Raw genomic sequence first — 57,538 nt, 5'->3', positions numbered from 1 at the left:
TCGGGCGTTCCGGCGAGCGGGCCACCGTACGGCTGCGGGACGGCGAACCCGAGGAAGCGCCGCGGTACGCCCCCGAATGGCTGCGGCTCAGGGAACCGGCCGACGCGGCCGCCCGGGCGCAGGCCCTGCTGGCTCCGCTGCGGGTCCGGCTGGCCGACCTGCCGGGCCGCACCGGCGCACTGGCCGTGCACGACCTGGGCTGCGGCACCGGCTCGATGGGCCGCTGGCTCGCGCCGCGCCTCGACGGCGCCCAGCACTGGGTCCTGCACGACCACGACCCCTACCTGCTGCACTTCGCCGCCGTGGCCTCCCCGCGCACCGCCGCCGACGGCAGCGGCGTCACCGTCGAGACGCGGCGCGGCGACGTGGCCCGGCTGACGTCGGACGCGCTGGCCGGCGCCTCGCTGGTCACCGCCTCCGCACTGCTCGACGTCCTCACCCGCGACGAGGTCGGTTCCCTCGCCGACGCCTGCGTGGGCGCGGGCTGCCCCGCACTGCTCACGCTGTCCGTCGTCGGACGCGTCGAACTCACCCCGGCCGACCCGCTGGACGCGGAGATCGCCGAGGCGTTCGACGCCCATCAGCGGCGCGCGGGACTGCTCGGCCCGGACGCGGTCGGCGTGGCCGGTGAGGCGTTCGCCGCACGCGGCGCCGCCGTACGGGTGCACCCGAGCCCGTGGCGGCTCGGCCCCGAGCAGGCGGCGCTGACCGAGCAGTGGCTGCGCGGCTGGGTGGGCGCCGCCGTGGAGGAGCGGCCCGAGCTGACCGACCGCGCCGAGCGCTATCTGCGGGACAGGCTCGCCGCCTGCGCGGCCGGCGGGCTGCGGGTCGTGGTCCACCACAGTGATCTGCTGGCCCTGCCCCGGCCGACGGACGGGGCGTCATGACGACGCGGCCGGCCGCGACGGAGCCGGAACGCCGGGTCACCGGCACGGGCGGCCACGCGCGCGTGACGCCCACGGGCACGGCCCACGCGCGCGTGTCCGACGCCGGCCCGGCGGGCGTGTGCGTGTACGGCGCCGGGACGCTCCACGCGCGCGTGCAGAACGCGGGCACGGGCCGCACGGCTCACAACCCCGGCGCCGGACTCGACGAACCGCCCCCCGCGGCGGCCGGAGCGGCACCGGCGGGTCGGGGACCGGCGTCCCCGCTGCCCGGGACCGCGCCCCCGCTCCCGGAGTCCGCCCCGTCGCATCCCCGGCCGCCGTCCCCCGACCCCGCGCCCGAAGCCGAACAGGCCCCCGCCCCCCGGCGCCCCGGAGCGCGCGCCCTGCGTACGCACTTCGGCACCTTCGTCGGCGTGGTCATCCTCGGCGCGCTGCTGTGGCGGCTCGGTACCGGGGTGCTGCTCGACGGGCTGCGGCGGATCGACACCGCGACGGTGTTGGTCGCGCTCGCCATCGGCCTGGTCACCACCGTGCTCAGCGCCTGGCGCTGGCAGTTGGTGGCCCGCGGCCTGCGCATCCGGCTGCCGCTCGGAGCCGCCGTCGCCGACTACTACCGGGCGCTGTTCCTGAACGCGGCACTGCCCGGCGGGATCCTCGGCGACGTGCACCGCGCGGTCCGGCACGGACAGAGCGCCGGTGATCTACGGCGCGGCGTCAAAGCGGTCGTCCTGGAACGCGTCGCGGGGCAGATCGCGCTGGCCGTGTTCGCCGCGGCGGTGCTGCCGACCCTGCCGTCCCCGGTCCGCGCCGACGCCCGCGACCTCGTGGCGCCGCTGGCGCTCGCGCTGGCCGGCGCACTCGCCGTAGGCCTCGCCGTCCGCATGAACCGTGCGCCCTCCCGCCGGGCCGGGCGCCTCGGCACCGCCCTCGGCGAGGTACGCCGGTGCCTGATGTCCCGCCGGAACGGACCGGGCATCGCGCTGTCCTCCGCCGTCGTCCTGGCCGGACACCTGGCGACGTTCGTCGTGGCCGCCCGGGTCGCCGGCTCCGCCGCCCCCGTCGCGGCGCTGGTCCCGCTCGCCGTCCTCGCCCTGGTCGCCATGGGACTGCCGCTGAACGTCGGCGGCTTCGGCCCCCGCGAGGGCGTGACCGCCTGGGCGTTCGGCGCCGCGGGACTCGGCGCGAGCACCGGTGTCGCCGTCGCCGTCGTGTACGGCGTGCTCAGCCTCGTGGCGAGCCTGCCCGGCGCCGTCGTCCTCGCGGTGCGCCGGTACGCCGCAGACCCTCAGTGTCCCCGCGCGGAGGTGAGCAACGCGAAATACGGCTCGAAGGATTCCGCCAGGCTCGCCAGCAGTGCCTTCCCCTTTTCCGCCGAACCCAAGGAAGGACGGCCGATGACGCCCGATTCGGTATAGGCGGACATTCCCACGGTGAGCAGATGACGACGGTCGTCAGCAGTGAAATCGGCGGACTCGTGACCAGGGCGGACGAATTCGGGATGAGCGTGCAGCAGAATCGAGGTCTCGATTTCACCGGCGTGCATGTCGGTGAGCAGCGAGGTGCGCACCCCCGCCCGCTCCCGTGCCGCCTCCCAGTCCTCGGCGCCCGGGAACAGCGCCATCCGCTCACCGCGCGCGGAGGCCTCCTGGACGACGTTGCCCAGGACGTAGTTGCCGCCGTGCCCGTTGACCACGACGAGCGCGTCGACGCCCGAGCCGCGCAGCGACGCCGCGATGTCCGAGACCACCGCGTGGAGGGTCACGGCCGAGATGCTGACGGTCCCCGGCCACCGGGCGTGCTCGTGCGAGCAGGAGACCGTCACGGGAGGAAGGAGGTGCACGGGGTACGAGGCGGCGATCTCCTGCGCCACGGCACAGGCCACGAGCGTGTCGGTCGCCAGCGGAAGGAACGGACCGTGCTGTTCGAAACTGCCGACGGGAAGGACGGCGACCTGTGCTGAAACGTCCGCCCCCCGCGCCGACACGTCCTGCGTGGTGTCCGTCGGCATCACACCGTACAACGCTCCGCTTGCCGCCGCCCGCGCGCCCGAACCACTCATCATTCCACGGCCTTTCGTCTCTGCTTAGGAATCAGATCATGACAGAAAACACCGGCGTCAACCTCGGCGTACTCGGCAAGAAGTCCCCGCGCCGTTCGGGCGCGGAACGCGTGGTGAATGCACCGCTGCCCACCGTGTACGGGAAATTCCAGGCGATCGGCTACCTGGACCACGACCGCGGTGACGAGCAAGTGGCCCTGGTGTACGGCGAGATCGGCAGCGAGAACGTGCTGACCCGGCTGCATTCGGAGTGCCTGACCGGGGACGCGTTCGGCTCCCGGCACTGCGAGTGCGGCGACCAGCTGGCGTCGGCACTGCGCGCGGTCGTCGCCGAAGGCAGCGGGATCGTCGTCTACTTGAGGGGGCACGAGGGCCGTGGCATCGGGCTGCTGGCCAAGCTGCGCGCGATGGCGCTGCAGGCCGAGGGCCTGGACACGGTGGAGGCGAACCTCGCGCTCGGCCTGCCCGTGGACGCCCGTGACTACGGTGTCGCGGCCGAGATCCTGCGCGACCTCGGGGTGCGCTCGGTGCGCCTGATGTCCAACAACCCGCGCAAGCGGGAGGCGCTGGTACGGGACGGCATCCAGGTCGCCGAGCAGGTGCCGCTGCTCATCGAGCCGTGCGAGAGCAACATCACCTATCTGCGCACCAAGCGGGAGCGGCTGGACCACATCCTGCCGCATCTGGACGCCGTCGCCCACGGTTCCTGAGAACGATCGGCCGGCCCTCCGTCCGTCCGGCTCGGCGCCCGCCGCCTCCCCCACGGGCGGCGGACGCCGAGCCGGTCAGTCCACCAGCGCCTCGTGCACCAGCCGCCGCAGCTCCGGGAAGATCTTCAGCGTCTTCGGGCGTACCTGCGTCATGAACTGCACCGTCAACTCGTGCGCCGGATCGACCCAGAACGCGGTCGTGGCCGCGCCGGTCCAGCCGTAGGTGCCGCGCCCGGAGGGGGACAGGGTGCGGGACGGATCGGTCACCACCGACACGTTGAAGCCGAAGCCGAGCCCGTCGTTGCCGGGCTCCTGGTGGACCGGGGCGCCGAAGGAACGCAGGACCGCGTCGCCGGGCAGCTGGTTGCGGGTCATCAGCGCGACCGTGTCCGCGGACAGAAGCCGCACGTCGTCCAGCTCGCCGCCCCGGCGCAGCATCTCCATGAACCGGTGGAAGTCGTAGGCGCAGGAGACGAGGCCGCCGCTGCCGGACAGGAACCGCGGCCGGCCGTGGACCGGCAGCCCCGGTACGGGGGTGATCCCGCCGTCGTCCGTCTCCCCGTACAACTCGGCCAGTCTGCCCGCCTGCCGGGGCTCGACGTGGAAGCCGGTGTCGTTCATGCCGAGCGGACGCAGGATCCGCTCGGTGAGGAACACGTCCAGCGCCTGCCCCGACACCACCTCGACGACCCGGCCCAACACGTTCGAGGCCACCGAGTAGTTCCACTGGGTGCCCGGTTCGAACTGCAACGGCATCCGCGCGTACACCTCGACCGTCTCGGCCAGGTCGGCGCCCGGCGGGACGGAGTACTCCAGTCCCGAGGCACGGTAGAGGGCGTCGACCGGGTGCCGGTGGTAGAAGCCGAACGTCAGGCCCGCGGTGTGGGTGAGCAGATGGCGGATCAGGATCGGACCGGCGGCCGGGCGGGTGCGCAGGTCCGAGCCCGAGCCGCCCTCGTACACGACGGGCTCGGCGAACACCGGCAGGTGGCGCTCCAGCGGGTCGTCGAGCGCCAGCCGGCCCTCCTCCACCAGCAGCAGCACGGCGACCGCGGTGACCGGCTTCGTCATCGAGTAGATCCGCCAAAGGGTGTCCGTCTCCACCGGCAGCCCGGCCGCCGTGTCGCGGTGGCCGTACGCGGTGAGGTGGGCGATCCGGCCGCCGCGGGACAGGGCCAGGAGGAAGCCGGGCAGCCGCCCCGCGTCGACGTGGTCGGCGACCCGCCGGTCCAGGCGCTCCAGCGCCCAGGCGTCCAGCCCCGCCTCGTCCGGGTCGACTTCCTGCCGCAGTGGTGCCATCGCTCTCCTCCGCTCGTGCGGTCCGCGACGCCTGCCCGGCTGCCCGCCGGGACGTCGTCCGCCGGTCATCGTCCCGCAGGAGCACCGCCACGGACCCGCCCATCGGCGCTGTGTGTGATCGACGCGACGCCCCCGGCCCCGGATCCGGTCCCGGGCAGCGCACGGGCCAGGAGTACGCCGAGGGCCGCGACGGCCGCGAGCGCGAGCAGCGCGGGCCCGGTCCCGGCGCCCATCAGCGCACCGGCCGTGGCCACCCCCACGGCCGGACCGACGTTCAGCGCCGTCTGCTGCAGTCCGCCCGCCACCCCGGCCACCGCCACCTCCGCCCGTCGTACGACCACCTGGGTGGCCGCCGTCAGCACCGTGCCGAACCCCGCGCCCAGCAGCGCGAACGCGCAGCCGAACGCCGGCGCGGACGAGGCCCCGGACAGCAGGAGGACACCGAGCGCGAGCAGCGCCGCCGCCGTCGTCGTGGCGCGCGCACCGAGGCGGCGCAGCAGCGCCGGGCACAGCGCGGCGGACGCCACCATCAGCACGGCCAGGGGCAGAGCGTGCAGCGCGCTGTGCAACGGGTCGAGGTCCAGCCGGCGTTGGAGGACGTAGGTGGCCACGAAGAGGGCGCCGAACAGGGCCGCGGACACGGTGACGAGGACGCCGAGCGCCGCCGCGATCGCCCGGGAGTCGACGACCGAGGGCGGCAGCAGCGGGCTCGCCGTTCGGCGTTCGTGCCGCACGAGCAGGGCCGTGGCGACGGCGAGCCCCGCCCCGGAGAACGGCCGCGTGGCCAGCGACTGCACCAGAGCGGACAGGGCCACCGCGACCTAGTAGACAGTGTCTACGCCATGCGTGGCGCGGAGGGAATGCGGGGCCCGCCGCGGCGGGTTGAGAGAGTCATGACGCACGACACCACGCAGGACGCGCTGCTCGCCCTGGTTTCGGCGGGCCACGGCGGGGTCCTCGTGACCCTCAAGCAGGACGGCCGCCCCCAGCTGTCCAACGTCAGCCACGCCTACGACCCCGACGAGCGGATCATCCGGATCTCCGTCACCGACGACCGCGCCAAGACCCGCAATCTGCGCCGTGACCCCCGCGCCTCGTACCACGTCACCAGCGCCGACCGCTGGGCCTACACCGTCGCCGAGGGCACGGCCGAACTGTCCCCGGTCGCCGCGGACCCCCAGGACGACACCGTCGAGGAACTGATCCGCCTCTACCGCGACGTCCTCGGCGAACACCCGGACTGGGACGAGTACCGGGCGGCGATGGTCCGCGACCGCCGCCTCGTGGTACGGCTGCGCGTCGACCGGGTCTACGGCGTCCCGAGGCGCTGACCCTGCCCCTTGTCGGTGCGCGCCTCGATCGCGCGCAGTACGGCGACCATGTCCTCGCCGCCGTACCCGTTGGCCACGGTCTCCTCGAACAGGGCGTGACACACGTCGAGGAGCGGTGAGGCCAGCTGCGCCCCGCGGGCCGCCTCGGCGATCAGCCGGTTGTTCTTCAGCACGTCCAGGGCGGCCGCCTGCACCGTGAAGTCCCGCTCGCGCAGCTTCGGTGCCTTCATCCGGGAGATACCGCTGGACATGGGGCCCGCGTCGAGGACGTCCAGGAACAGCCGCCGGTCCAGGCCCTGCCGCTCGGCGAAGTGGTACGCCTCGGTCAGCCCGGTCACCAGGGTGATCAGGAAGAGGTTCACGGACAGCTTCATCAGCAGCGCGCCCGGCGCCGGCCCGCACACGAACGTCTCCCGGCACAGCGGTGCGAGCAGCGGCCGTACGGCGTCCACCGCCTCCGCCTCTCCGGCGAGCATCGCCACCAGCTCTCCCTGCTCCGCCGGGACCCGCGATCCGGAGACGGGCGCTTCGACGTACCGGCCGCCGGCGGCGCGGATCTCGCTCTCCAGGGCCTGGGAGTACTCGGGGGACGTGGTGCCCATGTGGACGACGGTGCGTCCGGCGACGCGTGCGGCGAGGTCGGGCGTGCCACGGCCGAGGACGGCGTCGACGGCTCCTTCGTCGGCGAGCATCAGCAGCACCACGTCCGTCCGTGCGAACACCTCGGCGGCGTCCGCGGCGACCGAGGCACCGGCCGCGCGCAGGGGTGCGGCGCGGTCCGGGGTCCGGTTCCAGACCACCAGGGGAGTGCCGGCGGACAGCAGGCGCCGAGCCATGGGCCGGCCCATCACTCCGAGACCGATGAAACCGACCTGCACAGGGACCGTCCTTCGCTCCGGGGGCGCTCCGGAAGTCGGTTATGACGGCTGTCATAGTAGCCGTTGTTATGACGCCGGTCATAGAGTGCCGGTCATGAGAACCGGGACGGCGAGGGACGGAGGCCGGTGATGGGCGAGACGCGACGGGGGCCACGGGAGCGGATGGTCTTCAGCGCGGCCCAGCTCATCCGGCGCGACGGCGTCGCCGCCACCGGCATGCGCGAGGTCGCCGCCCACGCCGGCGCACCGCGCGGCTCGCTGCAGCACTACTTCCCGGGCGGGAAGGAACAACTGGTCGACGAGGCGGTCGGGTGGGCCGGACGGTACGCCGGCAAGCGGATCGCGCGCTTTGTCGCGGGCCTCGACGAGCCGACGCCGAGCGGACTGTTCGCGGCGATGGCCGCGCAGTGGACCGACGAGTACGCGGCGGACGGCTTCGGGGCGGGCTGCCCGGTGGCCGCCGCCACCGTCGAGTGCGCCGCCGCCGGCGGCTCGACCCGGGAGGCCGTCGCCGCCGCCTTCACGACCTGGCGGACCCCACTGGCCGAGGCCCTGGCGGGTATGGGCGTCCCGGCGGCCCGTGCCGACTCCCTGGCCACGCTGATGATCAGCACTCTGGAGGGCGCGATCCTGATGGCCCGTGCCGCACGGGACGTACACCCCCTGACCACGGCCGTACGGGAACTCGGGCCCCTGCTCGACGCGGCGGCGGCCCCGGCCCCGTGAGGGCGGCCGTGCGGCTGGGCGGGGCAGCCGGGCGGCGGGTCGAGGACGGTCGGTGCTTGTCCCGCCGCCGTTCGCCGCACTAGCCTCACGCCCGTGATCAACGGTGCGCATGTGGTGCTGTACAGCCGGGACGCGGAGGCCGACCGGGCCTTCCTGCGCGACACCCTCGGGTGGGCGCATGTCGACGCGGGCCGCGGATGGCTCATCTTCAAGGCGCCGCCCACCGAGGTGGCCTTCCACCCCACCGACGGCGAGCCCGCGCACGAGCTGATGCTGATGTGCGACGACCTCGACGCGACGCGGCGCCGACTCACCGAGCAGGGCGTGGAGTTCACGCGCCCGGTGGAGGAGGCCGGGTGGGGCCGGGTGACCGCTCTCCGCCTGCCGGGCGGCGGCGAACTCGCCCTGTACGAGCCGCGCCACCCGACGCCGTAGCCCGATCGCCTCGGCTCGGCGGGTGCCGGGATGCCGCGCCCGCGTCACTCCGGTGCCAGGAGTCCGTACGACAGGGTCCGGGAGGCTGCGTCAGCCGCCCGCCCGCTCCGCCGTGAGATAGGCGATCACCATGTCGCCGAGCATGGTGCGGTAGCGCTCCCGCCGGGCCGGGTCCACCAGGTCCCGGCCGAACAGGGCGCCGAAGGTGTGCCGGTTGGCGACCCTGAAGAAGCAGAACGAGCTGATCATCGCGTGCAGGTCGACGGCGTCCGCGTCGGCCGTGAACAGCCCGGACTCCTGCCCCGCGGCGAGGATCCGGCGGATCACCTCCAGGGCCGGGGAGCCGATCCTGCCGAGCTTCTCGGAAGCCGCGATGTGCTCGGCGTCGTGGATGTTCTCGATGCTGACCAGGCGGATGAAGTCCGGGTGCCGCTCGTGGTGGTCGAAGGTCAGCTCGGCCAGCCGCCGGATCCCGGCGACCGGGTCCAGATGCTCGACGTCCAGCTGCTGCTCGGCCTCGCGGACCACCCCGTACGCCCGCTCCAGCACGGCCGTGAACAGCTGCTCCTTGCCGCCGAAGTAGTAGTAGATCATCCGCTTGGTGGTGCGGGTGCGGGCCGCGATCTCGTCCACCCGGGCGCCGTCGAAGCCGGCCCGCGCGAACTCCTGCGTGGCCACGTCGAGGATCTCGGCCTTGGTGCGGGCGCCGTCGCGCACCCGCACCCCGGGTCGTGCCGGTTCTTCGACGCTGGTCATCGCTTTCCTTCGGGCCGGGGAACGCCTGGTCGGCGCGCTCGTGCGCGTGCCGGTGATTGTAGGAGCAGGGGGCCCGGGGCCGCCGGTGACTTCGGACTCCCGGGCCGGCGGGCCGACTTCGCCGACCCGCCTCGGGCCCCGGCGCCCTCCGCCGTGGGTGACTACCACCTCTTCCTCGCCACCCAGGAGAAGGAGGGGGTGAGCACGCGGTGAGACCTCGGTGAGATCCGGCTTCACAGTGCACCGTCACCTGGCACGGCGGCCGATACTCGCACGGTCCGGGACATTTCCCCGGCGGTTCGGATCCGAGCGTTCCGGACCCGACCCGTGTGCCTGGAAGGCCGTTCATGCCCAGCCCCGTCGGCCAGCAACTGCTGAGCCACGCCCCGCCACCGACCGCACCCGCCCCGCCGATACCGGCGAGCACCGACCGCTACGAGCGGCCGGTGCTCGCCGCCATCGCCGTACTCGCCGCCGTCCTGTGCCTGTGGGGCCTCGGCCACAGCACGTACCACGCCTTCTACGCGAGCGCGGTGCGCAGCATGACAGGCGACCCGGCCGACTTCTTCTACGGCGCCTTCGACCCGGCGGGCTCCATCACGCTGGACAAGCTGCCCGGCTTCCTGTGGCCGCAGGCCCTTTCCGCGCTGCTGTTCGGCTTCCACCCGTGGGCGCTGGTGCTGCCCCAGGCCCTGGAGATGGTGGGCTGTGTCCTGCTGCTGCATCTGCTGGTGCGCCGTTGGGCCGGGGTGCCCGCGGGGCTGCTGGCCGCCGCGTTCCTGACACTCACCCCGGTGACCGTGGGCCTCGGGCGCTCCGTCACCGAGGACGCCCCGTTCGTGCTGCTTCTGCTGCTGGCCGCCGAGGCCACCTGGCGGGCCACCGAGCGCGCCCGCCCACGCACCCTGCTGCTCGCGGGCCTCTGGGTGGGCCTCGCCTTCCAGTGCAAGATGCTGGAGGCGTGGGCGGTGCTGCCCGCGCTCGCCGTGACGTACCTCGTCGCCGCGCCCGCCGCACCGCGCCGCCGTATCGGCCATGTCGCCCTGGCCGGGGCGGTGACCGTGGCGGTGTCGCTGTCGTGGATGCTGGCCGTCGCGCTCACTCCGGCGGGCGCCCGCCCGTACCTCGACGGGACCACCGACGACTCGCCGTTCGCGCTGGTCGTCGGCTACAACTTCCTGACCCGTTTCCACACCATGGGCATCGATGCGGCCGGCACCGGCAGCATCGTGGCGAGCGGCACGGTCCGCGCGGGCGGACACCTCGGGCCCGGCATGGGCGACGGCATCGGGAAGATGTTCAGCCCGGGCCTGGCCACCCAGACCGGCTGGCTGTATCCGCTGGCCGCGCTCGGCCTCGTCGGCGGGCTGCTGGCGCTGCGCCGACGCCGCGCGCCGCGCACCGACCGGCTGCTCGCCGGGTATGTGCTCTGGGGGGTGTGGGGCGTGACGTTCTTCGCCGTCTTCAGTTTTGGCAGCGTCACCGGCCACACCTACTACATGGGCGTCGTCGCGGTGGCCGTGGCCGCGCTCGCCGCGGTGGGCGTCGTGCGGGCCGGGCGCTCCCGCGTGCTCGCCGCCGTCCTCGCCGCCGACGTCGTCTGGTGTGCTGCCCTGACCTGGTGGTACCCGCGCTTCCAGCCCTGGTCGGCGCCGTGCGCGATCGCCCTCGGCCTGCTCGCCCTGCTGCTCGCGGGCCTGCGCCGGCCGGGCGCGCTCGCCACGGCCCTCGCCGCCGTCCTGCTGGTCCCGGCCGTGTGGACGGCCTCCGCGCTGTCCCCGCGCTACAACCAGCCCGGCGCCTTCGGCCGGGTCGGCCCCACCAGCACGCCCGCCGGCTTCGCGCCGTCGCCCCTGGGCCCCCAGCACCGACGGCTGCTCGCCTACCTGACCGCGCACCGCGACGGCGCCCGCTATTTGGCCGCCGTACCCGGCTGGCAGAGCGCCGCGCCGTACATACTCGCCGCCGACGCGCCCGTGCTGCCGATGGGCGGCTTCACCGGCCGCGTCCCGTACCCGGCGCCGATCGCCTTCCACCGCCTCGTGGACACCGGGCGGCTGCGCTACGTCATAGTGACGGAGCCTTTCCTCAAGGCACACACCCCGGCCGGGGAACTGGTCCGCTGGACCGTCGCCCACTGTGCGCTCGTCCCGCGGACCGCCTACGACCCCGGCGACCGGACCCGGCTGCTGTACCACTGCGGCCCGGCTCACCAGGGGTGAACCGGGCCGCGGTGAAGGAGCCGTCAGGGCCGTCTGTTCCACTCCGCGATCACGGGGCGCCCGTGTTCGGTGGACAGTCGGCTGACCGTGGCCGTGGCCAGCTGGAACAGCCGTCCCTCGGCGGGCGGCAGGCCCAGGCGGCGGGCGGTGAGCACCCGCAGGAAGTGGGCGTGGGCGACGAGGACGACGTCCCCGTCGTGCTCGGCGAGCGCGGCGTCGACGCGGGTCAGCACCCGGTCGGCGCGAGCGCCGATCTGCTGCGGTGACTCGCCGGGACGACCCTCGGGGCCGGGCGGCACGCCGTCGGTCCACAGGTCCCAGTCGGGGCGCGAGCGGTGGATGTCGACGGTGGTGACGCCTTCGTAGCCGCCGTAGTCCCACTCGTGCAGATCGGGGTCGGTCACGATGCCGGTCAGGCCCGCCAGTTCGGCGGTGCGTATCGCGCGGCCCATGGGGCTGGCCAGCGCGAGGGCGTAGGTCCGGTCGGTGAGGAGCGGGGCGAGGGACTTGGCCTGTTCCTCGCCGTGCTCGGTCAGGGGCAGGTCGGTCCAGCTGGTGTGCTGGCCCGACAGGCTCCACTCCGTCTCACCGTGGCGGACCAGCAGGAGGTCCCCCACAGCGGTTCAGTCCTTCTTCTCGACCGCGTGGCCGCCGAACTGGTTGCGCAGCGCCGCGATCATCTTCATCTGCGGGGAGTCGTCCTGCCGCGAGGCGAACCGGGCGAACAGGGAGGCGGTGATCGCCGGGAGCGGCACCGCGTTGTCGATGGCCGCCTCGACCGTCCAGCGGCCCTCACCGGAGTCCTCCGCGTAGCCGCGCAGCTTCTCCAGGTGCTCGTCCTCGTCCAGGGCGTTGACCGCGAGGTCGAGGAGCCAGGACCGGATGACGGTGCCCTCCTGCCAGGAGCGGAACACCTCGCGGACGTTCTCCACGGAGTGGACCTTCTCCAGCAGCTCCCAGCCCTCGGCGTACGCCTGCATCATGGCGTACTCGATGCCGTTGTGGACCATCTTGGAGAAGTGCCCGGCGCCGACCCGGCCCGCGTGCACATAGCCGTACGGCCCCTCCGGCTTGAGCGCCTCGAAGATGGGCTTCAGGGGCTCCACATGGTCCTTGTCACCGCCGACCATGAGCGCGTAGCCGTTCTGGAGCCCCCACACGCCGCCCGACACACCGGCGTCGACGAAGCCGATGCCCTTGATGGCGAGGGCGGCGGCGTGCTTCTCGTCGTCGGTCCAGCGCGAGTTGCCGCCGTCGATCACCGTGTCGCCGGGCTCCAGCAGGTCGCCCAGTTCGTCGATGACGGTCTGCGTGGCGGTGCCGGCCGGGACCATCACCCAGATGCGGCGCGGCGCGTCGAGCTTCTCGACCAGTTCGGCGAGGGACTTGACGTCGGAGACCTCGGGATTGCGGTCGTAGCCGATGACGGTGTGGCCGGCGCGGCGGATCCGCTCGCGCATGTTGCCGCCCATCTTGCCGAGACCGATGAGACCGAGCTGCATGTCAGTTCACTTCCTGAGCGTTCTTGAGGTGGCGGTAGGCGGCGACGAGGGTCTTGGTGGACGGGTCGAGACCGGGCACGTCGGCGCCGCCGGTCAGGGCGGGCTCGACGCGCTTGGCGAGGACCTTGCCCAGTTCCACGCCCCACTGGTCGAAGGAGTCGATGTTCCACACCGCGCCCTGCACGAACACCTTGTGTTCGTAGAGGGCGATCAGCTGGCCGAGCACGGACGGGGTCAGCTCGGTGGCGAGGACCGTCGTGGTCGGGTGGTCGCCGCGGAAGGTGCGGTGCGTCACCTGCTCCTCGGGGACGCCCTCCGCGCGGACCTCCTCGGCGGTCTTGCCGAAGGCGAGGGCCTGGGTCTGGGCGAAGAAGTTGGCCATCAGCAGGTCGTGCTGGGCCTTGAGTTCACCGCTCAGCTCGTCGACGGGCCGGGCGAAGCCGATGAAGTCCGCAGGGATCAGCTTGGTGCCCTGGTGGATCAACTGGTAGTAGGCGTGCTGCCCGTTGGTGCCCGGCGTGCCCCACACGACCGGCCCGGTCTGCCACTGCACCGGCTCGCCGTCGCGCTGCACCGACTTGCCGTTGGACTCCATGTCGAGCTGCTGGAGGTACGCGGTGAACTTCGACAGGTAGTGGCTGTACGGCAGCACCGCGTGCGACTGGGCGTCGTGGAAGTTGCCGTACCAGATGCCCAGCAGGCCCAGCAGCAAAGGCGCGTTGGCCTCGGCGGGCGCGGTGCGGAAGTGCTCGTCCATCAGCCGGAAGCCGTCGAGCATCTCCCGGAACCGCTCCGGGCCGATCGCGATCATCAGGGACAGCCCGATCGCGGAGTCGTACGAGTACCGGCCGCCGACCCAGTCCCAGAACTCGAACATGTTGTCCGGGTCGATGCCGAACTCGGCGACCTTCTCGGCGTTCGTCGACAGGGCGACGAAGTGCTTCGCGACCGCCTTGTCGTCGCCCTCCAGTCCGTCGAGCAGCCAGGTGCGCGCGGAGGTCGCGTTGGTGATCGTCTCGATCGTGGTGAACGTCTTGGACGCCACGATGAACAGGGTCTCCGCCGGATCCAGGTCCCGGGTCGCCTCGTGCAGGTCGGCGCCGTCCACGTTGGACACGAACCGGAACGTCAACTCCCGTGCGCTGTAGGGGCGCAGCACCTCGTAGGCCATCGCCGGGCCGAGGTCGGAGCCGCCGATGCCGATGTTGACGACGTTCCTGATCCGCTTGCCGGTGTGACCGGTCCACTCGCCCGAGCGGACCCGCTCGGCGAAGCCGGCCATCTTGTCCAGCACGGCGTGCACCTTCGGTACGACGTTCTCGCCGTCGACCTCGACCACCGCGTCCCGCGCGGCCCGCAGCGCGGTGTGCAGCACGGCCCGCTGCTCGGTGACGTTGATCCTCTCACCGCGGAACATGGCGTCGCGCAGCGCGAACACGCCCGTGGCGGTGGCGAGTTCCTGGAGCAGGGCCAGGGTCTCGTCGGTGATCAGATGCTTGCTGTAGTCGATGTACAGGTCGCCGACCCGTACGACGTACCGCTCGGCGCGGCCGGGGTCCGCCGCGAACAGCTCGCGCAGATGCGGCCGCCCCTCGGCGCGGTGGTCGGCGAGCGCCGCCCATTCGGGCCGGTTGACGAGCTTGGGAAAATCGGACTCTGCCATCTCAGGCGTTCTCCTTGGCGGCCTCGCCCTTGAGGGCGATGGCGTACATCTCGTCGGCGTCGAGGCGGCGAAGCTCCTCGGCGATGAGTTCGGAGGTGGGGCGGACCTTCAGGGCCAGGGTGCGCGGCGGCTGGCCCGGCAGGGTCAGCGTCGCGAGGGGGCCCTCGGGGCGGTCGATGACGATCTCGCCGCTCGCGGTGCCGAGGCGCACGGCCGTGACGACCGGGCCCGCGGTGACCACGCGGTCCACCCGGACCTTCAGGCGGGCCTCCAGCCAGCGCGAGAGCAGCTCGGCGCTGGGGTTGTCGGCCTCGGCCTCGACGGCCGCCGAGGTCACCTTCGTCCGGGCCTGGTCCAGGGCGGCGGCCAGCATGGACCGCCACAGGGTCAGCCGGGTCCAGGCGAGGTCGGTGTCGCCGGGGGCGTAGTTGCGGGCGCGGGTCTCCAGGACCTCCATCGGCCGCTCGACGGCGTAGAGGTCGGTGATCCGCCGCTGGGCCAGCGCGCCGAGCGGGTCCTTCGACGGGGCGTCGGGCGCGTCCACCGGCCACCAGACGACGACGGGCGCGTCCGGCAGCAGCAGCGGCAGCACGACCGAGTCGGCGTGGTCGGAGACCTCGCCGTAGGTGCGCAGGACGACCGTCTCGCCGGTGCCGGCCTCGGAGCCGACCCGGACCTCGGCGTCGAGCCGGGAGTGGGTGCGGTCGCGCAGGGTGCGGGCGTGCCGCTTGATGACGACCAGGGTGCGCGAGGGGTGCTCGTGCGAGGCCTCCTCGGCGGCCTTGATCGAGTCGTAGGCGTTCTCCTCGTCCGTGACGATGACCATCGTCAGGACCATGCCCACGGCCGGGGTGCCGATGGCGCGGCGGCCCTGCACCAGCGCCTTGTTGATCTTGCTTGCCGTGGTGTCGGTCAGGTCGATCTTCATGGCCTGCGCCAGCTCCGTCCGTCTCGTGCGAGCATCTCGTCCGCTTCACTCGGTCCCCAGCTGCCCGACGCGTACTGCGCCGGCCTGCCGTGCGCCGCCCAGTACTCCTCGATCGGGTCGAGGATCTTCCAGGACTCTTCCACTTCCTGGTGACGGGGGAACAAATTCGCGTCGCCGAGCAGCACGTCCAGGATGAGCCGCTCGTAGGCCTCGGGGCTCGACTCGGTGAACGACTCGCCGTAGGCGAAGTCCATCGACACGTCCCGGATCTCCATCGACGTACCCGGCACCTTCGAGCCGAACCGCACGGTCATGCCCTCGTCGGGCTGGACGCGGATCACGATCGCGTTCTGGCCCAGTTCCTCGGTGGCGGTGGAGTCGAACGGGGAGTGCGGGGCCCGCTTGAAGACCACCGCGATCTCGGTGACCCGGCGGCCCAGCCGCTTGCCGGTGCGCAGGTAGAAGGGGACGCCCGCCCAGCGGCGGTTGTCGATGCCCAGCTTGATCGCGGCGAAGGTGTCGGTCTTCGACGCGGGGTCGATGCCGTCCTCCTCCAGGTAGCCGACGACCTTCTCGCCGCCCTGCCACCCGGCCGCGTACTGGCCGCGCACGGTGTGCCGGCCCAGTTCCTCGGGCAGCCGCACCGACTTCAGCACCTTCAGCTTCTCGGTGAGCAGCGCCTCCGCGTCGAACGCGATCGGCTCCTCCATGGCGGTCAGCGCCATCAGCTGCAGCAGGTGGTTCTGGATGACGTCACGGGCGGCGCCGATGCCGTCGTAGTAGCCCGCCCGGCCGCCGATGCCGATGTCCTCGGCCATGGTGATCTGCACATGGTCGACGTACGACCGGTTCCAGATCGGCTCGTACATCTGGTTGGCGAAGCGCAGCGCCAGGATGTTCTGGACCGTCTCCTTGCCGAGGTAGTGGTCGATGCGGAACACCTGGTCCGGCTCGAACACGTCGTGCACGATCGTGTTCAGCTCGATGGCGCTGGCCAGATCGCGGCCGAACGGCTTCTCGATGACCGCGCGCCGCCAGGCACCCTCGGGCGGGTTCGCCAGGCCGTGCTTCTTCAGCTGCTGCACGACCTTGGGGAAGAACTTCGGCGGCACGGAGAGGTAGAACGCGAAGTTGCCGCCGGTGCCGCGGGAGGCGTCCAGCTCCTGGACGGCGTCCTTCAGCTGCTTGAACGCGGTGTCGTCGTCGAAGTCACCGGGGATGAACCGCATGCCCTCGGCGAGCTGCTGCCAGACCTCCTCGCGGAAGGGGGTGCGGGAGTGCTCGCGCACGGAGTCGTGGACGACCTGCGCGAAGTCCTGGTCCTCCCACTCCCGGCGGGCGAAGCCGACGAGCGAGAAGCCCGGCGGCAGCAGACCACGGTTGGCCAGGTCGTACACGGCCGGCATCAGCTTCTTGCGGGACAGGTCACCGGTCACACCGAAGATGACCAGCCCGGACGGGCCCGCGATCCGGGGAAGGCGGCGGTCGCGGGTGTCCCGCAGCGCGTTCACCCAGTCGGCGGCCGGGGCCACCGGCACGGTCACCTCCGCCGGCGCCTGCACGGCTGCGGTAGCGGCGGGTGCGTTGTCGGTCATCGGGCGTCAACTCCCTTGCTCTTCAGGGACTTCGCTACGGCGTCCAGCAGCTCCTGCCAGGCCGCCTCGAACTTCGCGACGCCCTCGTCCTCCAGCTGCTGGACGACCTCGTCGTAGGAGATGCCGAGCCGTTCCACGGCCGCAAGGTCCGCGCGGGCCTGTGCGTAGCCGCCGGTCACCGTGTCACCGGTGATCTCGCCATGGTCGGCGACGGCGTTCAAGGTGGCCTCCGGCATGGTGTTGACCGTGCCCGGCGCGACCAGCTCGTCCACATACAGGGTGTCCTTGTACGCGGGATCCTTCACCCCGGTGGACGCCCACAGCGGACGCTGCTTGTTCGCCCTGTCCCCCGAGAGCGCCAGCCAGCGGTCCGCGGCGAAGACCTCCTCGTAGGCCTCGTAGGCCAGCCGGGCGTTGGCGAGGGCCGCGCGGCCCTTGAGACCGAGGGCCTCCTCGGTGCCGAGGGCGGTCAGCCGCTTGTCGATCTCGGAGTCCACGCGGGAGACGAAGAAGGACGCGACCGAGTGGATGGTGGAGAGGTCCACGCCGCGCGCGCGGGCCTGCTCCAGGCCGGCCAGGTAGGCGGCCATGACCCCGCGGTAGCGCTCCAGGGAGAAGATCAGCGTGACGTTGACGCTGATGCCGAGGCCGATGACCTCGGTGATCGCCGGCAGGCCCGCCTCGGTCGCCGGGATCTTGATCATCACGTTGGGGCGGTCGACGAGCCAGGCGAGCTGCTTGGCCTCGGCGACGGTCGCCGCGGTGTCGTGCGCGAGACGCGGGTCGACCTCGATGGAGACCCGGCCGTCCCGGCCGCCGGAGGTGTCGTACACGGGGCGCAGGACGTCGGCGGCGGCGCGCACATCGGCGGTCGTCATCATCCGCACGGCCTCGTCGACGGTGACACCGCGTACGGCGAGGTCGGCGAGCTGCTCCTCGTAGCCCTCGCCTGAGCCGATGGCGGCCTGGAAGATCGACGGGTTGGTCGTGACACCGACGGCGCTGCCGCTCGCCACCAGCTCGGCGAGGCTGCCCGAGGTGATCCGCTTCCGCGACAGGTCGTCCAGCCAGATCGACACGCCCTCGTCGGCGAGGCGCTTGAGGGCTCCCGGGGTCGCGATTGCTTCGGTCACAGTGATCATCTTTCTTTCGCGTCGGTATGAGGCGCCGGTGACGGCGCCGGTGTCGGTGTCGGTGTCAGGCGCGCGCGGCGGCGAGCGACTCGCGGGCCGCCGCGGCGACGTTCTCGGGGGTGAAGCCGTACTCGGCGAACAGGGTCGCCGCGTCCGCGGAGGCGCCGAAGTGCTCGAGCGAGACGATGCGTCCCGCGTCGCCCACGTACCGGTACCAGGTCAGTCCGATCCCGGCCTCGACGGCGACCCGCGCCTTCACGGCCGGCGGCAGCACCCGCTCGCGGTACTCGCGCGGCTGCTCCTCGAACCACTCCACGGACGGCATCGACACCACCCGGGCGTCGATCCCCTCGGCCTCGAGCCGCTCCTGCGCGGCCACGGCGAGCTGCACCTCGGAGCCCGTCGCGATGATGATCACCTCCGGGACCTCGGCCTGGGACTCGCGCAGCACATAGCCGCCCTTGGCCGCGTCCTCGTTCGGCGCGTACACCGGCACGCCCTGGCGGGTGAGCGCGAGCCCGTGCGGGGCGGGGTTCGTGGCGTGCCTCTTCAGGATCTCGGCCCAGGCCACTACGGTCTCGTTGGCGTCGGCCGGGCGGACGACGTTCAGGCCCGGGATCGCGCGCAGCGAGGCCAGGTGCTCGACGGGCTGGTGGGTCGGGCCGTCCTCGCCGAGGCCGACCGAGTCGTGCGTCCACACGTAGGTCACCGGCAGCTGCATCAGCGCCGCCATCCGCACCGCGTTGCGCATGTAGTCGGAGAAGACGAGGAAGGTGCCGCCGTAGATCCGGGTGTTGCCGTGCAGGGCGATGCCGTTCATCTCCGCGGCCATGGAGAACTCGCGGATGCCGAAATGGACGGTACGGCCGTAGGGGTCGGCCTCGGGCAGCGGGTTGCCCTTCGGCAGGAAGGAGCTGGCCTTGTCGATGGTCGTGTTGTTCGACCCGGCGAGGTCGGCGGAGCCGCCCCACAGCTCGGGGATCACCGGGCCGAGGGCCTGCAGCACCTTGCCGGAGGCGGCGCGGGTCGCGACGGACCCGCCCTCCTCGAACACCGGCAGCGCGTCCTGCCAGCCCGCGGGCAGCTCGCCCTTGCCGATCCGGTCGAAGAGGGCGGCCCGCTCGGGATGGGCGGTGCGCCACTCGGCGATCCGCTTGTCCCAGGCCGCGTGCGCCTCGGCACCCCGGTCCAGGGCGCGCCGGGCGTGGTTCAGGACCTCGTCCTCGACCTGGAAGGCCTGCTCGGCGTCGAAGCCGAGGACGCGCTTGGTGGCCGCGATCTCCTGCGCGCCGAGGGCGGAGCCGTGCGAGGCCTCGGTGTTCTGCGCGTTCGGGGCGGGCCAGGCGATGATCGTGCGCATCGCGATGATCGAGGGCCGGCCGGTCTCGGCCTGCGCGGCCTTCAGCGCCGCGTACAGGGCGGGGGCGTCGACGTCGCCGTCGGCGGTGGGCTCGATGCGCTGGGTGTGCCAGCCGTAGGCCTCGTACCGCTTCAGGACGTCCTCGGAGAAGGCGGTCGCGGTGTCGCCCTCGATGGAGATGTGGTTGTCGTCGTAGAGGAAGACCAGGTTGCCGAGCTTCTGGTGGCCGGCGAGGGAGGAGGCCTCGGCGGAGACGCCCTCCTCCAGGTCGCCGTCGGAGACGATCGCCCAGACGGTGTGGTCGAAGGGGGAGGTGCCCTCGGGAGCCTGCGGGTCGAACAGGCCGCGCTCGTAGCGGGCCGCCATCGCCATGCCGACCGCGTTGGCGACGCCCTGGCCGAGCGGGCCGGTGGTGGTCTCGACGCCGGCCGTGTGCCCGTACTCGGGGTGGCCGGGGGTCTTCGAGCCCTGGGTGCGGAACGCCTTCAGATCGTCCAGCTCCAGCTCGTAGCCCGAGAGGAACAGCTGGGTGTACAGGGTCAGCGAGGTGTGCCCGGGGGAGAGGACGAAGCGGTCGCGGCCGGTCCACTCGGGGTCGGCCGGGTCGTGCCGCATCACCTTCTGAAAGATCGTGTACGCGGCCGGGGCCAGGCTCATCGCGGTGCCGGGGTGTCCGTTGCCCACCTGCTGCACGGCGTCGGCCGCGAGGAGCCGGGCGGTGTCCACGGCACGCCGGTCGAGGTCGGTCCACTCGAAGCCGTCTGATGTCTGCGCGCTCATCTTCAAGAAGTCCTCGTTCGAAGCGTTCTGGCTGGCCTGACGCGTTCAAAAGTAAAAGTCTGACTTTTGAGAGGGAAGGTTGGAGTGTGTCAGCCTGTGGTGAAAGTGGGACACGGATCTTCGACAGGGACGGCGCAAGTAGGACATGGTGGACAGAACACCCGGCGGGGCGGGCGACGGCGACGGCATCAGGACCTTCCCCTTCCCGGTCGATCTGAGCGTCGGCGGCGTCGGCATACAGGTCGGCCCCATGGGGACCGAGCGCACCTGGCACGCTGAGGCCCCGCTGCACCGGGTCCACCGCATCGACTTCCACGTCGTCATGCTCTTCACCGAGGGCCCCGTCCGGCACATGATCGACTTCGCCGAGTACGAGGCGCGGGCCGGCGACCTGCTGTGGATCCGGCCCGGACAGGTGCACCGCTTCTCGCGGACCAGCGAGTACCGCGGCAGCGTCCTGACCATGCAGCCCGGCTTCCTGCCCCGCGCCACCGTGGAGGCCACCGGCCTCTACCGCTACGACCTGCCGCCGCTGCTGCGTCCCGATGCGCCCCAGCTCGCCGCGCTCCGGGACGCGTTGGCCAACCTGCGACGCGAGTACGAGGACACCGAGACGCTCCCGCTCAGCCTGCACACGGCGATCCTGCGGCACTCCCTCACGGCGTTCCTGCTGCGCCTCGCCCACCTCGCGGCCAGCTCCGCCGAGGCCACCCGGCAGCACGCGGACAGCACCTTCACCCGCTTCCGCGACGCCGTCGAGGGCGGCTTCGCGACCAATCACAGCGTCAGCGCCTACGCCGACTCCCTCGGCTACTCCCGCCGCACCCTCGTCCGCGCCGTCCGCGCCGCCACCGGCGAGACCCCGAAGGGCTTCATCGACAAGCGCGTCGTCCTGGAAGCCAAACGCCTGCTCGCCCACACGGACATGCCGATCGGCCGCGTCGGGGCGGCCGTGGGCTTCCCCGACGCGGCGAACTTCACCAAGTTCTTCCATCTGCACACCGGGCAGACACCGGTCGTGTTCCGGGCGGAACTGCGCTGACGTACCGGCTCGGGACGGTCAGTGGCCGAAGTCGAACCAGTTGACGTTCACGAAGTCGGACGGCTGACCGCTGGTGAAGGTCAGATACACGTCATGGGTTCCGCTCACCGCGCCGATATTGGCCGGAACGGTCCGCCAGGACTGCCAGCCCCCGGTGTTCCCGACCGCGAAACTGCCGATCGGCGCGTTGTCCCGCCTGTCCAGACGCACCTCGACCAGTCCGCTGACACCGTCGGCCGCGCCGCTCGCCACCCGTGCGGAGAACTGGGTGGCCGCCGAGGAACCGAAGTCCACCCCCTTGTACAGCGCCCAGTCGCCGTTCGCGATCCAGCCCATGTCCTGGCCGCCGCCGCTGTCCGTGGTGGCCTCGGTGCTCACGCCGGACTGGCCGTCGTAGGACTCGGCCTGGATCGGACCGTAGGCGTCCCGGTTGCCGCTGGGCGGGGGAGTGGTGCCGCCGCCCCCGCCGGACTGGAGCACCTGCACGTAGTCCACGACCATCGGGTGGTTCGGATCGGTGGCGCCGGTCGGGCCGCCGCCGAACGCCGCCGGGAAGCCGCCGCCCATCGCCACGTTCAGGATCACGAAGAAGCCGTGGTTCGTGGCGTTGGCCCAGGTCGTCGCGTCCACCTGGTTCGCCGTGACGGTCTGGTAGGTGACGCCGTCGACGGAGAAGCGGATCGCCTCCGGGCTCACCGAGCGGTCCCATTCCATCGTGTAGGTGTGGAAGCCCGACTGGCAGGTGGAGTTCGGGCAGGCCGTGGAGTTGCCGATGCCCGTGGTCTCGTTGCAGGGGCCGCCGGGGTTGGTGCCGCAGTGCATGGTGGCCCACGTCTTGTTCAGGCCGTTGACGTTCTCCATGACGTCCAGCTCGCCGACGCTCGGCCAGTTCTGGTAGTTGCCGCGGTACGGCGCGCCGAGCATCCAGAACGCGGGCCAGTAGCCGGCGGCCGCGTCACCGGTCACGTTCGGCATCTGGATGCGGGCCTCCACGCGCAGCTTGCCGCCCGCCGGGGGCTGGAAGTCGGTGCGGGTGGTCTCGATCCGCCCGGAGGTCCAGGCGCCGGAGGCGTCCCGGCGTGGGGTGATGAGCAGATTGCCGTTGCCGTCCAGCGAGACGTTGTCCGGGCTCGACGTCATCGTCTCGACCTCGCCGGTGCCCCAGCCGGCGGCACCGCCCGGATACGAGGTCCCGGTGTCGTACTGCCAGTTCGAGGTGTTGACGCCGGAGCCGGCCGCGCCGTCGAAGTCGTCCAGGAAGACCTGGTTCCAGCCCGAGGGAGGGGCGGGGGCCGTGGCGCTCGCGGGTGCGGTGGCGGCAGTGGCGGCCGCCGCGGCCAGGCCGAGCGAGGCGACGACGGCGAGGAGCGTGCGCCGCAGCGGGCGGGGTCTGGGTATGCCGGAGGGATCGCGCATGGGGAGGCCTCTCGGGTTCGGGGGTGGGTGTGGGGGCCTCGAAGGGCGCCCCCCTACCGTCTGAGAGCGCTCTCAAGGTGCGGCCAATGTGCTCCCCGCCCCCACGACCGTCAAGCCTTGAAGCAAGGAAAGTCCCGCCACCGCAAGGGAGTTCACCGAGTGAAGCCGGGTGAAGCGGCCCGTACCGGCTCAGACCGCGCTGCCCGTCGTCCAGTCGGCCCGGAACGGGTTCCGTCGGCGCCGCCGTCCGCCCGGACGCGCCCCGGCCGTCCTATCGTGGCCCGGGTACGGTCACCCCCGGACCGAGGACAGCGCATGAACGGATCTGCGGCGAGCGTCGTCGAAGCGGCCTTCCGGCACTACCGGTCGCAGGACCGCGAGGCGGCCCTGCCGCTCTACGCCGACGACTTCACCTTCACCAGCCCCCAGGACGACCACATCGACAAGGCGGCCTTCTTCGAGCGCTGCTTCCCCACCGCCGACCGGTTCACCACGCAGCGTCTGCTGCACGTCGTCGCCGCGGACGAGGAACTCGTCATCGTCCAGTACGAGTACGAGCTGGCCGACGGAGGCCGCTACCGCAACATGGAGGCGATCACCGTCCGTCACGGCCTCATCCGGGAGGTGCAGGTCTACTTCGGCGGCAGGGTGCCCCACGCGGGCGAGCACGGCCCCCTGCCACCGCCGCGGCCCTGAGCCCCGGACCCGCCCTGCGCCCCTCAGCGGGCCGCGACCACGTCGACGAAGACGGGGTTGGAGTAGCACCAGGTGTCGGCCCACGGGTCGCCGTCCCCGGGCTCGTGGGGGACCGGGCCGTGCGGGTCGACGGCCGCGCCCAGGTAGCCGGTGCCGTGCCGGTTGCCGTCGCTGCCGCGCAGCCGGACGTAGAAGGACTCCTCGCCCGCGGTGAGCGGGATGCGCAGGGTGTACGTACCGGTGCGGCCGGACACGTCCGCCGTGTGGACGACCCTGGTGTCGGGCGCCTGCCAGGTGTCCCGGTCGGCGACCGGGCCGCGCACCGCGCCCCGGATCACGTCCAGGTGCGCCAACTGCGGCACGATTCCCTGGGGGTTGGCCCGGGAGGCGGTCGTCACCGTCACGTACAGGGCGATCCTCTCGCCCTCGCGGACGCGCAACCGGCCGCCCAGCGTGACGCCGCGCCCCTGGTCGCAGTCGCGCTTCAGCCGGACCTCGAACCCGTCGAGCAGATGCCCGTGGTCGACCCAGACCCGGCCCGCGCGCAGACCCGCCATGACGGCGCGGTAGCCGTAGCGGGTGACGCCGACGTGGGTGCGGCTGAAGGCGCCGGGCCAGAAGTCGCTGCCCGGCTGCGGGGTGTCGGTCTGCACCGGGTCGGGCAGCCTGCCGGTGTCGTCGAAGCTCTGCCCGGCCGGCCAGTCGCCGTTCTTCCAGGTGTCGAAGACCGTGCGGTGGTTGTCGGAGTTGCTGGTGATCGTGAACAGCCGGCCCTCGGCCAGCATCGAGTCCCACAGTCCGCCGACGGTCGCGGTCGCCCAGTCGAAGCCGCCGTACGTCACGTACGCGTCCGCCGGATAACCCGCCCAGGACTGCGCCGAGGGCTTGTTCTCGTACTCGCCGCGGATCGACGTGGCGCCCCGCCGGCCGGGCAGGGCCGCGCCCTGGGCGCCGGGCGCGCCCTCCATGCCGATCATGACCTCGGGCGCCGCGTCCCGCCAGCCGCGCATCTCGTGCGGGGAGTCGATGCCGAGGCGCAGGGGGTGGTTGGCGAGGACGAGCACGTCGTCCACATAGCCGGTCCGGCGCTGCTCGGCCAGCCACCGGATCGCCTCGACGGCGTGCGCCTCGTTGCGGGCGGTGTCCGCGTCGGCGGCGCCGCCCTTGTCGTAGCCGAGGAGCTTGCCGTCGTAGGCCAGCTCGAACCGGGTGAGCAGGTCGACCTCGTGGCGGCCGGGCGCGGCGAACACCGTGCCGTGCTCGGCGGCCGGAATGTACCACTCCAGGCCCTGGAAGATCAGCTGGCGCGGGTTCTCGGCGCGGGCCTTGAGGATCTCCTGGTGCTCCAGCGCGGCGCCGCGGCGGGCGTGCCCGAAGTTGGCGTGCTCGTTGAAGACCATCCAGTCCAGGCCGTACGCGGCGGCGGCCCTGGCCTGCTGGGAGAACGTGTACTTGGCGTCGTGGCTGTAGACGGAGTGGACGTGGTGGTCGCCGACGAGGTGGGCGAGCCGCGGGTCCTCGCCGCCGAGACCGCGCCCCGGGGAGGCGAGCGCGGGGGTCGCCGACGAGCCGAGGGCGAAGGCGGCGCCGAACAGGCCCGCGCGGCGCAGGAGCCCGCGTCTCGACACTCCCTGGGCGTCGAGGTCGGCGGGGGAGACGGAGGGGTCGGCCCAGGTGGGCAGCTGCTGCGCGGTCATGGTCTGGTGAGTGTCCTCGGGGGCGAGCGTCAGTGGGTCATGAAGGCGGAGACGGGCAGCGCCCGGGAGACGATCCGGACGTCGCCGAGGCGGCCGTGCAGAATCTGGTCGATCCTGTCCGCGTACTCGTAGCCGCCGAGCAGCCAGGGCCGTCCGGACGAGGCGATGCCGATCGCGGGGGCGTGCGGATTGCGGGCCACGGGGCAGCCCTGCACATACATCGTCGTGTGCCGTCCGTCGTTGACCACGGCCAGGTGCCACCACGTCTCACGGGCGGTCTCGTCGCCCCAGTTGGTGGCGAGCTGCCGCTGGTTGAGCGGGTGGACCGCCCACTGCGGGCCCGGACCGTCGGAGAGGGAGAGGGTGGCGAGCGGCTCGTCGGGGTCGTCGGTGACCGTGCCGACGGAGCCGTTGCGGCCGGTGCGGCCGACCAGTCCGGACCAGGCGTTGTGCGCGGCGTCCCAGTCGGCGGGCAGCCAGTAGAACGCCTCGATGGTGTAACCGTCCCTGAAGGTCGCCGAGTTGAGCGGCGCGCCGTCGACCGTCTTCAGGTACGCGCCCTTCAGCGGCGACTTGGAGCCCTGGAACTCCAGGCTGCCGTGGCCCGGTTGGTCGGGGTGGTGGTCGGCCGACCAGCCGAGCGAGCCGCCGCCCACCGATACCACGGTGAGGTCGTTGCCACGGCCGGACAGGTCGCGGACCGTGCCGGAGACGGGCGACTCGAAGCGCCAGTAGGCGGCCGTGCCCGGTATCAGCATCCGCGAGACCGGGCGCGCCGGGCGGGCCGGCACCGGGTCGAAGCCGGCGAAGCGGGCGGCGAAGTCGATGCCGACCGTGAAGCGGTCCGCGTCGCCGCTCAGCTCGATCTCCTGCCGCTCCAGCTCGTTGAGTCCCTTCTTGGCCCGGCCGAGGATCCACGGCGAGACCGTCTCGACGTCGATGACGTCACGGTCCAGGTCGAAGTGGTAGAGCCGGATCATGGCCGCACCGCCGAAGTACCGGTTCTGGTAGTTCGTCAGATGCAGATGCACCTCGTTGCCCGCCGCGTTCTTGCGGATCGCGCGGCGAGCCGGCCAGAAGTGGCCGTTCAACGTCAGGAAGATCTGGTCGTGGTCCTCGATCAACTCGTCCCACAGCTGCTGTCCGTGGTCCGACAACGTGTCCTCGTCGACGACCAGTTCGTGCGTGGTCAGGACGACCGGCGTCCTCGGGTGCCGGGCCAGGACGTCCTTCGCCCAGGCGTAGCCCTGCGCCGACAGCCGCCAGTCCAGCGCGAGCACCATCCACTCACGGCCGGCGGCCCTGAACAGGTGGTAGGTGTTGTAGCCGTCCGCGGAGGCACCGCCGAACGTCGGCTTGTCCCGGAACCGCTGCGGCCCGAAGGTGTCCAGGTACGGAGACGGGCCGCGCTGGTCGTCCGTCGAGGACGTGATGTCGTGGTTGCCGGCCAGCACGCTGTAGCCGGCACCCTGCCGGTCGAGGATCCCGAACGCCTCCCCGATCGCGGCGAACTCCTCCTCGGCACCGTTCTGGGTGAGGTCGCCGAGGTGGGTCAGGAAGACGATGTTGTCGTCCTTGCCGTGCTCCAGGAGATAGCGCAACGACGCCTCCAGCGGCGCCGGGTAGATGCTGGGGCCGTCGAACAGGTACTGGGTGTCCGGCATCACCGCGAGCGTGAACCGGCGGCTGTCCGTGTCCGGATGCCGGCCGCTCCGCTCGGCCGCCTCCGCGACCGGCGGCAGTGCGACACCGGCCGCGGCGGCGGCGCCCAGCAGCGCGGTGGCCCTGAGGAAACCGCGTCGTCCGGCACCGGCCTGCGCGGCCTCGTCCTGGCTGTGGTCATGCGACGTGCACACGTGGGCTCCGTGAAGGGTGACGTGACGGGAGGGGGAGGTCGACCAGGCGCCCTGCAGGGGCTACCGGAAGCAGGGAAGTGCGGGAAGTGCGGGGGCTACGAGGAGTACGGGGGGCCATGGGGACTGCGCGGGGACTACGAGGGCCGCAGTGCGCGCAGGGTCCAGCTCCAGCGGCGGATGACAGGAGGGAAAAGGTGTCCGGGGAGGGGACGAGAGTCGTACGGCCGCGAGTCCGGCGCCCGGCGCCCCGCGTCGACGAGCACCAGGCACCGGGGACGCGGCACCGGCTCGTCGCGGCGACGGGTGACGAGGACGTGCTCGGGCTCGCCCAGTTCGACCGCGAGCCCCATGGCGCCCGGCGCCGCCGCCATGAACCGGCGTACCGCGTCCCCGGCCCCCTCCGGCAGATCCAGGCCCGGCACCGTCTCGAACACCGACCCGACCCGGGCCACGTCCGCGAACCCGGCCGGCAGTTCGGCCCACTCCACGACCCGCACCCCGTCCTCGACCGGCGTGAACTCCTGCCGATGCCGTACGACACCCCCGCTGCCTGCGTACTCGGCGACCACCGTCACCGCCGCACCCGACCGGCGCACCGACACGACCTTCCGCACGAGGGCGTCCAGCCCCCACTCGTGCCCGGCGCCCGTGACACCGCCCGGACCGTCGTCGTCGGTCGGCGCCGCCCGCCGAACGGACAGCACCGGCGCGCTCGCCAGCAGCGGATGCAGCAGCAGCCCCTCGCCGTCCACGGCGACCGGCGCCGCCGCCGGGGCGGGCCCGGCCGGGGCGGGGACCGCCCTGCGCAACCGGAGCCGCGGCGCGCACACCTGTGTGCCGCGCGGCGCCCACGGCTCGGCCACGGCCGTCACCACCCGCAGCGTCAGCCACATCTCGCCGCCGCCCTCCGGCAGTGCGAAGGGCAGCGGCACGGCCGCGCTCTCGCCCGGCCGCAGATCGGGCAGCTCGGCCGGCCCGGTCAGGGTGCGGCCGTCGGCCCGCGTCAGCTCCCAGGTCGCCGCCAGCCGGGCGAGGCCCCGGGAGCGCTGATGGTTGGTCAGGACGATGCCCTCGTGCCGGTAGCACCGGATCCGCACCGGTGCCCCGCTCTGCGGGCGCGCCTCCTGGTCCCGGCGCTCCGGGCGTTCGTCCTGCGCATGCCGGTCCCCGTGCTCGTCCGGCACGTCCCGGGCCGGTCCCGGCGGGCCACCGGGGAGGACGGCTCCGTCCGCGCCGTGCGGGCCGTCGTGCGGCGCAGCAGCCCGGAGGTCACCGCCCTCCGCCCGGCGGTGGCCGGATGCGAAGACACCGTTGTCGTACAGCCCGGCGCCTGCGCGCCCGGCCCGTCTCCCGTCGCTCACGCGCTGCAGGATTGCGTGGTCCCAGGACTCCCGGATGACGCGGTCCTGAAGGCCCGGCGTGGACTGGGTGGCCGACCAGTGGTCGCACGGGCGCGCAGACGGCGGCCGGCCGCGTTCGGCACCATGAAGATCGGCGGCGTTCGGCGAACCGCACGAAGGCCGGTGTCGAGATGGTCGTGGCGGCAGTCACGGGAAGGGTGCAGAGGTGAAGCTGACGATTCTGGGCGGCGGGGGATTTCGCGTACCGCTCGTGTACGGCGCGCTGCTGGCCGACCGCGCCGAAGGGCGGGTCACCGAGGTCGTCCTGCACGACCTGGACGACCGCCGGTTGCATGCGGTGGGCCGGGTCCTGGACGAACAGGCCGCCGGCGTCCCCGACGCGCCCCGCGTGACCGCGACCACCGACCTCGACGAGGCGCTCGCCGGCGCCGACTTCGTCTTCTCCGCGATCCGCGTCGGCGGCCTCGCGGGCCGGGCGGACGACGAACGGGTGGCCCTCGCCGAGGGCGTGCTCGGCCAGGAAACCGTCGGCGCGGGCGGTATCGCCTACGGTCTGCGGACCGTCCCGGTCGCCGTCGACATCGCCCGGCGCGTGGCCCGCCTCGCCCCCGACGCCTGGGTCATCAACTTCACCAACCCGGCCGGCCTGGTCACCGAGGCCATGTCCCGGCACCTCGGCGACCGCGTCATCGGCATCTGCGACTCGCCCGTCGGCCTCGGCCGCCGTGTCGCCCGCGCCCTCGGCGCCGACCCGAAGCAGGCCTTCGTCGACTACGTCGGCCTCAACCACCTCGGCTGGGTGCGCGCACTGCGCGTCGCCGGACGCGACGAACTCCCGCGCCTGCTCGCCGACCCCGCCCTGCTCGGCTCCTTCGAGGAGGGAAGGCTGTTCGGCGTCGACTGGCTGCAGTCCCTCGGCGCGATCCCCAACGAGTACCTGCACTACTACTACTTCAACCGGGAGGCCGTACGCGCCTACCGGCAGGCCGAGCGGACCCGGGGCGCCTTCCTGCGCGACCAGCAGGCCCGGTTCTACGTCGAGGCCCAGCGCACGGAGCGGTCCGCGCTTCACGCGTGGGAGCGGACGCGTGCCGAGCGCGAGGCCACCTACATGGCCGAGAACCGGGAGAACGCCGGAGCGGGCGAGCGCGAGGCCGACGATCTGTCGGGCGGCTACGAGAAGGTCGCGCTCGCCCTGATGCGGGCCATCGCCCGCGACGAGCGGACCACGCTGATCCTCAACGTGCGCAACGGGAGCACGCTCGCCGCCCTCGACGGCGACGCGGTGATCGAGGTGCCCTGCCTGGTGGACGCGGGCGGCGCACACCCGCTGGCCGTAGCCCCGCTGCCCGCGCACGCCACCGGGCTGGTCTGCGCGGTCAAGGCCGTCGAGCGGGAGGTGCTCGCCGCCGCCGAGTCCGGCTCCCGGCGCACGGCCGTGAAGGCCTTCGCGCTGCACCCGCTGGTCGACTCGGTGAACGTGGCGCGCAGGCTGGTCGACGGCTATACGGAGGTCCATCCTGGGCTGGCATACCTTGAGTGAGCAGATTCAGCAAGCGCTTTCGCCCCTGTGCTCGCCGCTCCCCTCCTGGAGACCTCATGCACGACGAACGCCGACGGATCGAGGAGCGCGTCGCGCGCCTCCACACCCAGCGCATCAAGCCCGCGATCTACGCGGCCGCCGTCCCCTTCGAGGTGGCGGCCTGGCAGGCGCCCGGGGAACCGGTGCCCTTCGCGCAGGCCGCGGACGCCCCGTACACGCCGTTCGCGACCGGCACACCGTGGGGTCCGCCCTGGGGGACGACCTGGTTCCGGATGCGCGGCCGGGTGCCCGCCGAGTGGGCCGGCCGCCGGGTGGAGTCGGTCATCGACCTCGGCTTCGTCGGCGACTGGCCCGGCAACCAGGCCGAGGCGCTCGTCCACCGCACCGACGGCACCCCGCTGAAGGCGGTCAACCCGCTCAACCAGTATGTGCCGGTCGCCCACCCGGCGACCGGCGGTGAAGTGGTCGAGTACCTGGTGGAGGCCGCCTCCAACCCCGACATCCTCGCGAACGGCTTCGCCGGACCGACCCCGCTCGGCGATCCGCGCACCGCCGGGGACCGTCCCTTGTACACCTTCCGCCGCGCCGATCTCGCCGTGCTCGACGAGCAGGTCTGGCACCTCGACCTCGACCTCCAGGTGCTGGGTGAACTCATGCCGGAACTCGGCGAGCACGAGCCGCGCCGGCACGAGATCCTGCACGCCCTCGACCGGGCCATGGACCTGCTCGACCTGGACGACGTCCCCGGCTCCGCCCCCGCCGTGCGCGACGCCCTGCGCCCGGTGCTCGCGAGGCCCGCCCACGCCAGCGCGCACATCGTCTCCGGCGTCGGCCACGCGCACATCGACACCGCCTGGCTCTGGCCGATCCGCGAGACCAAGCGCAAGGCGTCGAGGACCTTCTCCAACGCCACCGCGCTCGCGGACGAGTACGAGGAGTTCGTCTTCGCCTGCTCCCAGGCCCAGCAGTACGAGTGGGTCCGGGACGGCCACCCCGAGGTGTGGGAGCGGATCAAGAAGTCGGTGGCGAAGGGCCAGTGGGCGCCGGTCGGCGGCATGTGGGTGGAGGCCGACGGCAACCTCCCCGGCGGCGAGGCCCTCGCCCGCCAACTGGTCCACGGCAAGCGGTTCTTCATGGACCACTTCGGCGTCGAGACCAAGGGCGTCTGGCTGCCGGACTCCTTCGGCTACACGGCGGCCTACCCGCAGCTGGCGAGGCTGGCCGGAAACGAGTGGTTCCTCACCCAGAAGATCTCCTGGAACCAGACCAACGCCTTCCCCCATCACACCTTCTGGTGGGAGGGCATCGACGGCACCCGCATCTTCACCCACTTCCCGCCCATCGACACCTACAACGCCCGCTTCAGCGGCTCGGAGATGGCGTGCGCGGTCCACAACTACGCCGAGAAGGGCGGCGGCACCCGCTCCCTCGCCCCCTTCGGCTGGGGCGACGGCGGAGGCGGTCCCACCCGCGAGATCATGGAACGCGCCCGTCGCCTCAAGGACCTGGAGGGCTCCGCGAAGGTCGAGATCGAGCACCCCGACGCCTTCTTCGCCAAGGCGCGCGCGGAGTACCCGGACGCCCCGGTCTGGGTGGGTGAGCTGTATCTGGAGCTGCACCGGGCCACCTACACCACCCAGGCCCGCACCAAGCAGGGCAACCGGCGCTGTGAGCACCTGCTGCGCGAGGCCGAGCTGTGGGCCACCACGGCCGCCCTGCACGCGCCGGACTACGCGTATCCGTACGAGAAGCTGGACCGGCTGTGGAAGACGGTGCTGCTGCACCAGTTCCACGACATCCTGCCCGGCTCCTCCATCGCCTGGGTGCACCGCGAGGCGGAGGCCGAATACGCCCGCGTGGCAGGGGAGCTGCGCGAACTCACGCGCGGGGCCGTCGCCGCGCTCGGCACGGGCGGGCCCCGCGTGTTCAACACCAGCCCCCGGGAGCGCGCCGAGGTGGTTCGCACCCCCGAGGGCGCACCGGTGTACGTGAGGGTGCCCGCGAACGGCTCCGCGCCCCTCGCCCCGGCCGAACCCCCGCACCCGGTCGCGGTCGGCGGGCGCATCCTGGACAACGGCATCGTCCGGGTTCAGCTGGCGGACGACGGAACGCTGTCGTCCGTACAGGATCTGCGGGCCGGCCGCGAAGTCCTCGCCGGGCCGGGCAATCTGCTCCGTCTCCACACGGACCTGCCCAACTACTGGGACGCCTGGGACATCGACAAGCACTACCGGAACCGCTACACCGACCTGCTGGAAGCCGACGCGGTCGGCGTGGTCGAGGAGGGCCCGCTCGTGGGCGCGATCCGGGTGGTCCGCTCCTTCGGCAAGGGCTCGCGGATCACCCAGACGATCATCGTGCGGGCCGGCAGTGCCCGGATCGACGTCGAGACGGACATCGACTGGCACGAGACGGAGAAGATCCTCAAGGCGGGCTTCCCCGTCGACCTGCGCGCCCCGCACTCCTCGGCCGAGATCCAGTTCGGCCACGTCCAGCGGCCCACCCACACCAACACCACCTGGGAGGAGGCCCGCTTCGAGGTCTCCGGGCACCGCTGGGTGCACATCGCCGAACCCGGCTACGGCGTCGCCGTCGTCAACGACTCCACCTACGGTCACGACGTGACCCGGACGGTGCGGGAGGACGGCGGCACGACCACCACGGTCCGCCTCAGTCTGGTCCGCGCCCCGCGCGTCCCCGACCCCGAGGCCGACCAGGGCCGGCACCGCTTCACCTACGCCCTGCTGCCGGGCGCGAGCGTCGAGGACGCGGTGGCCGAGGGCTACGCCCTCAACCTCCCGCTCCGCGTGGCGGATTCGGCGGGCGAGCCCGAGCCGGTCGTCTCCGTCACGGGAGAGGGCGTGACCGTGGAGGCCGTCAAACTCGCCGACGACGGTTCCGGGGACGTGGTGGTCCGGCTGTACGAGTCCCGGGGCGGCCGGGCCACCGGGCTGCTGCGCACCGGATTCCCGTCGGCCGGCGCCGCGATCACCGACCTGCTGGAGCGGCCGCTGGGCGAGGCGCGGACCGACGCGGACGGCGTCGTCCCCGTCACGCTGCGCCCCTTCCAGATCCTGACCCTGAGGCTGCGGCGGGCCCAGACGCGCGGGCCTGCATTCACAGGGTTTCACATGAACAATTGAGAGCCCATGATGCTCGACTGCGGCAGCAAGGAGCACGGGACCTTCGGCTACTGAGCCCGGTCGCCGAGGGCGCCCCGCGAAGCCGATACGGGCCGGCCGGTCGCCCCCCGTTCGCGCGACCGGCCGACCCGTTCCCCCGCGGTTTCCCCCGTTGCTTCCCCCGTGGGTGTTTCCCGTTCTGTCATGAAGAGCCGCGGGATCGCGTTCTGATACACCCCGTCGGCACCTCGCGGGAGGAAATTTCTCCCCGGCCCTGGATCCGCGGCCGGGAAACCGGCGAACCGGGCAACCGGCAACCGGGGAACGACCTAGAGCGGCAGTACCTCCGCCGCCGAAGCCGACTGCACCGGCACCGCCACCGTCGGCACGGCGATCTCCGCCTCCCGCTGCCGCGGCAGCGCCGCGGGCACCGGCAACAGCGGCCGCGCCCCCGACACGACCGTGTAGTCCTGCCCCAGGAACGGCGGTTCGAGCACCCCCGGATCCTCGCCCAGCGCCAGCCGCACGGCCGCCCACGGCGCGTTCACCCCGCACAGCGACAGCTGGTGCAGGCCCCCGGAGGGCCGCGTGTTGACGTCGAGCAGCACCGGACGGTCGCCGAGCATGCGGAACTGGATGTTGGACAGGTGGTGCAGCCCGAAGCCCTCCGCGATCAGCCGGGCCGGCTCCAGCCACTGCTCGTCCAGGGTGAAGCCGCGCCGGCGGCCGTTCTTGGTGCGGCCCACCGCGAGCCGCAGCCGGTTGTCCGTGCCGGTCAGGCAGTCGACCGACACCTCGGGCTGCTCCAGGCGCGGCATCACCAGCCAGTCCACCGGCTCCCCGGCCCGCCGCAGCGCCTCGAGGACCAGGTCCAGCTGGACGTACGGGCTCGGGAAGCCGGCGAGGCCGGCCAGCGAGAACGGGCTACGGGTGATCACCCGGAAGCCGACCCCGCCCGCACCGGCGGCAGGCTTGAAGCATGCCTTGTGCCCGGCCGCCTCCAGCATGCCCACCGCGTCCAGGAGCTCGTCCGCCGTACGCACCCGCCACCACGGCGGCACCGGGACACCGACGGAGCGGACCGCCTCGTACGCGGTCGCCTTGTCCTCGAACACGGCCACCGCCTCGGCGGTCGGCGCCAGCAGCGCCGTACCGGCCGCCGTGAACTCCGCGCGATGGGCCACGATCGCCGCCTGGTGCAGCCGGGGCACGAAGACGTCGATGCCGCGCCGCACGCACTGGTCGAGGGCGTACTCGACGTACGCGGCCGGGGACAGGCCCTCCGGCTCCAGATCGGCGGTGTCGGCGGCGGCCAGGACGGGGGAGTCGGGGTCCCCGTGCGAGGCATGGATCTCCACGGCGCGATCGCTGGGATTTCTGCGCAGCTGATCCATGAAGAACACGTTCTCCGCGTACGTGCGGTTGAGCCAGACGCGTACGCGAGAGAGCATGCAGGCCGCCTTTCGGGGCTTTTCGGGCAGGGCTCGGCGGCCCGTGCCCGGGCAGGAGGGAGGAAGGAACACCAAACAACCCCTGCGAAAGGGAGGTTGGGGTGTCGGTGTCGGGGCGATCATACGGCTTTCAAGAGCCCGCGCGTGCAACGCGGATGTTACGGCTCCCCGGCGGCTGTCCGGACGGCTCGTGAAGCGATCGGCCGACTGTCCGGCTGGAACATGACGCACCGCCAGGCGTCTCTTGTGGCGGTGTCCGGGAATGTGTTCTTGTGGTCCCGGCGATGGATCATCGGAAAGGGGTGCGGGGTGGAGTCCGAGGCCGGGACGGGGCAGCTGCTGGCCATCAGCGACCTGCACATCAGCTATGCGGAGAACCGCGCCCTGGTCGAGGACATGCGACCCACGAGCGACGAGGACTGGCTGATCGTGGCCGGTGACATCGCCGAGACGGTCGCCGACATCCGCTGGACCCTGGAGAAGCTCGCGGGCCGTTTCCGCAAGGTGGTGTGGGCCCCGGGCAACCACGAGCTGTGGACCCACCCGAAAGATCCGGTCACCTTGCGCGGCGTCGCCCGCTACGAGCACCTGGTCGAGCTGTGCCGGGAACTGGGGGTCGTCACACCCGAGGACCCCTACCCGGTGTGGCAGGGCCCGGGCGGGCCGGTCGCCGTCGCCCCGCTGTTCCTGCTGTACGACTACTCGTACCTGCCGCCCGGCTGCGCCACCAAGGCCGAGGGCCTGGCCTACGCGGAGAGCACGGGCATCGTCTGCAACGACGAGTATCTGCTGCACCCCGACCCCTATCCGAGCCGCGACGCCTGGTGTCGGGCGCGCGTCGCCGAGACCGAGCGCCGGCTCGCCGCGCTGCCCGCGGACCTGCCCGTGGTACCGGTCAACCACTATCCGCTGCACCGGCACCCCACCGAGGTGCTGTGGTACCCCGAGTTCGCCATGTGGTGCGGCACCCTGCTGACCGACGACTGGCACCGCCGGTTCCCGATCGCCACGATGGTGTACGGGCATCTGCACATCCGCCGCACCACCTGGCGCGACGGAGTCCGCTTCGAAGAGGTCTCCGTAGGCTATCCCCGTGAATGGCGCAAGCGTCCGGAACCGCCCGGAACGCTGCGCCGCATCCTGCCGATGGAGGTCGAAGCCGGTGATCGAGGAACTGCTCCCGGAGTCGGTCGTCACCGTGGAGGCACACGCTGACTATGCGCTGTGGGACGCCCCCCTCTACCCGGAGGAGGAGGCGATCGTCGCGCGCTCGGTGACCAAGCGGCGCCGTGAGTTCGCCGCCGTGCGCGCCTGCGCACGGCAGGCCATGGAGAAGCTCGGCGTGCCCGCGCAGCCGATCGTCAGCGGCGAGCGGGGCGCACCGCGCTGGCCGGACGGCCTCATCGGCAGCATGACCCACTGCGAAGGCTTCTGCGGCGCCGCCCTGGCCCGCACCGGCGAGCTGGTCTCCCTCGGTGTCGACGCCGAACCGCACGGCCCGCTCCCGGCGGGCGTCGCCGCGTCGGTCTTCCTGCCCCCCGAGGCCGAGCGCCTCGCCCGGCTCGCCGGGCAGCGGCCCGCCGTGCACTGGGACCGGATCCTGTTCAGCGCCAAGGAGTCCGTCTACAAGGCGTGGTTCCCCCTCACCGGCGCATGGCTGGACTTCTCCGAGGCCGACATCACCCTGCGTCCGGGCCCCGGCGACGAGCCCCACGGCACCCTGCGCGCGGAACTCCTCGTCCCCGGGCCCCGGGTCGGTGACCGCCGGCTCCAGGCCTTCGAGGGCCGCTGGCTCGTCCGTGACGGGCTGGTCGCCACCACCGTCGTCGTCCCGCACCCCTGACGCCGCGGTCGCGACCGTGTCCGCCGGCCCGGCCCCCGGGTCAGGCGGGCGGGCACCAGTCGTGCAGCAGACGGAAGAACTCCGCCTCGTTGCCCGCGAGACCCGCCCGGGCCAGGGCGTGCTCCGCCTCGGCCAGGACGGCGGGTGGCACCACGGCGGGCCGGGACCCGTCCGGTGGCCCGTCGAAGGCGGCGCGCACCGTGTGCAGCAGCCGCAGATAGGCCTGTACGGCGGTGCGCTCACGGTCGGTCAGTACGGCGGTGGGCATCGGTCGGCTCTCCCCGGGTAGGCGGCACGGTCACGCGCGCTGCGGCGCACCCTCCAGCTTGCCGCCCACCACTGACAACGCCCCTCGGTCCCGCCCCGGATCGCCCGCTCAGCGCAGGCGAAACCTCCTGCGCGCGGCCACGGGAGGACCACAGGGGCGACCGACGCGACCTCCAGGGGCCGGCCGACGGCAGGGCACGGACCGCGCGCCCGCCGCCCGCCCGTGGACCGGTGCTGATCCTGCTTCCCTCAGCCCTGCACCCCGGGATACCCCAGGGAGGCCTCGATCCGGCCGGCCACGTCGTCGCGCTGCACCGGGCCGCGCAGGGCCGAACCGGCCAGCCAGGTGCGGCACCTGGTGGCCAGCAGCAGACCGAACGTCTCGGCCGCGCGCTCCTCGGCGAGGTCGAAGCGGGTCCGGGCCGCGACCCGCTGCACCGTGGCCTGCAGCGCTTCCTGGTCGGTGTCGTCCTGCAGTAAGCGCGTGGCGACCCCGATCCCGTCGACATGGTGTCCGCGGTGGTCGGCCTGCATGTGCCACAGCTCGTGGCCGAGGATCACCAACTGGTGGTCGGGCGCGGTGCGTTCCTCCACCACGACGAGGTCCCGGTCGCTCAGGTCCAGCCACAGCCCGCTCGCCGTCCCCGGCGGGAAGGCGGCCGCACGGAAGTGCACCGGTCGGCCGCGGCGGCGGCTCATCGCCTCGCACAGCGCGACGTACAGCTCCTGCGGTGGCGCCGGCGCGGGCAGCCTCAGCCCGCCCGCCAGCTCGTTGCACAGCCGGCGCATGTCCCTGCCGATGCCCACAGTCCTCCCCCGGCTCACGACTCGGGCCGCTTGACGCTCTCCAGGAGCATGTCGAGCCACTCCGCGACCTTGTCCCGGTGCTGGTCGGTGGGCAACTGCGCGGCCCGCCAGGCTATTCCGCGCACCCCATGGTCCTGCAGCAGCCGCTCCAACGGATCCTGGTCGGCCCCGGCCCCGGCCGCGGCCCGCTCCCGGTCGGCGAGCTTCTGCAGCAGCTCCTGCTCGGTACGCTGCAGCGCGCCCGCCAGTGCCTCGGGGTCCTCCGCGGTGAGGAAGCCGGCGTGCACCCGGAAGAAGCGCTGCAGCGCGTCGCAGTGCTCCATGGTGGGCCGCCGGTCTCCGTTGATGAGCGCGCCGGCCTGCTGCCGGGACATGCCCGCGCCGTCGGCGATCTCCTGCTGCGTGTACTTGCGGCCGTTGGGTTTCAGCCGGGTCCTGCGCAGCAGGCCCAGGCGCTGCAGGAAGCGTGCCTGGACGTCCGGTTCGCCCGCCGGCCGACCGGCGAGCAGGGCCTTGACCACCGCCTCCGGGACACCACAGGCCACGGAGAGCCGCCCGACGCCGAAGACCTCGGCCTGCGGTACGCCGAGCCGCTCGCCGAGCGCGGTGACGCGGGCGACGACGGCCGGCAGCTGGGCGGTCGCCGTGGCGCCCCGATCCTCGTAGCCATCCGTCACCGACAGAACTCCTACGTCTCTCAAGGCCTTCAGATGCGTCCGTACTTGTCATTCTCACGAGCGATCGCCGTGAACTTCCCGGAGAGTAGCGGGTGCCTCGAACTCACATCCAGGTGTCGCCACAACTGTGGCGAATTTCAGCCGTCCATGGGCATGGAATGCCACGATAGTTGACACGGACTCGTCGGGAGCCGCAGGATCGCAGAGCCGCGTAAGGCCGCAGAGGCAAGAGGGGTGACCTCCCGATGGCACATCAGGCAGGAGGGCAGCGGCCGGCACCGCGGCCCGTCCCCGAGACCTGCGAGACGCAGGCGTACCTTCAGGACTACGCAGTCCTGCTGGACGCCCTCGCCTGCCCGTCCCTGGTCGTCGACCACCGCTGGGACGTGGTCATGGCCAACGGCGCGTTCGAGACACTTTTCCGCGGGATGCGCCCCCAGGCGTCCTCCATGCCCGGTGACAACTTCCTGCGGTTCGTCCTGTTCCACCCGGACGCGGGCGACGTCCTCGGGGAGCATGAGCAGGGCTGGTGCCTGCCGATGCTGGCGCACCTCAGGTCCGCCCTGGAGACGTTCGGCCACGACCAGGAACTCCAGGCGATCCGCCGCGACATCGCCCAGGACCCGCTCATGGAGGCGGCCTACCGGCAGGGCCTGCCGCACTGGATCCGGGCGGTCGGCGAGAACGCGACCCGGCTCGACGGGGCCGTCCGGCAGCTGCGCCACCCCGACCCGCGGCGCGGGCTCTGCGAGTGCCGCATCATCGACGAGACGCCCGACATCCTGCGGGACCTGGGCTACCGTCGCCTGACGATGGTCCTGCGCGAGAACCGCCGCTCGGCCGCGCCCGTACGCCGCCCGCGTCGGCCCCGGGCGCAGCGCGGGACCGCGGGACACCTCACGATCGTCCGATCCCCCCAGGACTGACCCGGCACCGCCGGCGTTCAGGTCGCCGGCGGCGCCGGGTCAAGAGCCCCGCACGCGCCCCGAAGCCGTACGCCCGCCTCCCCTATCGGACGCAAGCCGCTTGCGTGAATTGCGCTACGCTTGCGTGCATGACGCGGCGACTTGCGGAAGTGGCGAAGAAGGTCGGGGTCAGTGAGGCCACGGTCAGTCGGGTGCTCAACGGCAAACCCGGGGTCTCCGACGCCACCCGGCAGGCGGTGCTGACGGCACTCGACGTCCTCGGGTACGAGCGGCCCACCCAGCTGCGCGGTGAACGCGCCCGGCTCGTCGGCCTGGTCCTGCCCGAGCTGCAGAACCCCATCTTCCCGGCGTTCGCCGAGGTCATCGGCGGCGCGCTCGCCCAGCTCGGGCTCACTCCGGTGCTGTGCACGCAGACCAAGGGCGGGGTGTCGGAGGCCGATTACGTCGAGCTGCTGCTGCAGCAGCAGGTCTCCGGCGTCGTCTTCGCCGGCGGCCTGTACGCGCAGGCGGACGCCCCGCACGACCACTACCGGCTGCTCGCCGAGCGCAACATCCCCGTCGTGCTGGTCAACGCGGCCATCGAAGACCTCGGCTTCCCGGGTGTGTCCTGCGACGACGCCGTCGCCGTCGAGCAGGCGTGGCGGCATCTGGCGTCCCTCGGCCACGAGCGCATCGGCCTGGTCCTCGGCCCCGGCGACCATGTGCCCTCGGCGCGCAAGCTGGCCGCCGCGCGGGCGATCGCCGGCGAACTCCCGGAGGAGTTCGTCGCGCGCGCGATGTTCTCCATCGAGGGCGGGCACGCGGCCGCGTCCCGGCTCATCGAGCGCGGCGTCACCGGTGTCATCTGCGCCAGCGACCCCCTGGCGCTCGGCGCGATCCGGGCCGCGCGCCGCAAGGGGCACGACGTCCCCGGGCGGATCTCGGTCGTCGGCTACGACGACTCGGCGTTCATGAACTGCACCGAACCCCCGCTGACCACCGTCCGCCAGCCCATCGAGGCCATGGGCCGCGCGGCGGTGGAGCTGCTGAACGCGCGGATCGGCGGCACCGCTGTACCCGCCGAGGAGCTGCTGTTCGAGCCCGAGCTGGTGGTGCGCGGATCCACCGCGCAAGCCCCACGTGACTGACGATCGAGAAGATCCAACAGCCTGTACAACAATTGCAGATTCTGCGCGACATCTTGCGTCATGATGTCGGCGGTGCTTGAGTGTGCGGCGCCCACCGCTCCTGCCATGAGTGCCATCAGGGGGTCCACCGATGACAAGCACCGGGTTCCGCCGTACCTTCGTCGCGATCGGCGTCTGTTCCTCGCTCGCCCTCGCCGCCACCGCGTGCGGCTCCGGCGGCGACGACTCGGCGAGCGGCAAGACACGCGTCACCGTCAACTGCGAGCCGCCCAAGAGCGCCAAGGTCGACCGAAAGTTCTTCGAGGAGGACATCGCCTCCTTCGAGAAGCAGAACCCGGACATCGACGTCGTCGCGCACGACGCCTTCCCCTGCCAGGATCCGAAGACCTTCGACGCCAAGCTCGCCGGCGGTCAGATGGAAGACGTCTTCTACACGTACTTCACCGACGCCAAGCACGTCGTGGACATCGGCCAGGCGGCCGATCTCACGCCGTACCTGAAGGAGCTGAAGTCGTACGACACCCTCCAGAAGCAGCTGCGGGACATCTACACCGTCGACGGAAAGGTCTACGGCATACCGCGCACCGGATACAGCATGGGGCTGATCTACAACCGCAAGCTCTTCCAGAAGGCCGGCCTCGACCCCGACAAACCCCCCACCACCTGGGACGAGGTCCGCGCCGACGCCAAGAAGATCGCCGCCCTCGGCAGCGGCACCGTCGGCTACGCCGACTACAGCGCCCAGAACCAGGGCGGCTGGCACTTCACCGCCGAGCTGTACTCGCAAGGCGGTGACGTCGTCGGCCCGGACGGCAAGAAGGCCACCATCGACACCCCCGAGGGCCGCGCCGTCCTGCAGAACCTGCACGACATGCGCTGGAGCGACGACTCGATGGGCAGCAAGCAGCTCCTCGTCATCAACGACGCGCAGCAGATGATGGGTTCGGGCAAGCTCGGCATGTACCTCGCCGCCCCCGACAACATCCCGATCCTGGTCAAGGAGAAGGGCGCGAACTACGACGACATCGCCATCGGCCCCATGCCCGGCGGCAGAGCGACGCTCATCGGCGGCGACGGCTACATGTTCAACAAGCACGACAGCCCCGCCCAGATCCGGGCCGGACTGAAATGGCTGGACCACATGTTCCTCACGCCCGGCAGCGGATTCCTCGGCGACTACGCCCGCGCCAAGAAGAACGACGCCCCGGTCGGACTGCCCGAGCCGCGCCTGTTCACCGGCGCCGCCGACGCCAAGGACCAACAGGTCAAGAAGGCCAACGCCAATGTCCCGGTGGACAACTACCAGGCCTTCCTCGACGGCAACCAGCAGCTGACGATGAAGATCGAACCGCCGGACGCCCAGCAGATCTACTCCGTCCTCGACGCGGTCGTCTCCGCCGTCCTCACCCAGAAGGACGCCGACATCGGCCGGCTCCTCGCGGACGCCTCCGCAAAGGTCGACAGCATCCTGGCCCGGAGCTGACCACGATGACGAAGACGGCCGAGCGGCGGCCGCTGACGAAGGCCGCCGTCCACCGGGTCCCGGCGCCGCCCCCGGTAGGGGGCCGGAGGCGGCGCCGCCTCGTCGACCAGGCCCGCGCCTACGCCTTCCTCCTCGGCGGCCTCGTCTGCTTCGCCCTGTTCTCCTGGTACCCGGCGATCCGCGCGGTCGTCATCGCCTTCCAGAAGTACACGCCAGGCTCCCCGCCCGAGTGGGTCGGCACCGCCAACTTCACCCGCGTCCTCCACGACCCCGAGTTCGGCGCCGCCTGGCGCAACACCCTCACCTTCACCCTGCTGGCCCTGCTCGTCGGCTTCGCGATCCCCTTCCTCCTCGCCCTCGTCCTCAACGAACTGCGCCACGCCAAGGCGTTCTTCCGCGTGGTCGTCTATCTGCCGGTGATGATCCCGCCGGTGGTCAGCGCCCTGCTGTGGAAATGGTTCTACGACCCCGGGGCCGGCCTCGCCAACGAGGCACTGCGCTTCCTGCACCTGCCCACCTCGAACTGGTCGAACGGCACCGACACCGCGCTGATCTCGCTGGTGATCGTGGCCACCTGGGCCAACATGGGCGGCACCGTCCTCATCTACCTCGCCGCCCTGCAGTCCATCCCGGGCGAGCTGTACGAGGCCGCCGAACTGGACGGCGCGAACCTGCTCCAGCGCATCCGGCACGTCACGGTCCCGCAGACGCGGTTCGTGATCCTGATGCTGATGCTCCTGCAGATCATCGCCACCATGCAGGTGTTCACCGAGCCGTTCGTCATCACCGGGGGCGGACCGGAGAACGCCACGGTGACGGTTCTCTACCTCATCTACAAGTACGCCTTCCTCTACAACGACTTCGGCGGCGCCTGCGCCCTCAGCGTCATGCTGCTGGTCCTGCTCGGCGTGTTCTCCGCCGTCTATCTGCGGCTCACCCACACCGAGGGGGACACCGCATGAGCACCCGCACCCTGATCTCCCCGGCCACCCTCGCCCGCCCGCGCGGCAAGGCGATCTACTGGACGGTGTTCACGGCCGTCGTCGTCCTCTTCGCGCTCGCCTTCCTCTTCCCGGTCTACTGGATGGTGACCGGCGCGATGAAGTCCCCGGACGAGGTGGCCCGGACCCCGCCGACACTCGTCCCGCACCACTGGCACCTCGGCGGCTACACCGACGCGTGGGACCTGATGCAGCTTCCGCAGCACCTGTGGAACACGGTGGTGCAGGCCGCCGGTGCCTGGGCGTTCCAGCTGGTGTTCTGCACGGCCGCCGCCTACGCCCTCTCCAAGCTGCGACCGGCCTTCGGCAAGGTGATCCTCGGCGGCATCCTGGCCACCCTGATGGTCCCGGCGCAGGCGCTCGTCGTACCGAAGTACCTGACCGCCGCCGATCTTCCGCTGATCCACACCAGCCTGCTCAACGACCCCCTCGGCATCTGGCTGCCGGCCGTCGCCAACGCCTTCAACCTCTACCTGCTCAAACGGTTCTTCGACCAGCTGCCCCGCGACGTCCTGGAGGCCGCCGAGATCGACGGCGCCGGCAAGCTGCGCATCCTGTGGTCGGTCGTACTGCCCATGTCCCGGCCGGTCCTCGGCGTGGTGTCGATCTTCGCGCTGGTCGCCGTCTGGCAGGACTTCCTGTGGCCGCTGATGGTCTTCTCGGACACCGACAAGCAGCCGATCAGCGTGGCCCTGGTCCAGCTGTCGCAGAACATCCAGCTCACCGTGCTCATCGCCGCGATGGTGATCGCCAGCATCCCGATGGTGGCGCTGTTCCTCGTCTTCCAGCGGCACATCATCGCCGGGATCGGCGCGGGCAGCACCAAGGGCTGACGCCGGCGCACCGCCTCACAGAAAGGGAAGCTCCGTGGGACAGCCCACCCCTGCCCCGAAGGACCGCGACTGGTGGCGCTCCGCCGTCATCTACCAGGTCTACGTCCGCAGCTTCGCGGACGGCGACGGCGACGGCACCGGCGACCTCGCGGGCGTCCGCGGGCGCCTGTCGTATCTCGCCGAACTCGGCGTGGACGCCCTGTGGTTCAGCCCCTGGTACCAGTCGCCGATGAAGGACGGCGGTTACGACGTCGCCGACTACCGTGCCATCGATCCGGCCTTCGGCACCCTCGCCGAGGCGGAGAAACTGATCGCCGAGGCGCGGGAACTGGGCATCCGCACCATTGTCGACATCGTGCCCAACCACGTCTCCGACCAGCACCCCTGGTTCCGGGCCGCGCTCGCCGCCGGGCCGGGCAGCCCGGAGCGCGAGCTGTTCCACTTCCGGCCCGGCCGCGGACCCGACGGCGAACTCCCGCCCAACGACTGGCCCTCTCAGTTCGTCGGCTCCACCGAACCGGTGTGGACACGTCTCGCCGACGGCGACTGGTACCTGCACCTGTTCACCCCCGAGCAGCCGGACCTCGACTGGACCCACCCGGCGGTCCGCCAGGAGCACGAGGACATTCTGCGCTTCTGGTTCGAGCGGGGCGTGGCCGGCGTACGGATCGACTCCGCGGCCCTGCTCGCCAAGGACCCGGCCCTGCCCGACCTCGCCGCGCACCCCGAGCCGCACCCGTTCGTCGACCGCGACGAACTCCACGACGTCTACCGCTCCTGGCGCACGGTCGCCGACGCCTACGACGGCGTCTTCGTCGGCGAGGTCTGGCTCCCCGACGCCGAGCGCTTCGCCCGCTATCTGCGCCCCGACGAACTCCACACCGCCTTCAACTTCTCGTTCCTGTCCTGCCCCTGGGACGCCGACCGGCTGCGCGCCTCCATCGACACCACGCTCGCCGAGCACGCCCCCGTCGGCGCCCCGGCCACCTGGGTGCTGTGCAACCACGACGTCACCCGCACGGTCACCCGCTACGGCCGCGAGGACACCGGTTTCGACTTCGCGGCCAAGGCCTTCGGCACGCCGACGGACCTCGCGCTCGGCACCCGGCGGGCCCGCGCCGCCGCCCTGCTGTCACTGGCCCTGCCTGGCGCGGTCTACCTCTACCAGGGCGAGGAACTGGGGCTGCCCGAGGCCGAGATACCGGTCGACCGCATCCAGGATCCGATGTACTTCCGCTCGCGCGGAGCCGACCCCGGCCGGGACGGCTGCCGGGTGCCGCTGCCCTGGGCCGCAGGGCTGCCGCACGCCGGATTCGGTTCGCAGCAGGAGCCCTGGCTGCCGCAGCCGGCCGACTGGACCTCGTACGCGGTCGACCGTCAGCAGGACGACCCGGACTCCATGCTCACCCTCTACCGCGAGGCCATCGCCGCTCGCCCCCTCTTCGGCTGCGGCCCGCTGACCTGGCTGCCCACCCCCGAAGGCGTCCTCGCCTTCGCCCGTGCCGAGGGCATGACCTGCGTGGTCAACCTCGGGTCCGCCCCCCTCCGGCTTCCCGAGCGCTCCCGACTCCTGCTCGCCAGCGGCCTCTTGGACGACAAGGGCCGGCTGCCGCAGGACACGGCGGCCTGGCTGCGGAGCTGAGCCGCCGACGCACCGCGCTATCCCCGCACCCCCACCCCGAAGGGATCAGCACATGCAGAGCACCACCGCCAGAAGTGTCAGGAGCATGCCAGTCATGGCGGCCGCTGTGGCCCTCGCCGCCGGCATGCTCGTCGCCGTCGCGCCCGCCGCCCACGCGGCCGCCGGGGCCAGCCTCCCCTTCACCTCGGTGGAGGCGGAGTCGGCGACCACCACCGGCACCAAGATCGGCCCTGACTACACCCAGGGCTCGCTCGCCTCCGAGGCCTCCGGGCGGCAGGCCGTGCGCCTCGCCTCCGGACAGCGCGTCGAGTTCACGGCGCCCCGGGCCGCCAACGCCGTGAACCTCGCCTACAGCGTCCCGGACGGCCAGTCCGGCACGCTGGACGTGTACGTGAACGGGGTCAAGCTCGCGCAGACCCTGACCGTGACCTCCAAGTACTCCTACATCGACACCGGCTGGATCCCCGGCGCCAAGCAGCACCACTTCTTCGACAACGCCCGCACGCTGCTGGGCCGGAACGTCCAGCCCGGCGACAAGGTCGCCTTCGAGTCGACCGGTACCCAGGTCACGGTCGACGTCGCCGACTTCGAGCAGGTGGCGGATGCCGCCACCCAGCCCGCCGGGTCGGTGTCCGTCGTGTCCAAGGGCGCCGACCCCACCGGCGGCGGCGACTCCACCCAGGCCTTCCGGGACGCCATCGCCGCGGCCCAGGGCGGCACGGTCTGGATCCCGCCCGGCGACTACCGCGTCACGTCCTCGCTGGGCGGCGTGCAGAACGTCACCCTCCAGGGCGCCGGCAGCTGGTACTCGGTCGTACACACCTTACGCTTCATCGACCAGTCCAGCTCTTCCGGGAACGTCCACATCAAGGACTTCGCGGTCATCGGCGAGGTCACCGAGCGCGTCGACTCCAACCCTGACAACTTCGTCAACGGCTCGCTCGGCCCGGGCTCGTCCGTCTCCGGCATGTGGATCCAGCACATGAAGTGCGGCATGTGGCTCATGGGCAACGATGACAACCTGGTCGTGGAGAACAACCGCATCCTCGACACCACCGCCGACGGCATCAATCTCAACGGCAGCGCCAAGGGCGTCGTCGTCCGCAACAACTTCCTGCGCAACCAGGGCGACGACTCCCTCGCCATGTGGTCGCTGTACTCCCCGGACGCGAACTCCAGCTTCGAGAACAACACCGTCTCGCAGCCCAACCTCGCCAACGGCATCGCGATCTACGGCGGCACGGACATCTCCGTGAAGAACAACCTGATCTCCGACACCAACGCCCTCGGCAGCGGTGTCGCGATCTCCAACCAGAAGTTCCTCGACCCCTTCTCCCCGCTCTCCGGCACCATCACGGTCGACGGCAACACCCTGGTGCGCACCGGCGCGCTCAACCCCAACTGGAACCATCCGATGGGCGCGCTGCGGGTCGACTCCTACGACAGCGCGATCAACGCGACCGTGAACATCACCGGCACCACGATCACCGACAGCCCGTACAGCGCCTTCGAGTTCGTCTCGGGCGGCGGGCAGGGGTACGCGGTGAAGAACGTCAACGTGACCGGCGCGACCGTGCAGAACACCGGTACGGTCGTCGTCCAGGCCGAGGCGCAGGGCGCGGCCATCTTCAAGAACGTCACCGCCACCCAGACCGGTGCCGCCGGTGTCTACAACTGCCCCTACCCGGCGAACTCCGGCTCCTTCACCCTCACCGACGGCGGCGGCAACTCCGGCTGGAACAGCACCTGGTCGGACTGCTCCAGCTGGCCCCAGCCCGGCCAGGGCAACCCCGACCCCGACCCGAACCGCAACCTGGCCAAGGGGCGGCCGGCCAGTGCGACCGGCTCCCAGGACGTCTACACGCCCGGCAAGGCGGTCGACGGGGACGCGGGCTCCTACTGGGAGTCGACCAACAACGCCTTCCCGCAGTCCTGGACGGTCGACCTCGGCGCGTCCTACGCCGTGCGCCGCCTGGTGCTGAAGCTGCCCCCGTCCTCGGCCTGGGGCGCCCGCACGCAGACCGTCACCGTGCTCGGCAGCACCGACGGCTCGAACTACTCCACCGTCGTCGGCGCCCAGGACTACCGCTTCGACCCCGCGGGCGGAAACACGGCCACCGTCTCCCTGCCGGGCACCACCGGCCTGCGCTACCTCCGCCTCACCGTCAGCGCCAACACGGGCTGGCCGGCGGGGCAGTTCAGTGAGGTCGAGGCGTATCTGACGTCCTGAACCGCCGCCGGTCGGGCCCCGGCCCGGCACGGTACGGCCGGGCCGGGGCCACAGTGCCGAAAGGCGACGGCTGGAATGCTCTGTACATATTTCGCGCCGCTCGCCGTAATGGGGGGTTTCTGTGAAACTTCGGGCGATCCTGTCGAGTTTGTCTCCATGGTGCGTCACGCTCAGTGAGCGGTGGATCGCTACCAGGGTTGCGTGGAGGCCGAGTTGAGTGAGTTGAACGCATCCGCCGCGGCTGTGCCGACGGTGCTGACGGGATCCTCCCGGGAGATCGCCAAGGCGACTCTGGTACAACTGCGGCTTCCGGTGCCGCCGACCGGGCAGGCGCTGGTCAAGTCGGCCTACGTCCGTCAGCTCCGACTCCGTCCGGACGAGGCCCACGCCGTCCGCGACCACCTCCGCCAGACCGCCGGCGCCCCCGGCGGAACTGCCGGAGGGGCCGCCGACGAAGACCCCGCGGACGTCTCCGGGGAGGTCTCCGACGAACTGATCGAGCTGCTCGCGCGGTACGAGCAGCAGGACCAGCCGGCACTCCTGCCGCCGCCCGGCGTCTTCGTCGACGTCGCGGTCCCGGCGCTGAAGGCGTTCGGGGACGCGCTGGTCGAGCTGCGCAGGCGGCGGGCCGAACAGCTGGCCGCCGAACGCGCCGGCTCCGGTGCCGAGGCGGCCTTCGGCGGCCCGCTGGGACTGGCGCAGCAGGACGTGCGGGACGCCCTGGTGGCGGTCCGGGGCCTGGAGGCCAACACGCGGGCGACACCGCTCGGCATGCTGAACCTGGAGCGCCTGGAGATGGCGCCGGCCGGGCTGGAGCGGGGCGAGCTGATCGCCACGATTCCCCTGGCCCCGCTGGAGGAGACGGCGGTCAGCCACAAGGAATGGTCGGTCCGCAGCAAGGAGTTCACCTCGATCGTGACCGACTCCCTGGAGACGGTCAGCGAGACCGGGGTGACGGACAACACCGAGCTGTCCCAGTCGACGTCGTCGCAGGCCCAGCACTCCAACCAGTTCAACGTCACCGCGACGGTCACCGGCGGCATTCCGGTGATCAACGGCTCGGCGCAGTCGGGCTTCTCCTCGCAGGACTCCACGTCGCAGTCCGCGACGGACAGCACCAAGCACGCCACGCAGCTGACCAAGAAGGCCTCCGCGCGCGCCAGGCAGGAACACAAGACCACCATCTCCACGACCACGGTCACCGGCAGCGAGGAGACCTCGACCCGGGTGCTGAAGAACCCCAGCCAGGTCTCGGCGATGCGGGTCGACTACTTCAGCCTGATGCGCAAGTGGCGGGTCCGGCTGTACCGGCACGGGCTGCGGCTCACCTACGACCTGGTGATCCCGGAGCCCGGGGCCGGCCTGCGCCGGATGCACAAGGAACTCGCCGACCTCAAGGGGCAGCTCGGCCCGTTCCAGTTCGGTCTGCCGCACTCGGAGATCACCGACGCGATCCTGCCGGGCGAGACCCAGCCGCACTACCGCGTACTGGCGGAGCGGTACGGGGCCGTGGTCCCCGACCCGCCGATTCCGCCGTCGGCCCCGCAGTTCAGCGTGGGCGCCCCCCAGCAGGAGGAGGGCTGGCACATCTTCACCCCGGACCCGCTGGAGGTCCCCGACGGCTACCGCATCAAGACGCTGAACCTGTGGTTCGCCACCACGAGCAAGACGGGCAGCGACAACAAGTTCAGCTTCAAGGTGCTGGGCACCCCGCTCTACATCAAGGAGCAGGACCAGGGCGAGTACGGTCCGATGGAGCTGACCTCCACCGCCTACGGCGCGTTCATGCTGCACGCGACCGGCAAGGTCTACATCTCCTTCGAGATGATCAACAACCGGAACACGACGATCAGGGTCGCCTCCGAGATCGAGCCGATCCCCACCCAGCCCGATCCGGACCCGACCCAGCCGGCGCACAGCGACCGCGTCCGGGACAAGTGGCAGTCGGACGTCTGGAACCTGCTGCGGGATGCGGCGCAGAGCCAGTACTACGAGCGCCAGCAGGACATCGCCACGAAGGCCGCGGCGCTGGAGGAGCAGATCGAGCAGGTCGACACGCTCACCCTCCGCCGCGAGGAGAGCGAGGAGATCATGAAGGGGGTGCTGCGCTTCCTCCTCGGGCCGGACTTCGCCTTCATGCCGCCGGATGTCGTCGACGCCTTCGTCAAGGCCCGGGTCGACCTGGAGCACGGCATCGGATTCGACGACAACGGCCTCGGCCTGGACGCCACGGCGTGGGCCACCGTGCGGGAGCACGAGGGCGTCGTCCGGTTCGTCAACCAGGCCATCGAGTGGGAGAACGTCGTCACGTTCCTCTACTCGTACTTCTGGGACGTGCCGCAGAGCTGGAACTTCATCCGCCGGCTCCGGCATCCCGACGCGGACCGGCAGGCCTTCCTGCGCTCCGGCAGCGCACGCGTGGTCCTGACGGTCCGCAAGGGCTGGGAGCAGGACTGGGTGACGTTCGCCGAGGGCGGCTTCAAGTCGCCGCCGACGACGCCGGATTCCCAGTACCTCACGATCGCGCGGGAGATCGCCGCCTACGACGACCGCAACTATCCGGGCATCCCGCCGGCGAACCCCGGCCGCAGCGCGGTCCGGCTGGAGGAGGCGGTCTACGCGACCTCCAGGGAGGTCCTGGGCAAGACCGCCAATCCGGTGACCATCAAGGTGGATTCGAGCCGGGACTTCCTCGTCGGCGCCCTGGTCGTCATCGACTCCGCCGACAAGGTCGACCCCGCCGACGGCAGGGTGGTCCAGGAAAGCCAGATCATCACCGCCGTCCCCGACCTCACCCACATCACGGTCGGCCGCCTGGACCGCGCCCACGACGGCTCGGTGACCCCGTTCGCCGTGCTCCAGCCCGGCACCAAGGGCGCGCTGATCGCCGAGTGGAACGAGTACACCCCGTCGTCGGGCACCGACATCGAGATCGGCTCCGATCTGGACGGCGGAGTCTGATCCGTGGCCGTCCAGGCCAAGCCGGAGGTTCGCTGGGGACTGGTCGCCGAGGCACTCACCTGCTACAAGCACGCGGTGCTGCTGGCGCGCGGCATCGACGCGGCGGAGCAGGCACAACTGGAGCAGGACCCGGGCAAGCTGCGGGAGCGGGAGTCCCGTGCCACGGTCCCGCGCGAGGACATGGAGGCCGCGTACCAGATCGCGACCGAGGTCAGGCGCCTGTTCGTGGAGTGGCAGGAGCGGTACTACACGGTTCCCTGGCCGGGCCTGGTGGAGCTGGGCGTCCGCGTCACCATGAACTCGGCGTCCGCAGCGACCAAGCACCTCGTCGAGGAGACCCGGCGGATCCTGGACGGGTCCCCGTCGGGCGCGGGGCAGGTCCGGAGCCTGTACGGAGCCTGGCCGCTGATCTGGGTCCAGTGGCTGTACGCGGCGTACGATCCGCTGCGGATCATCGAGGGCGAACTCCCACTGTCGGAAACGGCCATCGGCCAGGTCGGTGAACTGTTCAACGACGTCACCGACTTCGTGCTCACCATGATTCCGGCGGTCGGCGAATGGGTGCTGGCGTACGAGGCGGGTACCGGCCACCAGTTCGCGGGTGGCCGGAAGCTGTCCCCGGTCGAGCGGGTGCTGGCAGCCTTCGGCCTCGTACTCCCGGCCGCCATCGGCGCCCTGGTGAAGGAGGCCCCACGAGTCGGCGTCGTCCTGCGGAACTTCCGGGTCAACCTCGCGCGCAGCATTCCCGGATCCGCGGCCTCCCGGCTCGACCGCTTCACGGCCGACATGGTCATCGGTCTGCGGGCCCTCCCCAAGGAGTCGTTCGACAAGTTCCTGCGGATCATCCGGATCACCAAGGCGCTTTCGGCGGACCAGGAGAAGGCTGTCAACTTCTACCTCTCGCGCATCGACTACGCCTCGCGTCTGGCCCAGTGGATGAGGATCATCGAGAAGAAGTTCGGAACGGGCCTGACCGGCGTGCACGCGCTTGAGCGCCCGCCCAACCTCGTCGTCGGACCGCACGAGCAGGCGATGATGGAGGAGCTGAGCCGGCTCAGCAACAAGCCGGTCGTGTCGGTTCCGGAGATGCATCCACGGGACTACGACGACTTCGTACGAAAACTGGCCGCCGACCCGCAGACCAAGATGCCCCAGGTGAAGGGCGTCAAGTATGCCGACACCGTCTGGGGCTCCGAGTTCGCGGAGCTGTACCAGGTGCAGGAGGCCAAGGCCGGGGAGAACGTCCTGGACGCCATCAAGAAGCGGGGCAAGGGGAAGCAGGCCTCCACGCTCGTGGTGCAGAACGGCCCCGGCATGACCCACGACCTTCCCTCGCTGTTCGACAACCGGTTCTGGTGCAAGCCCGACTTCCAGTGGATCAACAAGATCGTCGTCATCGAGGCCAACGCCCTCAAGGTCATCGAGCGCCCGGTCCGCTACATCACCATGGACCCTCAGGTCTACGCCCTCACCCGCCTCCTGACCGGCAACCCCGCCCACCTCATCAAGACGGTCGAGGAAGTCGACCAGGCCGAGGAGGAGGCGAAGAAGCGCGCCGACGCCCAGCGCTGAGCGGCCCGCCCCGCCCCGCCCCGCACCGCACGGACCGACGAGTTTCACGCAGATGCCACCAGGCCCTTCCCTGACGTTTGTTGCTCTTGGAACACTCGCTCCGCGCAGATTCCGTCATTTGCACGACAGTGCGACGCACAACAGCACGACGGCATCACGTACGTACGGACGAGAGGACCCTCACACCCATGCCCGAAGTCAACCGGCGCCGCTTCCTCCAACTCGCTGGTGCCACGACGGCGTTCACCGCGCTGTCCAGCAGCATCCAGCGCGCCGCAGCCCTGCCCGCGCACCATCGCACCGGGACGGTCCAGGACGTCGAGCACATCGTCGTCCTCATGCAGGAGAACCGATCCTTCGACCACTACTTCGGCACGCTCCGCGGCGTCCGAGGCTTCGGCGACCCCCGGTCCGTCTCGCAGAACGGCAAGTCCGTCTGGAATCAGTCCGACGGAACGAAGGACATCCTGCCCTTCCACCCCGACGCCGACGACCTGGGTCTCGCCTTCATCCAGGACCTGCCGCACGGCTGGAACGACACGCACCAGGCCTTCAACGGCGGCAAGTACGACAAGTGGGTACCTGCCAAGGGCACCACGACCATGGCGCACCTGACCCGCGAGGACATCCCGTTCCACTACGCGCTCGCCGACACCTTCACCCTCTGCGACGCCTACCACTGCTCGTTCATGGGCTCGACCGACCCGAACCGCTACTACATGTGGACCGGGTACGTCGGCAATGACGGCAAGGGCGGCGGCCCGGTCCTCGGCAACGACGAGAAGGGCTACGGCTGGACGACCTACCCCGAGCGCCTGGAGCAGGCCGGGGTCTCCTGGAAGATATACCAGGACATAGGCGACGGCCTCGACGCGAACGGCTCCTGGGGCTGGATCAACGACGCCTACCGCGGCAACTACGGCGACAACTCGCTGCTCTACTTCAACCAGTACCGCGACGCCAAGCCCGGTGACCCGCTGTACGACAAGGCCCGCACCGGCACCGACGCCAAGAAGGGCGAGGGCTTCTTCGACCAGCTGAAGGCCGACGTCAAGGCCGGCAAGCTGCCCCAGGTCTCCTGGGTCGTCGCCCCCGAGGCCTTCACCGAGCACCCCAACTGGCCCGCCAACTACGGCGCCTGGTACGTCTCCCAGGTCCTGGACGCGCTCACCGGCAACCCCGAGGTGTGGAGCAAGACCGCGCTGTTCATCACCTACGACGAGAACGACGGCTTCTTCGACCACGTCGTCCCGCCCTTCCCGCCGGCCTCCGGCGCCCAGGGCAAGTCGACCGTGGACGCCTCGCTCGACCTGTTCAAGGGCGACATCGGCCATGTCGCCGGCGCCTACGGCCTCGGCCAGCGGGTGCCGATGCTCGTCGTCTCCCCGTGGAGCAAGGGCGGCTTCGTCTGCTCCGAGACCCTCGACCACACCTCGATCATCCGGTTCATGGAACGCCGCTTCGGTGTGCACGAGCCGAACATCTCGCCCTGGCGCCGCGCCGTCACCGGCGATCTGACCAGCGCCTTCGACTTCTCCCGCAAGGACACCAAGCCGGTCGCGCTGCCGTCCACGGCCGCCTACGAGCCGCCGGACCGGGGCCGCCACCCCGACTATGTGCCCAAGCCGCCCGCCACCCCCTCCCTGCCCAAGCAGGAGCGCGGCCACCGCCCCACCCGCCCGCTGAAGTACGCCCCGGTGGTGGACGGTTCCGCGGACACCGCGGCCGGCACCTTCACGCTCTCGTTCGCCTCGGGGGCGCACGCGGGCGCCGCCTTCCTGGTGACCTCCGGCAACCGCACCGACGGCCCCTGGACGTACACCACGGAGGCCGGCAAGTCCCTCTCCGACACCTGGAACTCGGTCTGGTCCGGCGGCACCCACGACCTCACCGTGCACGGCCCCAACGGCTTCCTGCGCGCCTTCAAGGGCAAGGGCAAGGCGGCCGGCCCGGAGGCGACCGCCCGGCACGTCGGCGACCACCTGGAACTCACCTTCACCAACAAGGCTTCCGGCACCATGAAGCTGAAGGTGACGAACGGCTACGGCGGCCACCCGGCCACCGTGAGCGTGCGGCCCGGCGCGACCGTCCGGCACACCGTCGACCTCACCGCGAGCAAGCGCTGGTACGACGTGACGGTCACCTGCGACGCCGACCCGGCCTTCCTGCGCGGCTTCGCCGGTCACGTCGAGAACGGGCACCCGGGCGTCAGCGACCCGGCGATCGCCGGGGAGTGAAGGAGCGATGAACACCGCTCCGTGCGGACTGGTCAGGTACCGGTCACAGCAGGGTAGTGTGCCCCGGTGACCACGCAATCAAACACTCCCGCAGGCTGGTACCCGGATCCGCACGGAGCGCCGCAGACGCTCCGCTACTGGGACGGTGCGCAGTGGACCGAGCACACCAACCCGGGCCAGGCGCCCGGCGGTCAGGTGCCGCAGCAGCAGGCCGCACCCCAGCAGGCCGCTCCCCAGTACGGCGCCCCGCAGCAGCCGACCGCCGACCCCAAGGTGCAGCGCCAGGTGCAGCAGCAGGCCGGGGTCGCGGCCGGCGGCCCCGGCGGCGGCACCGTCTTCACCGAGCCCGTCCTGGTCGTGAACCAGAAGGCCAAGCTGATCGAGCTGACCAACGAGTACAAGGTCATGGACCAGCACGGTCGCGAGATCGGCGCGGTGACCGAGGTCGGCCAGGGCGTGCTGCGGAAGATCTTCCGCTTCGTCTCCAACTGGGACCAGTTCCTGACCCACAAGCTGGAGATCCGTGACGCCTACGGCCAGCCCCAGCTGCTGCTGACCCGGCCCGCGAAGATCTTCAAGTCCCGGGTCGTCGTGACGCGCCCGGACGGCTCGCAGGTCGGCGAGATCGTCCAGCAGAACATGATCGGCAAGATCAACTTCGCGATGAACGCGAACGGCCAGCAGGTCGGCGCGATCAAGGCGGAGAACTGGCGGGCCTGGAACTTCGCGATCGTCGACCACGCGGACAACGAGGTCGCCCGGATCACGAAGACCTGGGAGGGCCTCGCCAAGACCCTCTTCACGACCGCGGACAACTACGTCCTGCAGATCCACTACCAGCTGCCCGAGCCCCTGCTGAGCCTCGTGGTGGCGACGGCCCTGACCGTCGACACCGCCCTCAAGCAGGACTCGCGGGGCTGGAACTGAGCCGGCCCCGACGGGGGAGTACACGGCACGACGAGCACGGCGACGGCGGCCGGTGCGCGCGCACAGCGAGCGCACCGGCCGCCGTCGTGTGTCTCAGTGCGAGGTGAGGTGCCCCGGCTGTCCCGGCTGGCGTGGCACCAGTGCCGGTTCGGCGGTCGCCGTACCCGGTTCCAGGGCCAGTACCGCGGCCACCGGGTGGTCCTCGTCCGCGTCCGCCGGTTCGGGTGCGGCCTGCGGCGCGACCCGGGTGAGCAGGACCACTCCCCAGGCGGCCAGGCCCGCCCCGGCGAGGGCGAGCAGGACGCCGGTGGGGCCGCCCTGCAGCCCCTGGCCGAGCAGGGTGAGGCCGATCACCGCGGCGGCCACCGGGTTGGCGAGGGTGACCATGGCCAGCGGGGCGCCGAGGCCGCCTCGGTAGGCGGTCTGGGACAGCAGCAGCCCGCCGACGGCGAACGCGGCGACGAGCACGGCGACCACGACCACCTCGGTGCTCAGCAGTGGACCCGTGCGGTCGGTCGCCGCCACGGTCACCGTCTGGGTCAGCGCCGAGGCGACACCGGAGGCGAATCCGGACGCCGTCGCGTGCCGCAGGCCGGGCCGGGCGCCGGGCCAGGAGAGCATGCCGATCGCGGCCGCCGTCGTACCGGCGACCGCCAGCGCCTCGGTCAGCGACAGCATCCGTGCGGGTGCCGGACCGGAGGCGGTGACGAGCAGCGCGGCGAGCCCGAGCAGCGTCAGCGCCGTGCCGCGCCACTCCACCGTGCTGACCCGGCGGCCGGCCGCCCGCGCGCCGAGCGGTACGGCGGCCACCAGGGTGAGCGCGCCCAGCGGCTGGACGAGGGTGAGCGGGCCGTACTTGAGGGCGGCGACGTGCAGCAGGGCGGCGCCCGCGTTCAGGCCGACGGCCGACCACCAGGCTCCGGTGCCGAGCAGACGCAGCAGGCCGGTGCCGGTGGTGCGGGAGGCGAGGCGTTCCTGGGCGACGGCGGCCAGGGCGTAGGCGACCGCCGAGACGAGGGAGAGGGCGACGGCGGTCACCCCGGCGGCGCTCATCGGCCCGCCCCCGCGAGCACGCCCTCGCGGGGGGCGAGCCGGCCGGTGCCGCGCCCCGCCGTGGTGGCGGTCCGGCGCGGCGGGTGGATCACGGCCAGGGTGATGCCGAGCATGGCCGTGGCGACGATCGCGTCGAGCCAGTAGTGGTTCGCCGTGCCCACGATCACCAGCAGGGTGATCAGCGGGTGCAGCAGCCACAGCCAGCGCCACCGGGACCGGGTGGCGACGACGAGGCCGATCGCCACCATCAGCGCCCAGCCGAAGTGCAGCGAGGGCATCGCCGCGAACTGGTTGGACAGGTGGTCGCTGGACGGCGGGCCGTACACCGACGGGCCGTAGATCCTCGCGGTGTCCTCCAGGCCGGTCCCGGCCAGCATCCGCGGCGGTGCCAGCGGGAACGTGAACGGCAGCACGAGCGCGGCCGTGGTGACGACCGCGAGGACCCTGCGCGCCCATATGTAGTGCGCGGGACGCCTGAGGTACAGCCAGACCAGGAAGGCGAGCGTCGCCGGGAAGTGGACGGTGGCGTAGTAGGTGTTCGCGAGGTGGATCAGGGTGTCGCCGTGCAGCAGTGCGGACTGCACGGCGTTCTCGTGGGGGAGATGCAGCGCCCGCTCCAGGTCCCACACGCGGCGGGCGTTGTGGAAGGCGTTCCCGGTGTGGCCCGTGGCCAGCTGGCGGCCGAGCTTGTAGACGAGGAAGAGCCCCGCGACGAGTAGGAACTCGCGCAGGAGCGGCGGGCGCGCTATCGCGTCCGGCGGCTCCGCTTCTGCCTCTGCAGGCTCGGTTCGGGCGTTCATCCCCCGGCCCCCTCGCTGACGGTGGTGCGTGTGGTGGTGCGTGTGCGGTGCGGATGAGCCCCGGTCCTGGGGCCGGGACTCATCGATACGTCTTCGTACCGATACGCCAGTGTACCGATACGACGGAGTACCGGTACACTGGCGTATCGATTGATGTGCGACACACTGGAGACAGGGTCGACGAACCCGCTACAGCGACGCTTTAGCGGGACGTGAGCCACTGACCCGACGGGCACGAGCGAGGGGAAGCACCGCATGACGTCGCAGGCCGCGGACGAACCGGAGACGGTCGCCGCCTCGCGCCGCTCCAAGATCACGCCCGAGCGTGAGCGGGAGTTCTTCGACGCCGTGCTGGAGCAGATCCGCGAATGCGGCTACGAGTCGGTCACCATGGAGGGCGTCGCCGCCAGCACCCGGTGCAGCAAGTCCACGCTCTACCGGCAGTGGCGGACCAAGCCGCAGTTCGTCGCGGCCGCGCTGCGCGCCAGCCGCCGGGTGCGCTTCGCCGGCATCGACACCGGATCCCTCGCCGAGGACCTGCGCCAGGCCGCGCGGGCCGCCGGCGACTGGTCGGGCAAGGACACCAAGCTGCTGCAGGCGCTGGGGCACGCGTGGACGGCCGACAAGGAGCTGGCCGAGGCGCTGCGTGAGGCGCTGGTGAATCCGGAGATCGCCGCGCTGCAGGACATGCTGGCGCGGGGCGT

General features: G+C 71.7%; 46 protein-coding genes and 1 pseudogene (2 of these 47 running past the window's edge). 25 read left to right on the top strand and 22 right to left on the bottom strand.

What is annotated here, in order from left to right; genetic code table 11:
* Nucleotides 1–887: the 3' portion of a class I SAM-dependent methyltransferase gene (locus tag AQI95_RS22710; RefSeq protein ID WP_067127453.1), read on the top strand. Its footprint begins 67 nt before the window's first position; the window shows 887 of its 954 coding nt (coding positions 68–954); its start codon lies off the left edge, out of view; it ends in the stop codon at nucleotides 885–887.
* Nucleotides 884–2,119: pseudogene (locus tag AQI95_RS22705) on the top strand (lysylphosphatidylglycerol synthase transmembrane domain-containing protein); the annotation flags it as partial. The gene AQI95_RS22710 and the pseudogene AQI95_RS22705, both read left to right, overlap by 4 nt.
* Nucleotides 2,120–2,172: 53 nt before the next feature.
* Here the strand turns inward: AQI95_RS22705 and AQI95_RS45055 are convergent.
* Nucleotides 2,173–2,946, bottom strand: a complete 774-nt coding sequence (locus AQI95_RS45055; RefSeq protein ID WP_425264893.1) for a creatininase family protein — start codon at nucleotides 2,944–2,946, stop codon at nucleotides 2,173–2,175.
* 38 nt (nucleotides 2,947–2,984) lie between these two features.
* On the opposite strand from AQI95_RS45055, the gene ribA reads away from it, so the two are divergent.
* Nucleotides 2,985–3,656 (top strand): GTP cyclohydrolase II, encoded by a 672-nt coding sequence (gene ribA / locus AQI95_RS22700; RefSeq protein WP_067126640.1) that lies wholly within the window; start codon nucleotides 2,985–2,987, stop codon nucleotides 3,654–3,656.
* 75 nt (nucleotides 3,657–3,731) lie between these two features.
* On the opposite strand, the gene AQI95_RS22695 is transcribed toward ribA, so the two are convergent.
* Together AQI95_RS22695 and AQI95_RS22690 are read right to left on the bottom strand one after the other, a co-directional pair.
* On the bottom strand, nucleotides 3,732–4,955 hold the full coding sequence (locus AQI95_RS22695; RefSeq protein ID WP_067126637.1) for a serine hydrolase domain-containing protein: 1,224 nt from the start codon (nucleotides 4,953–4,955) through the stop codon (nucleotides 3,732–3,734).
* Nucleotides 4,956–5,020: 65 nt separating this feature from the next.
* Complete coding sequence (locus AQI95_RS22690) at nucleotides 5,021–5,770, bottom strand: MFS transporter (protein ID WP_079071401.1); 750 nt, start codon at nucleotides 5,768–5,770, stop codon at nucleotides 5,021–5,023.
* Between the two features lie 78 nt (nucleotides 5,771–5,848).
* Between AQI95_RS22690 and AQI95_RS22685 the strand changes: the two genes are divergently transcribed.
* Nucleotides 5,849–6,286 carry a PPOX class F420-dependent oxidoreductase gene (locus AQI95_RS22685; protein WP_067126634.1) on the top strand — a complete coding sequence of 146 codons (438 nt, stop codon included), beginning with the start codon at nucleotides 5,849–5,851 and terminating at the stop codon, nucleotides 6,284–6,286.
* On the opposite strand, the gene AQI95_RS22680 is transcribed toward AQI95_RS22685, so the two are convergent.
* Nucleotides 6,265–7,164, bottom strand: coding sequence for an NAD(P)-dependent oxidoreductase (locus tag AQI95_RS22680; protein ID WP_067126631.1), 900 nt, complete (start codon nucleotides 7,162–7,164; stop codon nucleotides 6,265–6,267). The two genes, AQI95_RS22685 and AQI95_RS22680, sit on opposite strands and share 22 nt — an antisense overlap.
* Before the next feature lie 129 nt (nucleotides 7,165–7,293).
* Here AQI95_RS22680 and AQI95_RS22675 point away from each other — a divergent pair, with 129 nt between their 5' ends.
* Nucleotides 7,294–7,890 carry a TetR/AcrR family transcriptional regulator gene (locus tag AQI95_RS22675; RefSeq protein WP_067126628.1) on the top strand — a complete coding sequence of 199 codons (597 nt, stop codon included), beginning with the start codon at nucleotides 7,294–7,296 and terminating at the stop codon, nucleotides 7,888–7,890.
* Nucleotides 7,891–7,983: 93 nt separating this feature from the next.
* The gene (locus tag AQI95_RS22670) at nucleotides 7,984–8,325 is read left to right on the top strand and encodes a VOC family protein (RefSeq protein ID WP_067126626.1); all 342 of its coding nucleotides are present in this window, start codon (nucleotides 7,984–7,986) and stop codon (nucleotides 8,323–8,325) included.
* A gap of 90 nt (nucleotides 8,326–8,415) precedes the next feature.
* On the opposite strand, the gene AQI95_RS22665 is transcribed toward AQI95_RS22670, so the two are convergent.
* Nucleotides 8,416–9,081: a TetR/AcrR family transcriptional regulator gene (locus AQI95_RS22665; RefSeq protein ID WP_067126623.1), complete on the bottom strand. Its 666-nt coding sequence runs from the start codon at nucleotides 9,079–9,081 to the stop codon at nucleotides 8,416–8,418.
* Between the two features lie 347 nt (nucleotides 9,082–9,428).
* Between AQI95_RS22665 and AQI95_RS22660 the strand changes: the two genes are divergently transcribed.
* Nucleotides 9,429–11,303: an ArnT family glycosyltransferase gene (locus AQI95_RS22660; RefSeq protein WP_067126620.1), complete on the top strand. Its 1,875-nt coding sequence runs from the start codon at nucleotides 9,429–9,431 to the stop codon at nucleotides 11,301–11,303.
* 23 nt (nucleotides 11,304–11,326) lie between these two features.
* Here the strand turns inward: AQI95_RS22660 and AQI95_RS22655 are convergent, their stop codons facing one another.
* The 7 genes from AQI95_RS22655 to tkt are packed head-to-tail and all read right to left on the bottom strand — an operon-like array spanning nucleotide 11,327 to nucleotide 20,264.
* The gene (locus AQI95_RS22655; protein WP_067126616.1) at nucleotides 11,327–11,920 is read right to left on the bottom strand and encodes a histidine phosphatase family protein; all 594 of its coding nucleotides are present in this window, start codon (nucleotides 11,918–11,920) and stop codon (nucleotides 11,327–11,329) included.
* A gap of 6 nt (nucleotides 11,921–11,926) precedes the next feature.
* Nucleotides 11,927–12,805 (bottom strand): phosphogluconate dehydrogenase (NAD(+)-dependent, decarboxylating), encoded by an 879-nt coding sequence (gene gnd / locus AQI95_RS22650; RefSeq protein WP_067126613.1) that lies wholly within the window; start codon nucleotides 12,803–12,805, stop codon nucleotides 11,927–11,929.
* A 1-nt stretch (nucleotide 12,806) separates the two neighbouring features.
* Entirely contained in the window at nucleotides 12,807–14,468 is a 1,662-nt protein-coding gene (pgi, locus tag AQI95_RS22645) for a glucose-6-phosphate isomerase (protein WP_067126610.1), read from the bottom strand.
* A 1-nt stretch (nucleotide 14,469) separates the two neighbouring features.
* On the bottom strand, nucleotides 14,470–15,396 hold the full coding sequence (opcA, locus tag AQI95_RS22640) for a glucose-6-phosphate dehydrogenase assembly protein OpcA (RefSeq protein WP_067126607.1): 927 nt from the start codon (nucleotides 15,394–15,396) through the stop codon (nucleotides 14,470–14,472).
* Nucleotides 15,393–16,991 (bottom strand): glucose-6-phosphate dehydrogenase, encoded by a 1,599-nt coding sequence (gene zwf, locus AQI95_RS22635; protein WP_067126604.1) that lies wholly within the window; start codon nucleotides 16,989–16,991, stop codon nucleotides 15,393–15,395. The genes opcA and zwf overlap by 4 nt, the downstream gene beginning before the upstream one ends.
* Nucleotides 16,988–18,133, bottom strand: a complete 1,146-nt coding sequence (tal, locus tag AQI95_RS22630) for a transaldolase (RefSeq protein ID WP_067126601.1) — start codon at nucleotides 18,131–18,133, stop codon at nucleotides 16,988–16,990. Before tal ends, zwf begins: the two co-directional genes overlap by 4 nt.
* 55 nt (nucleotides 18,134–18,188) lie before the next feature.
* Nucleotides 18,189–20,264, bottom strand: a complete 2,076-nt coding sequence (tkt, locus tag AQI95_RS22625) for a transketolase (protein ID WP_067126598.1) — start codon at nucleotides 20,262–20,264, stop codon at nucleotides 18,189–18,191.
* Between the two features lie 145 nt (nucleotides 20,265–20,409).
* Between tkt and AQI95_RS22620 the strand changes: the two genes are divergently transcribed.
* A complete protein-coding gene (locus AQI95_RS22620; protein WP_067126595.1) occupies nucleotides 20,410–21,306 on the top strand; it encodes a helix-turn-helix domain-containing protein in 897 nt (298 codons plus the stop codon).
* An 18-nt stretch (nucleotides 21,307–21,324) separates the two neighbouring features.
* Here AQI95_RS22620 and AQI95_RS22615 read toward each other — a convergent pair whose 3' ends face one another.
* Complete coding sequence (locus AQI95_RS22615) at nucleotides 21,325–22,722, bottom strand: glycoside hydrolase family 16 protein (RefSeq protein ID WP_067126592.1); 1,398 nt, start codon at nucleotides 22,720–22,722, stop codon at nucleotides 21,325–21,327.
* A gap of 315 nt (nucleotides 22,723–23,037) precedes the next feature.
* Here AQI95_RS22615 and AQI95_RS22610 point away from each other — a divergent pair, with 315 nt between their 5' ends.
* Nucleotides 23,038–23,418, top strand: coding sequence for a nuclear transport factor 2 family protein (locus AQI95_RS22610; protein WP_067126589.1), 381 nt, complete (start codon nucleotides 23,038–23,040; stop codon nucleotides 23,416–23,418).
* Nucleotides 23,419–23,441: 23 nt separating this feature from the next.
* On the opposite strand, the gene AQI95_RS22605 is transcribed toward AQI95_RS22610, so the two are convergent.
* From AQI95_RS22605 to AQI95_RS22595, 3 genes are all read right to left on the bottom strand, one after another.
* On the bottom strand, nucleotides 23,442–25,115 hold the full coding sequence (locus tag AQI95_RS22605) for a PHP domain-containing protein (protein ID WP_067126587.1): 1,674 nt from the start codon (nucleotides 25,113–25,115) through the stop codon (nucleotides 23,442–23,444).
* Between the two features lie 29 nt (nucleotides 25,116–25,144).
* Nucleotides 25,145–26,971, bottom strand: a complete 1,827-nt coding sequence (locus AQI95_RS22600; protein ID WP_067126584.1) for a LamG-like jellyroll fold domain-containing protein — start codon at nucleotides 26,969–26,971, stop codon at nucleotides 25,145–25,147.
* 134 nt (nucleotides 26,972–27,105) lie between these two features.
* Nucleotides 27,106–28,332: a DUF4981 domain-containing protein gene (locus AQI95_RS22595; protein ID WP_067126581.1), complete on the bottom strand. Its 1,227-nt coding sequence runs from the start codon at nucleotides 28,330–28,332 to the stop codon at nucleotides 27,106–27,108.
* A 205-nt stretch (nucleotides 28,333–28,537) separates the two neighbouring features.
* Here AQI95_RS22595 and AQI95_RS22590 point away from each other — a divergent pair, with 205 nt between their 5' ends.
* Both AQI95_RS22590 and AQI95_RS22585 read left to right on the top strand, forming a co-directional pair.
* The gene (locus AQI95_RS22590; RefSeq protein ID WP_067126577.1) at nucleotides 28,538–29,875 is read left to right on the top strand and encodes a 6-phospho-beta-glucosidase; all 1,338 of its coding nucleotides are present in this window, start codon (nucleotides 28,538–28,540) and stop codon (nucleotides 29,873–29,875) included.
* A gap of 56 nt (nucleotides 29,876–29,931) precedes the next feature.
* Nucleotides 29,932–33,018, top strand: a complete 3,087-nt coding sequence (locus tag AQI95_RS22585; RefSeq protein WP_067126573.1) for an alpha-mannosidase — start codon at nucleotides 29,932–29,934, stop codon at nucleotides 33,016–33,018.
* Between the two features lie 308 nt (nucleotides 33,019–33,326).
* Here the strand turns inward: AQI95_RS22585 and AQI95_RS22580 are convergent, their stop codons facing one another.
* Nucleotides 33,327–34,448, bottom strand: a complete 1,122-nt coding sequence (locus AQI95_RS22580) for an ATP-grasp domain-containing protein (RefSeq protein ID WP_067126570.1) — start codon at nucleotides 34,446–34,448, stop codon at nucleotides 33,327–33,329.
* A 309-nt stretch (nucleotides 34,449–34,757) separates the two neighbouring features.
* Between AQI95_RS22580 and AQI95_RS22575 the strand changes: the two genes are divergently transcribed.
* A complete protein-coding gene (locus AQI95_RS22575) occupies nucleotides 34,758–35,663 on the top strand; it encodes a metallophosphoesterase family protein (RefSeq protein ID WP_067126568.1) in 906 nt (301 codons plus the stop codon).
* Entirely contained in the window at nucleotides 35,611–36,291 is a 681-nt protein-coding gene (locus AQI95_RS22570) for a 4'-phosphopantetheinyl transferase family protein (protein ID WP_067126565.1), read from the top strand. The genes AQI95_RS22575 and AQI95_RS22570 overlap by 53 nt, the downstream gene beginning before the upstream one ends.
* Before the next feature lie 40 nt (nucleotides 36,292–36,331).
* Here the strand turns inward: AQI95_RS22570 and AQI95_RS22565 are convergent, their stop codons facing one another.
* The 3 genes from AQI95_RS22565 to AQI95_RS22555 form a co-directional block, all read right to left on the bottom strand.
* Complete coding sequence (locus tag AQI95_RS22565; protein ID WP_067126562.1) at nucleotides 36,332–36,559, bottom strand: hypothetical protein; 228 nt, start codon at nucleotides 36,557–36,559, stop codon at nucleotides 36,332–36,334.
* A 248-nt stretch (nucleotides 36,560–36,807) separates the two neighbouring features.
* Nucleotides 36,808–37,347, bottom strand: a complete 540-nt coding sequence (locus tag AQI95_RS22560; RefSeq protein WP_079071431.1) for a toxin-antitoxin system, toxin component — start codon at nucleotides 37,345–37,347, stop codon at nucleotides 36,808–36,810.
* 32 nt (nucleotides 37,348–37,379) lie between these two features.
* Nucleotides 37,380–38,042: a helix-turn-helix domain-containing protein gene (locus AQI95_RS22555; protein ID WP_067126556.1), complete on the bottom strand. Its 663-nt coding sequence runs from the start codon at nucleotides 38,040–38,042 to the stop codon at nucleotides 37,380–37,382.
* 245 nt (nucleotides 38,043–38,287) lie between these two features.
* Between AQI95_RS22555 and AQI95_RS22550 the strand changes: the two genes are divergently transcribed.
* The 11 genes from AQI95_RS22550 (at nucleotide 38,288) to AQI95_RS22500 (ending at nucleotide 54,981) form a co-directional block, all read left to right on the top strand.
* Nucleotides 38,288–38,968: an MmyB family transcriptional regulator gene (locus AQI95_RS22550; RefSeq protein ID WP_067126553.1), complete on the top strand. Its 681-nt coding sequence runs from the start codon at nucleotides 38,288–38,290 to the stop codon at nucleotides 38,966–38,968.
* Nucleotides 38,969–39,096: 128 nt separating this feature from the next.
* Complete coding sequence (locus tag AQI95_RS22545; protein ID WP_208614241.1) at nucleotides 39,097–40,095, top strand: LacI family DNA-binding transcriptional regulator; 999 nt, start codon at nucleotides 39,097–39,099, stop codon at nucleotides 40,093–40,095.
* Between the two features lie 130 nt (nucleotides 40,096–40,225).
* Nucleotides 40,226–41,578: an ABC transporter substrate-binding protein gene (locus AQI95_RS22540; RefSeq protein WP_067126547.1), complete on the top strand. Its 1,353-nt coding sequence runs from the start codon at nucleotides 40,226–40,228 to the stop codon at nucleotides 41,576–41,578.
* A gap of 5 nt (nucleotides 41,579–41,583) precedes the next feature.
* Nucleotides 41,584–42,540 carry a carbohydrate ABC transporter permease gene (locus AQI95_RS22535; RefSeq protein WP_067126544.1) on the top strand — a complete coding sequence of 319 codons (957 nt, stop codon included), beginning with the start codon at nucleotides 41,584–41,586 and terminating at the stop codon, nucleotides 42,538–42,540.
* The gene (locus tag AQI95_RS22530; RefSeq protein ID WP_067126541.1) at nucleotides 42,537–43,412 is read left to right on the top strand and encodes a carbohydrate ABC transporter permease; all 876 of its coding nucleotides are present in this window, start codon (nucleotides 42,537–42,539) and stop codon (nucleotides 43,410–43,412) included. Before AQI95_RS22535 ends, AQI95_RS22530 begins: the two co-directional genes overlap by 4 nt.
* A 34-nt stretch (nucleotides 43,413–43,446) precedes the next feature.
* On the top strand, nucleotides 43,447–45,054 hold the full coding sequence (locus AQI95_RS22525; protein WP_067126538.1) for a glycoside hydrolase family 13 protein: 1,608 nt from the start codon (nucleotides 43,447–43,449) through the stop codon (nucleotides 45,052–45,054).
* Nucleotides 45,055–45,106: 52 nt separating this feature from the next.
* Nucleotides 45,107–47,284 carry a discoidin domain-containing protein gene (locus tag AQI95_RS22520; protein ID WP_067126534.1) on the top strand — a complete coding sequence of 726 codons (2,178 nt, stop codon included), beginning with the start codon at nucleotides 45,107–45,109 and terminating at the stop codon, nucleotides 47,282–47,284.
* Nucleotides 47,285–47,497: 213 nt separating this feature from the next.
* Nucleotides 47,498–50,245 carry a hypothetical protein gene (locus tag AQI95_RS22515; protein ID WP_208614240.1) on the top strand — a complete coding sequence of 916 codons (2,748 nt, stop codon included), beginning with the start codon at nucleotides 47,498–47,500 and terminating at the stop codon, nucleotides 50,243–50,245.
* A 3-nt stretch (nucleotides 50,246–50,248) separates the two neighbouring features.
* A complete protein-coding gene (locus tag AQI95_RS22510) occupies nucleotides 50,249–51,817 on the top strand; it encodes a pre-toxin TG domain-containing protein (protein ID WP_067126531.1) in 1,569 nt (522 codons plus the stop codon).
* Nucleotides 51,818–52,005: 188 nt separating this feature from the next.
* Nucleotides 52,006–54,054 carry a phosphocholine-specific phospholipase C gene (locus tag AQI95_RS22505; RefSeq protein ID WP_067126528.1) on the top strand — a complete coding sequence of 683 codons (2,049 nt, stop codon included), beginning with the start codon at nucleotides 52,006–52,008 and terminating at the stop codon, nucleotides 54,052–54,054.
* Between the two features lie 66 nt (nucleotides 54,055–54,120).
* Nucleotides 54,121–54,981 (top strand): LURP-one-related family protein, encoded by an 861-nt coding sequence (locus tag AQI95_RS22500; protein ID WP_067126525.1) that lies wholly within the window; start codon nucleotides 54,121–54,123, stop codon nucleotides 54,979–54,981.
* A gap of 93 nt (nucleotides 54,982–55,074) precedes the next feature.
* Here the strand turns inward: AQI95_RS22500 and AQI95_RS22495 are convergent, their stop codons facing one another.
* Nucleotides 55,075–56,034 carry a DMT family protein gene (locus AQI95_RS22495; protein ID WP_067126522.1) on the bottom strand — a complete coding sequence of 320 codons (960 nt, stop codon included), beginning with the start codon at nucleotides 56,032–56,034 and terminating at the stop codon, nucleotides 55,075–55,077.
* Entirely contained in the window at nucleotides 56,031–56,834 is an 804-nt protein-coding gene (locus AQI95_RS22490) for a phosphatase PAP2 family protein (RefSeq protein ID WP_067126519.1), read from the bottom strand. The genes AQI95_RS22495 and AQI95_RS22490 overlap by 4 nt, the downstream gene beginning before the upstream one ends.
* Before the next feature lie 255 nt (nucleotides 56,835–57,089).
* Here AQI95_RS22490 and AQI95_RS22485 point away from each other — a divergent pair, with 255 nt between their 5' ends.
* Nucleotides 57,090–57,538, top strand: partial view of a TetR/AcrR family transcriptional regulator gene (locus tag AQI95_RS22485; RefSeq protein WP_067126516.1) — the 5' portion only. The gene runs 166 nt beyond the window's last position; 449 of the gene's 615 nt are visible here — the first part of the coding sequence; it begins with the start codon at nucleotides 57,090–57,092; its stop codon lies off the right edge, out of view.

Source organism: Streptomyces yokosukanensis (assembly GCF_001514035.1).
GTDB lineage: Bacteria > Actinomycetota > Actinomycetes > Streptomycetales > Streptomycetaceae > Streptomyces > Streptomyces yokosukanensis.
The sequence above is the reverse complement of the archived record's forward strand: the minus strand, read 5'-3'. Positions and strand labels throughout refer to the sequence as shown.

Excerpts from the sequence above, each read along its gene's own strand:
- zwf (WP_067126604.1), bottom strand. The coding sequence starts at position 16,991 with ATGACCGACAACGCACCCGCCGCTACCGCAGCCGTGCAGGCGCCGGCG.
- AQI95_RS22685 (WP_067126634.1), top strand. The coding sequence starts at position 5,849 with ATGACGCACGACACCACGCAGGACGCGCTGCTCGCCCTGGTTTCGGCG.
- tkt (WP_067126598.1), bottom strand. The coding sequence starts at position 20,264 with ATGAGCGCGCAGACATCAGACGGCTTCGAGTGGACCGACCTCGACCGG.
- AQI95_RS22565 (WP_067126562.1), bottom strand. The coding sequence starts at position 36,559 with ATGCCCACCGCCGTACTGACCGACCGTGAGCGCACCGCCGTACAGGCC.
- AQI95_RS22495 (WP_067126522.1), bottom strand. The coding sequence starts at position 56,034 with ATGAGCGCCGCCGGGGTGACCGCCGTCGCCCTCTCCCTCGTCTCGGCG.
- opcA (WP_067126607.1), bottom strand. The coding sequence starts at position 15,396 with ATGAAGATCGACCTGACCGACACCACGGCAAGCAAGATCAACAAGGCG.
- AQI95_RS22695 (WP_067126637.1), bottom strand. The coding sequence starts at position 4,955 with ATGGCACCACTGCGGCAGGAAGTCGACCCGGACGAGGCGGGGCTGGAC.
- AQI95_RS22490 (WP_067126519.1), bottom strand. The coding sequence starts at position 56,834 with ATGAACGCCCGAACCGAGCCTGCAGAGGCAGAAGCGGAGCCGCCGGAC.
- AQI95_RS22550 (WP_067126553.1), top strand. The coding sequence starts at position 38,288 with ATGGCACATCAGGCAGGAGGGCAGCGGCCGGCACCGCGGCCCGTCCCC.
- AQI95_RS22585 (WP_067126573.1), top strand. The coding sequence starts at position 29,932 with ATGCACGACGAACGCCGACGGATCGAGGAGCGCGTCGCGCGCCTCCAC.
- AQI95_RS22545 (WP_208614241.1), top strand. The coding sequence starts at position 39,097 with ATGACGCGGCGACTTGCGGAAGTGGCGAAGAAGGTCGGGGTCAGTGAG.
- AQI95_RS22675 (WP_067126628.1), top strand. The coding sequence starts at position 7,294 with ATGGGCGAGACGCGACGGGGGCCACGGGAGCGGATGGTCTTCAGCGCG.
- AQI95_RS22615 (WP_067126592.1), bottom strand. The coding sequence starts at position 22,722 with ATGCGCGATCCCTCCGGCATACCCAGACCCCGCCCGCTGCGGCGCACG.
- ribA (WP_067126640.1), top strand. The coding sequence starts at position 2,985 with ATGACAGAAAACACCGGCGTCAACCTCGGCGTACTCGGCAAGAAGTCC.
- AQI95_RS22665 (WP_067126623.1), bottom strand. The coding sequence starts at position 9,081 with ATGACCAGCGTCGAAGAACCGGCACGACCCGGGGTGCGGGTGCGCGAC.
- AQI95_RS22530 (WP_067126541.1), top strand. The coding sequence starts at position 42,537 with ATGAGCACCCGCACCCTGATCTCCCCGGCCACCCTCGCCCGCCCGCGC.
- AQI95_RS22580 (WP_067126570.1), bottom strand. The coding sequence starts at position 34,448 with ATGCTCTCTCGCGTACGCGTCTGGCTCAACCGCACGTACGCGGAGAAC.
- AQI95_RS45055 (WP_425264893.1), bottom strand. The coding sequence starts at position 2,946 with ATGAGTGGTTCGGGCGCGCGGGCGGCGGCAAGCGGAGCGTTGTACGGT.
- AQI95_RS22540 (WP_067126547.1), top strand. The coding sequence starts at position 40,226 with ATGACAAGCACCGGGTTCCGCCGTACCTTCGTCGCGATCGGCGTCTGT.
- AQI95_RS22610 (WP_067126589.1), top strand. The coding sequence starts at position 23,038 with ATGAACGGATCTGCGGCGAGCGTCGTCGAAGCGGCCTTCCGGCACTAC.
- AQI95_RS22620 (WP_067126595.1), top strand. The coding sequence starts at position 20,410 with ATGGTGGACAGAACACCCGGCGGGGCGGGCGACGGCGACGGCATCAGG.
- AQI95_RS22660 (WP_067126620.1), top strand. The coding sequence starts at position 9,429 with ATGCCCAGCCCCGTCGGCCAGCAACTGCTGAGCCACGCCCCGCCACCG.
- pgi (WP_067126610.1), bottom strand. The coding sequence starts at position 14,468 with ATGGCAGAGTCCGATTTTCCCAAGCTCGTCAACCGGCCCGAATGGGCG.
- gnd (WP_067126613.1), bottom strand. The coding sequence starts at position 12,805 with ATGCAGCTCGGTCTCATCGGTCTCGGCAAGATGGGCGGCAACATGCGC.
- AQI95_RS22520 (WP_067126534.1), top strand. The coding sequence starts at position 45,107 with ATGCAGAGCACCACCGCCAGAAGTGTCAGGAGCATGCCAGTCATGGCG.
- AQI95_RS22560 (WP_079071431.1), bottom strand. The coding sequence starts at position 37,347 with ATGCGCCGGCTGTGCAACGAGCTGGCGGGCGGGCTGAGGCTGCCCGCG.
- tal (WP_067126601.1), bottom strand. The coding sequence starts at position 18,133 with ATGATCACTGTGACCGAAGCAATCGCGACCCCGGGAGCCCTCAAGCGC.
- AQI95_RS22505 (WP_067126528.1), top strand. The coding sequence starts at position 52,006 with ATGCCCGAAGTCAACCGGCGCCGCTTCCTCCAACTCGCTGGTGCCACG.
- AQI95_RS22605 (WP_067126587.1), bottom strand. The coding sequence starts at position 25,115 with ATGACCGCGCAGCAGCTGCCCACCTGGGCCGACCCCTCCGTCTCCCCC.
- AQI95_RS22535 (WP_067126544.1), top strand. The coding sequence starts at position 41,584 with ATGACGAAGACGGCCGAGCGGCGGCCGCTGACGAAGGCCGCCGTCCAC.